The 55875-nt window shown below is 60.7% G+C and carries 57 protein-coding genes and 2 other RNA genes (1 of these 59 only partly in view); 41 read left to right on the plus strand and 18 right to left on the minus strand.

Features of this window, described 5'->3' with window-relative positions:
• The 4 genes from IGB42_RS15450 to rnpB all read left to right on the plus strand — a co-directional run.
• Window positions 1–122: the 3' portion of a sulfurtransferase TusA family protein gene (locus tag IGB42_RS15450; RefSeq protein ID WP_159673248.1), read on the plus strand. 106 nt of this gene lie to the left of the window's left edge; 122 of the gene's 228 nt are visible here — the last part of the coding sequence; the start codon falls outside the window, past its left edge; its stop codon occupies window positions 120–122.
• Window position 123: 1 nt separating this feature from the next.
• Window positions 124–1158 (plus strand): dihydroorotase, encoded by a 1035-nt coding sequence (gene pyrC / locus IGB42_RS15455; RefSeq protein ID WP_159673250.1) that lies wholly within the window; start codon window positions 124–126, stop codon window positions 1156–1158.
• Window positions 1155–1664: a hypothetical protein gene (locus IGB42_RS15460; protein WP_159673252.1), complete on the plus strand. Its 510-nt coding sequence runs from the start codon at window positions 1155–1157 to the stop codon at window positions 1662–1664. Before pyrC ends, IGB42_RS15460 begins: the two co-directional genes overlap by 4 nt.
• 9 nt (window positions 1665–1673) lie before the next feature.
• An RNA gene (rnpB, locus tag IGB42_RS15465) (RNase P RNA component class A) lies at window positions 1674–2152 on the plus strand.
• A 510-nt stretch (window positions 2153–2662) separates the two neighbouring features.
• Here rnpB and IGB42_RS15470 read toward each other — a convergent pair.
• From IGB42_RS15470 to IGB42_RS15485, 4 genes are all read right to left on the minus strand, one after another.
• Window positions 2663–3112 carry a DUF2721 domain-containing protein gene (locus tag IGB42_RS15470; protein ID WP_159673460.1) on the minus strand — a complete coding sequence of 150 codons (450 nt, stop codon included), beginning with the start codon at window positions 3110–3112 and terminating at the stop codon, window positions 2663–2665.
• An 84-nt stretch (window positions 3113–3196) separates the two neighbouring features.
• Complete coding sequence (locus IGB42_RS15475; RefSeq protein ID WP_159673254.1) at window positions 3197–3952, minus strand: LytTR family DNA-binding domain-containing protein; 756 nt, start codon at window positions 3950–3952, stop codon at window positions 3197–3199.
• Window positions 3921–4955: a sensor histidine kinase gene (locus tag IGB42_RS15480; protein WP_159673257.1), complete on the minus strand. Its 1035-nt coding sequence runs from the start codon at window positions 4953–4955 to the stop codon at window positions 3921–3923. Before IGB42_RS15480 ends, IGB42_RS15475 begins: the two co-directional genes overlap by 32 nt.
• Before the next feature lie 203 nt (window positions 4956–5158).
• Entirely contained in the window at window positions 5159–5980 is an 822-nt protein-coding gene (locus IGB42_RS15485) for an alpha/beta fold hydrolase (RefSeq protein WP_159673260.1), read from the minus strand.
• Window positions 5981–6279: 299 nt separating this feature from the next.
• Between IGB42_RS15485 and IGB42_RS15490 the strand changes: the two genes are divergently transcribed.
• The 5 genes from IGB42_RS15490 (at window position 6280) to IGB42_RS15510 (ending at window position 9412) form a co-directional block, all read left to right on the plus strand.
• Window positions 6280–6732, plus strand: a complete 453-nt coding sequence (locus IGB42_RS15490; RefSeq protein WP_159673262.1) for an SMI1/KNR4 family protein — start codon at window positions 6280–6282, stop codon at window positions 6730–6732.
• Between the two features lie 133 nt (window positions 6733–6865).
• Window positions 6866–8356: a YifB family Mg chelatase-like AAA ATPase gene (locus IGB42_RS15495; protein WP_159673265.1), complete on the plus strand. Its 1491-nt coding sequence runs from the start codon at window positions 6866–6868 to the stop codon at window positions 8354–8356.
• A gap of 34 nt (window positions 8357–8390) precedes the next feature.
• Window positions 8391–8648: a hypothetical protein gene (locus IGB42_RS15500; protein ID WP_159673267.1), complete on the plus strand. Its 258-nt coding sequence runs from the start codon at window positions 8391–8393 to the stop codon at window positions 8646–8648.
• Window positions 8649–8732: 84 nt separating this feature from the next.
• Window positions 8733–9056, plus strand: a complete 324-nt coding sequence (locus IGB42_RS15505; protein ID WP_159673270.1) for a hypothetical protein — start codon at window positions 8733–8735, stop codon at window positions 9054–9056.
• On the plus strand, window positions 9056–9412 hold the full coding sequence (locus IGB42_RS15510) for a hypothetical protein (RefSeq protein WP_159673273.1): 357 nt from the start codon (window positions 9056–9058) through the stop codon (window positions 9410–9412). The genes IGB42_RS15505 and IGB42_RS15510 overlap by 1 nt, the downstream gene beginning before the upstream one ends.
• Window positions 9413–9429: 17 nt before the next feature.
• Here the strand turns inward: IGB42_RS15510 and IGB42_RS15515 are convergent, their stop codons facing one another.
• On the minus strand, window positions 9430–9789 hold the full coding sequence (locus IGB42_RS15515) for a hypothetical protein (RefSeq protein ID WP_159673276.1): 360 nt from the start codon (window positions 9787–9789) through the stop codon (window positions 9430–9432).
• Window positions 9790–10042: 253 nt separating this feature from the next.
• On the opposite strand from IGB42_RS15515, the gene IGB42_RS15520 reads away from it, so the two are divergent.
• On the plus strand, window positions 10043–10540 hold the full coding sequence (locus tag IGB42_RS15520) for a hypothetical protein (protein ID WP_159673278.1): 498 nt from the start codon (window positions 10043–10045) through the stop codon (window positions 10538–10540).
• A 238-nt stretch (window positions 10541–10778) separates the two neighbouring features.
• Here the strand turns inward: IGB42_RS15520 and IGB42_RS15525 are convergent, their stop codons facing one another.
• The 5 genes from IGB42_RS15525 to IGB42_RS15545 form a co-directional block, all read right to left on the minus strand.
• On the minus strand, window positions 10779–11750 hold the full coding sequence (locus IGB42_RS15525) for a GlxA family transcriptional regulator (protein ID WP_159673281.1): 972 nt from the start codon (window positions 11748–11750) through the stop codon (window positions 10779–10781).
• Entirely contained in the window at window positions 11747–12091 is a 345-nt protein-coding gene (locus IGB42_RS15530; protein WP_236822605.1) for a cupin domain-containing protein, read from the minus strand. The genes IGB42_RS15525 and IGB42_RS15530 overlap by 4 nt, the downstream gene beginning before the upstream one ends.
• On the minus strand, window positions 12085–13329 hold the full coding sequence (locus tag IGB42_RS15535) for an MFS transporter (RefSeq protein WP_201799959.1): 1245 nt from the start codon (window positions 13327–13329) through the stop codon (window positions 12085–12087). The genes IGB42_RS15530 and IGB42_RS15535 overlap by 7 nt, the downstream gene beginning before the upstream one ends.
• A complete protein-coding gene (locus IGB42_RS15540) occupies window positions 13326–13724 on the minus strand; it encodes a 4-oxalocrotonate tautomerase family protein (RefSeq protein ID WP_159673284.1) in 399 nt (132 codons plus the stop codon). Before IGB42_RS15540 ends, IGB42_RS15535 begins: the two co-directional genes overlap by 4 nt.
• Before the next feature lie 223 nt (window positions 13725–13947).
• Complete coding sequence (locus IGB42_RS15545; RefSeq protein WP_201799960.1) at window positions 13948–15306, minus strand: DUF2252 domain-containing protein; 1359 nt, start codon at window positions 15304–15306, stop codon at window positions 13948–13950.
• Window positions 15307–15505: 199 nt separating this feature from the next.
• On the opposite strand from IGB42_RS15545, the gene parE reads away from it, so the two are divergent.
• From parE to IGB42_RS15560, 3 genes are all read left to right on the plus strand, one after another.
• Window positions 15506–17479 carry a DNA topoisomerase IV subunit B gene (parE, locus tag IGB42_RS15550; RefSeq protein WP_159673287.1) on the plus strand — a complete coding sequence of 658 codons (1974 nt, stop codon included), beginning with the start codon at window positions 15506–15508 and terminating at the stop codon, window positions 17477–17479.
• Entirely contained in the window at window positions 17476–18951 is a 1476-nt protein-coding gene (locus IGB42_RS15555; RefSeq protein WP_159673290.1) for an AAA family ATPase, read from the plus strand. The genes parE and IGB42_RS15555 overlap by 4 nt, the downstream gene beginning before the upstream one ends.
• Window positions 18952–19249: 298 nt before the next feature.
• Entirely contained in the window at window positions 19250–20155 is a 906-nt protein-coding gene (locus IGB42_RS15560; protein ID WP_159673292.1) for a phosphotransferase, read from the plus strand.
• Between the two features lie 46 nt (window positions 20156–20201).
• Here IGB42_RS15560 and IGB42_RS22455 read toward each other — a convergent pair whose 3' ends face one another.
• Window positions 20202–21518 carry a methyl-accepting chemotaxis protein gene (locus IGB42_RS22455; RefSeq protein ID WP_255461501.1) on the minus strand — a complete coding sequence of 439 codons (1317 nt, stop codon included), beginning with the start codon at window positions 21516–21518 and terminating at the stop codon, window positions 20202–20204.
• Here IGB42_RS22455 and IGB42_RS15570 point away from each other — a divergent pair.
• The 3 genes from IGB42_RS15570 to IGB42_RS15580 are packed head-to-tail and all read left to right on the plus strand — an operon-like array spanning window position 21408 to window position 24888.
• Window positions 21408–21953, plus strand: coding sequence for a nucleoside 2-deoxyribosyltransferase (locus tag IGB42_RS15570; protein ID WP_159673294.1), 546 nt, complete (start codon window positions 21408–21410; stop codon window positions 21951–21953). The genes IGB42_RS22455 and IGB42_RS15570 overlap by 111 nt on opposite strands.
• 5 nt (window positions 21954–21958) lie before the next feature.
• Window positions 21959–24361, plus strand: a complete 2403-nt coding sequence (parC, locus tag IGB42_RS15575) for a DNA topoisomerase IV subunit A (protein WP_159673296.1) — start codon at window positions 21959–21961, stop codon at window positions 24359–24361.
• Entirely contained in the window at window positions 24361–24888 is a 528-nt protein-coding gene (locus tag IGB42_RS15580; RefSeq protein ID WP_159673298.1) for a D-alanyl-D-alanine carboxypeptidase family protein, read from the plus strand. The genes parC and IGB42_RS15580 overlap by 1 nt, the downstream gene beginning before the upstream one ends.
• A gap of 45 nt (window positions 24889–24933) precedes the next feature.
• Here the strand turns inward: IGB42_RS15580 and IGB42_RS15585 are convergent, their stop codons facing one another.
• On the minus strand, window positions 24934–25437 hold the full coding sequence (locus IGB42_RS15585; RefSeq protein ID WP_159673300.1) for a DUF1993 family protein: 504 nt from the start codon (window positions 25435–25437) through the stop codon (window positions 24934–24936).
• Between the two features lie 143 nt (window positions 25438–25580).
• On the opposite strand from IGB42_RS15585, the gene IGB42_RS15590 reads away from it, so the two are divergent.
• A complete protein-coding gene (locus IGB42_RS15590) occupies window positions 25581–25751 on the plus strand; it encodes a hypothetical protein (RefSeq protein ID WP_159673302.1) in 171 nt (56 codons plus the stop codon).
• A gap of 11 nt (window positions 25752–25762) precedes the next feature.
• Here the strand turns inward: IGB42_RS15590 and IGB42_RS15595 are convergent, their stop codons facing one another.
• The 3 genes from IGB42_RS15595 to IGB42_RS15605 are packed head-to-tail and all read right to left on the minus strand — an operon-like array spanning window position 25763 to window position 27988.
• Entirely contained in the window at window positions 25763–26338 is a 576-nt protein-coding gene (locus tag IGB42_RS15595; RefSeq protein WP_159673304.1) for a chloramphenicol phosphotransferase CPT family protein, read from the minus strand.
• A 31-nt stretch (window positions 26339–26369) separates the two neighbouring features.
• Window positions 26370–26975: a thiamine phosphate synthase gene (gene thiE / locus IGB42_RS15600; RefSeq protein WP_159673306.1), complete on the minus strand. Its 606-nt coding sequence runs from the start codon at window positions 26973–26975 to the stop codon at window positions 26370–26372.
• A complete protein-coding gene (locus IGB42_RS15605) occupies window positions 26975–27988 on the minus strand; it encodes a hydroxymethylpyrimidine/phosphomethylpyrimidine kinase (RefSeq protein WP_159673308.1) in 1014 nt (337 codons plus the stop codon). Before IGB42_RS15605 ends, thiE begins: the two co-directional genes overlap by 1 nt.
• 66 nt (window positions 27989–28054) lie before the next feature.
• On the opposite strand from IGB42_RS15605, the gene IGB42_RS15610 reads away from it, so the two are divergent.
• From IGB42_RS15610 to IGB42_RS15665, 12 genes are all read left to right on the plus strand, one after another.
• Window positions 28055–28219: a rubredoxin gene (locus IGB42_RS15610; protein WP_159673310.1), complete on the plus strand. Its 165-nt coding sequence runs from the start codon at window positions 28055–28057 to the stop codon at window positions 28217–28219.
• 26 nt (window positions 28220–28245) lie between these two features.
• Window positions 28246–29139 (plus strand): M48 family metallopeptidase, encoded by an 894-nt coding sequence (locus tag IGB42_RS15615; protein ID WP_159673312.1) that lies wholly within the window; start codon window positions 28246–28248, stop codon window positions 29137–29139.
• Window positions 29140–29142: 3 nt separating this feature from the next.
• Window positions 29143–29565: a CopD family protein gene (locus tag IGB42_RS15620; protein ID WP_159673314.1), complete on the plus strand. Its 423-nt coding sequence runs from the start codon at window positions 29143–29145 to the stop codon at window positions 29563–29565.
• Window positions 29566–29594: 29 nt separating this feature from the next.
• A complete protein-coding gene (locus tag IGB42_RS15625) occupies window positions 29595–30632 on the plus strand; it encodes a hypothetical protein (protein ID WP_159673316.1) in 1038 nt (345 codons plus the stop codon).
• Window positions 30632–31093: a CYTH domain-containing protein gene (locus tag IGB42_RS15630; RefSeq protein WP_159673318.1), complete on the plus strand. Its 462-nt coding sequence runs from the start codon at window positions 30632–30634 to the stop codon at window positions 31091–31093. Before IGB42_RS15625 ends, IGB42_RS15630 begins: the two co-directional genes overlap by 1 nt.
• A gap of 7 nt (window positions 31094–31100) precedes the next feature.
• Window positions 31101–32381 carry a glutamate-1-semialdehyde 2,1-aminomutase gene (gene hemL, locus IGB42_RS15635; protein WP_159673320.1) on the plus strand — a complete coding sequence of 427 codons (1281 nt, stop codon included), beginning with the start codon at window positions 31101–31103 and terminating at the stop codon, window positions 32379–32381.
• 529 nt (window positions 32382–32910) lie between these two features.
• A complete protein-coding gene (locus IGB42_RS15640) occupies window positions 32911–33474 on the plus strand; it encodes a GspH/FimT family pseudopilin (RefSeq protein WP_159673468.1) in 564 nt (187 codons plus the stop codon).
• 38 nt (window positions 33475–33512) lie between these two features.
• Complete coding sequence (gene pilV / locus IGB42_RS15645) at window positions 33513–34154, plus strand: type IV pilus modification protein PilV (protein ID WP_159673322.1); 642 nt, start codon at window positions 33513–33515, stop codon at window positions 34152–34154.
• Window positions 34155–34166: 12 nt separating this feature from the next.
• Window positions 34167–34973, plus strand: a complete 807-nt coding sequence (locus IGB42_RS15650; RefSeq protein WP_159673470.1) for a PilW family protein — start codon at window positions 34167–34169, stop codon at window positions 34971–34973.
• 16 nt (window positions 34974–34989) lie between these two features.
• On the plus strand, window positions 34990–35505 hold the full coding sequence (locus IGB42_RS15655) for a PilX N-terminal domain-containing pilus assembly protein (protein ID WP_159673324.1): 516 nt from the start codon (window positions 34990–34992) through the stop codon (window positions 35503–35505).
• A 17-nt stretch (window positions 35506–35522) separates the two neighbouring features.
• Window positions 35523–40292: a pilus assembly protein gene (locus IGB42_RS15660; protein WP_159673326.1), complete on the plus strand. Its 4770-nt coding sequence runs from the start codon at window positions 35523–35525 to the stop codon at window positions 40290–40292.
• Between the two features lie 10 nt (window positions 40293–40302).
• Window positions 40303–40746, plus strand: a complete 444-nt coding sequence (locus IGB42_RS15665) for a type IV pilin protein (RefSeq protein WP_159673328.1) — start codon at window positions 40303–40305, stop codon at window positions 40744–40746.
• A 9-nt stretch (window positions 40747–40755) separates the two neighbouring features.
• Here IGB42_RS15665 and IGB42_RS15670 read toward each other — a convergent pair whose 3' ends face one another.
• Both IGB42_RS15670 and IGB42_RS15675 read right to left on the minus strand, forming a co-directional pair.
• Window positions 40756–41337 (minus strand): hypothetical protein, encoded by a 582-nt coding sequence (locus tag IGB42_RS15670; RefSeq protein WP_159673330.1) that lies wholly within the window; start codon window positions 41335–41337, stop codon window positions 40756–40758.
• A 27-nt stretch (window positions 41338–41364) separates the two neighbouring features.
• Window positions 41365–41856 carry a TlpA disulfide reductase family protein gene (locus IGB42_RS15675; RefSeq protein WP_159673331.1) on the minus strand — a complete coding sequence of 164 codons (492 nt, stop codon included), beginning with the start codon at window positions 41854–41856 and terminating at the stop codon, window positions 41365–41367.
• 315 nt (window positions 41857–42171) lie between these two features.
• On the opposite strand from IGB42_RS15675, the gene ylqF reads away from it, so the two are divergent.
• From ylqF to IGB42_RS15730, 11 genes are all read left to right on the plus strand, one after another.
• Window positions 42172–43074, plus strand: coding sequence for a ribosome biogenesis GTPase YlqF (gene ylqF, locus IGB42_RS15680; protein WP_159673333.1), 903 nt, complete (start codon window positions 42172–42174; stop codon window positions 43072–43074).
• Window positions 43074–43958: a helical backbone metal receptor gene (locus IGB42_RS15685; RefSeq protein ID WP_159673335.1), complete on the plus strand. Its 885-nt coding sequence runs from the start codon at window positions 43074–43076 to the stop codon at window positions 43956–43958. Before ylqF ends, IGB42_RS15685 begins: the two co-directional genes overlap by 1 nt.
• Window positions 43959–43996: 38 nt before the next feature.
• On the plus strand, window positions 43997–44197 hold the full coding sequence (locus IGB42_RS15690) for a hypothetical protein (RefSeq protein ID WP_159673337.1): 201 nt from the start codon (window positions 43997–43999) through the stop codon (window positions 44195–44197).
• A complete protein-coding gene (locus IGB42_RS15695; RefSeq protein WP_159673339.1) occupies window positions 44194–44499 on the plus strand; it encodes a cell division protein ZapA in 306 nt (101 codons plus the stop codon). Before IGB42_RS15690 ends, IGB42_RS15695 begins: the two co-directional genes overlap by 4 nt.
• 34 nt (window positions 44500–44533) lie before the next feature.
• Window positions 44534–44717: non-coding RNA, 6S RNA (gene ssrS, locus IGB42_RS15700), on the plus strand.
• Between the two features lie 19 nt (window positions 44718–44736).
• Window positions 44737–45345 (plus strand): 5-formyltetrahydrofolate cyclo-ligase, encoded by a 609-nt coding sequence (locus IGB42_RS15705; RefSeq protein WP_159673341.1) that lies wholly within the window; start codon window positions 44737–44739, stop codon window positions 45343–45345.
• 105 nt (window positions 45346–45450) lie between these two features.
• Entirely contained in the window at window positions 45451–47988 is a 2538-nt protein-coding gene (gene ptsP / locus IGB42_RS15710) for a phosphoenolpyruvate--protein phosphotransferase (protein WP_159673343.1), read from the plus strand.
• A 147-nt stretch (window positions 47989–48135) separates the two neighbouring features.
• Complete coding sequence (ptsG, locus tag IGB42_RS15715; RefSeq protein WP_159673345.1) at window positions 48136–49881, plus strand: PTS glucose transporter subunit IIBC; 1746 nt, start codon at window positions 48136–48138, stop codon at window positions 49879–49881.
• A 61-nt stretch (window positions 49882–49942) separates the two neighbouring features.
• Window positions 49943–50146: a PspC domain-containing protein gene (locus IGB42_RS15720; protein WP_159673347.1), complete on the plus strand. Its 204-nt coding sequence runs from the start codon at window positions 49943–49945 to the stop codon at window positions 50144–50146.
• Window positions 50147–50256: 110 nt separating this feature from the next.
• Window positions 50257–51156 carry a DMT family transporter gene (locus tag IGB42_RS15725; RefSeq protein WP_159673349.1) on the plus strand — a complete coding sequence of 300 codons (900 nt, stop codon included), beginning with the start codon at window positions 50257–50259 and terminating at the stop codon, window positions 51154–51156.
• 129 nt (window positions 51157–51285) lie between these two features.
• Window positions 51286–51945, plus strand: coding sequence for a glutathione S-transferase family protein (locus tag IGB42_RS15730; RefSeq protein WP_159673351.1), 660 nt, complete (start codon window positions 51286–51288; stop codon window positions 51943–51945).
• Window positions 51946–52053: 108 nt separating this feature from the next.
• Here IGB42_RS15730 and IGB42_RS15735 read toward each other — a convergent pair whose 3' ends face one another.
• Complete coding sequence (locus IGB42_RS15735; RefSeq protein WP_159673353.1) at window positions 52054–53754, minus strand: MFS transporter; 1701 nt, start codon at window positions 53752–53754, stop codon at window positions 52054–52056.
• 436 nt (window positions 53755–54190) lie between these two features.
• Between IGB42_RS15735 and glpK the strand changes: the two genes are divergently transcribed.
• Complete coding sequence (gene glpK, locus IGB42_RS15740) at window positions 54191–55678, plus strand: glycerol kinase GlpK (protein ID WP_159673355.1); 1488 nt, start codon at window positions 54191–54193, stop codon at window positions 55676–55678.
• The last annotated feature ends 197 nt before the right edge of the window (window positions 55679–55875 follow it).

Raw genomic sequence — 55875 nt, forward strand, 5'->3', positions numbered from 1 at the left:
TGACCTGCACCGATCCGGCCACGCCGACCGATTTCGCTGCCTTCTGCCGCCAGACCGGCAACGAGCTGGTTGAATCGACCGCGGCGGACAACACTTTCCACTTCCTGATACGCAAGCGCTGATATGACCACCCAACTGACGATTACCCGCCCGGACGACTGGCACCTGCACCTGCGCGATGGCGAGCTGATGGCATCGGTCGTTGCGCATACCGCGCGCGAATTTGCCCGCGCCATCGTGATGCCCAACCTGAAGCCGCCGGTTTCCAACGTCGAGATGGCCGCCGCCTACCGCGAGCGCATCCTGGCGGCGCTGCCAGCCGGTAGCGATTTCCAGCCATTGATGACGCTGTACCTGACTGGCGGCCTCACGCCGAACGAAGTGGTCAAGGCGAAAAACAGCGGCTTCGTGCACGCAGTAAAGCTGTACCCGGCCGGCGCCACCACCAATTCGGAAGCGGGCGTAGCCGGCCTTGACGGCGTGATGCCCACGCTGGAAAAAATGGCCGAAATCGGCCTGCCATTCCTCGTGCACGGTGAGGTGACCGATCCGGCGGTGGACGTGTTCGACCGTGAAGCAGCGTTCATCGACCAGGTGATGGCACCCCTGCTGCTGCGCCTGCCTACTTTGCGGGTGGTGTTCGAGCACATCACCACGCGCCAGGCGGCCGAGTTCGTTGCCAGCGCTGGCGACAACGTGGCCGCCACCATCACGCCGCAACACTTGCTGATGAACCGCAATGCGCTGTTCCAGGGCGGCATCCGCCCGCATCATTACTGCCTGCCGGTACTCAAGCGCGAGGAACACCGCCGTGCGCTGGTGGCCGCCGTTGCTTCGGGCAGCAACAAGTTCTTCCTCGGCACCGACAGTGCACCGCATGCGCTGCACACCAAGGAAGCCGCCTGTGGCTGCGCCGGCATCTACTCCGCGCATGCTGCACTGGCGTTCTACGCCGAAGCGTTCGAGGCCGCTGGCGCGCTCGACAAGCTGGAAGCCTTCGCCAGCTTCAACGGCCCGGATTTCTACCGGCTGCCACGCAATACCGGCACGGTCACGCTGGTGAAGGAAAGCTGGACGGTGCCGGCGTCCTACCCGTTTGGCGAACACAGCGTGGTGCCGCTGCGCGCCGGTGAGCAACTGGGCTGGAAGCTGCTTTGAGCGGCGATCGGCACGGCCAGGCACCCGTTACCGAAATCGTCCATTCCGGTGCATTCCGCCCGCTGTGGTGGCTATGCCTCGGCATCATCGTGGTAGCGGCGCTATGGGGCTGGCCGCTGCTCGATGGCGATTCGTTCCAGCACCGCTTTTTCGGCGTGTTCTGGTACAGCATGATCGGCCTCGCCACCGCGGTGTGGGCGGTACCGGCCGAGCAAGGCTGCGATGGCACCACGCTGGAGCGCCGCTGGACCTTGCTGGGCCTGCTCACGCTCAAGCGCGATACATTGCCGGTGAGCACGTTCAACGAGATCCGGCTGGAGCAGGAGCCCAACCGCATCGGCGCGGACAGCATCTGGGTGGTTTTCGAGAGCGGTGGCGACCCGCGTTTCGTGTTTGCGCACTTCCGCGCCAGCGTCGAGGGCGTGGCCCGCGCACAGGCGCTGGCACGGCAATTATCGACCGTTAGCCAGTTACCGTTTGCAGAGCAGGCCCCCGAGGCCGGATAATCCGCCCGCGAAGTAGGCCGGATCGTCGCTGCCCCGTGCAAACGGGGGGGAGGAAAGTCCGGGCTCCACAGGGCAGGATGCCGGCTAACGGCCGGGCGGCGTGAGCCGACGGAAAGTGGAACAGAGAGCTGAACCGCCGATGGCGATGACAGCGTGCTGCGCAAGCGGCGCAACGTCATCCCCACCCATTGGGTGGAGACGGGTTGAAGGCACGATTGAAGCGTGCGGGACCGTGCACAGGCAAGGGTGAAAAGGTGTTCCCGTCAGGGAGTCCCCGCAAGGGGATGGTAAGAGCGCACCGCAGGACTGGCAACAGGACTGGCAGGCTAAACCCCATCCGGAGCAAGACCAAGCAGCAGGCGTTGAAACGGCTCGTCGAGCCTGCGGGTAGGTTGCACGAGCGTGCTGGCAACGGTACGCCTAGAGGAATGACGGTCGCGGGCGGTTCGCCAACCGCACAGAACCCGGCTTACAGGCCTGCTTCGCACTGCATGAAAAAGGAACGGACGCACTTTGCTGGCAAAGGCGTCCGTTTTCTTTTGCGTATTCCGGCACGGCAGCGACACGATTCCCGTTGAAGCGCTCATGCAGGAAGACAGGCTCCCGTTGCAGGGGCAGATCATGTTGACGCTATCTCACCCGGGGAAGCTGACGAGCGACGGCAAGGGCGAGGGAGCGGAATCAAACAGTGAGCCGCTACTCCACCCGCAACAGGCGGTGAGAACCCGTTGCGCCAGGTTGGCGATGCGGCCCGACTCCGGATAGCGGCGCATTCGGGAAGACAGGCCCCCATTGCCGGTGACGCGTCATGTTGACCCTATCTCACCCGGGGAGGCTGACGAGCAAAAGCGAGGCGCCCTCGCGGCGGCGAGGGCGGGGGGGAGCGGAATTAAGCAGGCAGAGCCGCTTTCCGCCCAAAACGGCCGGTGAGAACCCGGCTTTGCCGGGGTTGGCGATGCGGCGGACTCGGAATGGCTGCCCATGCGGGAGGCAGGCTCTCAGCGCCGGTGGCTGGTATAGCCGTCGTCATCGGCGTCCTTGTTGAGATCGTCGGCAATGTCCTTGAGCAGGATATTGAGCGCCGCATCCGAGATCAGCACTTCCGCCAGGCACAGCAGCAAGGAAATCACCATCAGGATCAGGCTGCCGCCGAACACCACATAGCCATTGGCCGGCTGGTTGCTGAACACCAGGATCATCGACACGATACAGCACAGCAGGCTGAGCACGCCGGCGGCCTGCATGCCGCGGATCAGCGCCACGCGGTGCTTGAGGTTGCCCAGCTGGCGCAGCAGGTTCTCATGCGGATCGCTGCGGTGCATGTCGTACAGCTGGCGGATGATGGTGGACAGCGCCAGGAAGCGGTTGGTGTACGCCAGCATCAGCAGGGAAATGGCCGGGAAAAGCAGGGAAGGCGTACTGAGCCCGAATTGCGCATCTGCAAGCATCACGCTATCCACTTGAAGGTAAAAACGGGCGCCATGCTAACAGCGCCCGGGGCAGGACGACACCGACATATTCCCCTGCCGGTGTCACACGTGTTTCTTGAAATCCTTGATCACATGCTGCTGGCGGCGGCTGACCGCCAGTTTTTCCGGGATATCCTTGATCACCGCTGCCCAGTGCGTTTCGCCCCCGGCCACCGGCATCTTCTCGAAACCCAGCAGCGAATCGGTGCACACCAGGCAATTGCGGTGGATACGCAGGAAGCGGCTGCCGAACTCTTCTTCCAGCCGCGTCAGCGAATCCTCCAGCAGGTACTCGCGCTCGCGCGTGCGCAGCGTGATGTATTTCTGCTCTGCCTTCAGGTAGCGCGCCTCCGATACCGGGATCAGGTGCACGCGGCCACGCTCGGTCACGCTGAAGTGGCTGCGCGCGTTATGCAGCGGTGCCGCCTCGCGCTTGGCGCTGCGTGCATCACGCACCCGCGCCAGTGCTTCCAGCAGCCGCTCCTTGCGGATGGGCTTGAGCAGGTAATCGACCGCGCGCACTTCGAACGCGGCCACGCCATACTCTTCGAATGCGGTGGCAAAGATCACCGCGGGTGGCTGCGATAGATGCTGCAGCTCGCGGGCCAGCTCGATGCCGCTCATTTGCGGCATCTGGATGTCGATGATGGCAGCGTCGGCATCGGCTTCAGCCAGCTGGCTCAGGGCCGAAATGCCATTGGTTGCCGTGCCGACGATGTCGTGCGGACACAGGTCCGCGCAATCGGCCAGCACATCTTGCAGGCGTTTTAACGCTGGCAGCTCGTCATCAACGAGAAAAAGGCGCAGCGGTGTCGTCATGCGGAATCTCCCGGTAGGGAACCACGATATGTACTTGATAATAGTCGCTCGTTGCCTGCGTGGTTAGGCTGGCTTCGGCGTCAAAATGCAACAGCAGGCGCTCGCGGATATTGTCGAGCGCCATGCCATTCCCCTTGTGCGTGCGCACGTAACCGGGCGGCGGCGGCGGGTTCTTCACATCGATATGCACATCATTGCGCGTACGGAAGATATTCACCTGTATCGGCCCCGGTTCGAGTGCGGGCTCGATTCCATAGTAGACGGCGTTTTCAATCAGTGGCTGCAACATCAATGGAGGCACCGCAGCATTCGCCGGCATCTGCTCGGTATGCCACTCCACTTTCAACCGGTCGCCCAAGCGCAGCATCTCGATATTGATGTAGTGCTCGGCCAGCTCCACCTCGCGCGCCAGCCTGGATAGCCGCCGGTTATCCTGCATCACTACGCGGAACAGATCGGCAATATCCTGTAGCGCCTGCTCGGCCTTGGCCGGCTCACTGCGTATCATCGCCAGCACCGCGTTCAGACTGTTGAAAAAGAAATGCGGCCGGATACGCGCCTGCAATGCGGACAGGCGCGCTTCGGACAAACGCGGCGACAGCGCGCGCTGGCGCAGCCGCAGGATGCCCAGGAAACCCAGCGTGGCCAGCAGGCACAGCAGCTCGCCGGCAAAGCGTGCGTGATGTTCGGGCTCGAATGGCTTGAGCAACTGGTTGCCCAGCGCATTGCACAGCAGGATCACGCCGCACACCAGCGGCAAGCCCACGCGGAACGGCACGCGCATCAGCCACGGGCTGAGCAACGCCAGCAGGGCCAGCGAGGGCAGCAGGGTCATTTCCAGCCACAGCGAGGCCTCGGTCACCCGGCCGGCCCAATCGCCCCAGCGTCCCAACCCCGGCAGCGTATACATCACCAGCAACAGATGGGCGTACACCAGCGCATGCAGCAGCACGCCCATATTGCGGAAATCGGGGAGTTCGTCGTCGACGGTGGGGCGGTTCACGATGGCGGATTATGACAAATGGGCGGATGAACGGTAGCTTCACTATAAACAACTCGCCAGCGCTTTGAAGGATTCCGTACCCTTACGTCGTCGCGCCGTACCCACCCGGCAACAACCCCCCTCCGCTCAGGCGGATGTGCACACATCTGCACCGCCAGGCAGCCCGATGCGCGCACCAACGGGCCACCGGCACCTGCCGCTACCTAGCCGCGCAGGAAGGTCAGCAGGTCGTCGGTCAGCCGCGCTTTCTCGGTAGCGAACAGCCCGTGCGGGGCACCGTCGTATTCCAGCAGCGTGGCACCGGCAATGCCGCGGCTGGCTGCGCGCGCAGACGCATCGATGGGCACGGTTTTATCGTCGGTACCGTGGATGATCAGCGTGGGCACATTGAACGCCGCCAGATCGGGGCGCAAATCCGTGGTGGAGAACGACTTCGCACATTCCAGCGTGGCCCGCAGGCTGGCCTGCAGTGCCATACGCTGCGCCCAGTCGAGCAATTCATCACTGACCGGGTGCGAAATCAGGCTGACGCCGAAAAAGTCCTTGAAGAAGCTGGCAAAGAACTTGGGCCGGTCTGCATTGATACCCGCCGCCATCTCATCGAATACCGCTTGCTCGGTGCCGTCCGGGTTGTCTGCAGTCTTGAGCATATAGGGCACGATCGACGAGATCAGCGCCGCCTGCACCACCCCCTTGCCGCCATAGCGCGACATGTAGCGCGCCACCTCGCCCCCGCCCATCGAGAACCCCACCAGCGTGACATCCTGCGCGCCGGCATAGCCCACCACCGCAGCCAGATCGTCCGCCAGCGTATCGTAGTCGTAGCCATGCCATGGCTGCGACGAGCGCCCGAAGCCACGCCGGTCATACGCGATCACGCGGTAGCCGGCATTGGCAATCGCCACCGCCTGGTCATCCCAGCTATCCGCCGAGAACGGCCAGCCGCTGAGCAGGATCACCGGCTTGCCCTGGCCCCAGTCTTTCACATACAGCTCGGTCTGATCGGTTGTGGTCACAATAGGCATGGGGCGCTCCGGAACGTGGAAAGGGAGCCTCAACCATAAGCCGCGTGCTGCCGGCTGCCACCGGCAATTTTCAATGGACGCAATGGGCAATAGTTCCACCTCGTGCAGCGCAGTGGTGGTGCGGCCCCCGGGCATTGCATCCAGATCAGCCGCGGCCCGCGCAAGCGCAGCAGAAATATGCTTTGCACGGCAATTTTCCTGCTGCGTTTGCTTGCCCGCAGGCACGCACGCACGGATAGTTGCAGAAGAAGCGGATGCTATCCGGTGCCGGAATGGTTTTGCAGGGGAGGCGAGGTTAAATGGACGTGCTTGAACAACTGATCACGGCAACGGATGCAGACGCCTTCGACATCTGGCGCGCCATACCCGCCAGCAGTGCCGTCATCAGCGCGCGTGAAGCCCGCTTGGGCGTCACACTGCCGCCAGGCTACATCGCCTTTCTGGAGCAGTTCGGCGCACTGGCCATCGGCGACACCACCATTTCCGGCATCCTGGACGATGCGCTCGACGACCTGGGTGGCGGCTCGGTGCTTGGCGATACGCTGCGCTACCGCGAGGAATGGCAATTGCCCGCTACGCTGGTGGTGATACAGGCCGACGACGACGCGCCTTACTGCCTGGATACGGGCGTTAACCATATTGAATGTGCAGCCATCTGCTACGAACTGTGCACGCGGCGCGCTTCCCGCATTGCCACGGATTTTGCAGCATGGTTCGCCGCACTGATCCACAGCCGATTGGCGCCGGCCTGAGGCCAGTACCGGTATTGCAGGCTACAGTGCAGATGCCGTCACGCCGCGTGCCTGCCTGCAACACCCGCCCGGCAAACATCGCGGTCGGGCGGCCACTACGCTATAAACAAGCGTTGCCGCCCTGAATGATTCCATGTCCCTCGCCATCGTCCACAGCCGCGCCCTGGTTGGCCTGGCTGCGCTGCCTGTCGCTGTTGAAGTCCACCTTGCCAACGGCTTGCCCTCATGCAATCTGGTCGGCTTGCCCGAGATCGAAGTCAAGGAAAGCCGTGACCGCGTACGCGCAGCGCTGACGGTAGCCGGGTTCGATTTCCCCGCCCGCAAGATCACCGTCAACCTGGCCCCGGCGGATTTGCCCAAGTCATCCGGCCAGTTCGATCTGGCCATTGCCATCGGCATTCTTGCCGCCAGCGGACAGATCCCGGCGGACAAGCTCAAGGATTACGAGTTCGCTGGCGAACTGGGCCTGGCCGGCGATCTGCGCCCGGTGCGCGGCGGCCTGGCACTGGCACGCGCGGCGTTTGGCGCGCAGCGGAAATTGGTGCTGCCGATGGAAAGCGCACAGGAAGCTGCGCTCTACCCGGGCGCAGAAGTGCTCGCCGCCAGCCATTTGCTGGAAGTATGCCGGCACCTCGCCAGCAACGAAGCGCTGACCATACCGGAACCCGCTGCCATCAGTGCGGAACCGCTCTACCCGGATCTGCGCGAAGTGCGTGGCCAGGTGCACGCCAAGCGCGCACTGGAAATCGCCGCTGCAGGCCGCCATTCGCTCCTGTTGATCGGCCCGCCGGGCACCGGCAAATCCATGCTGGCGCAACGGCTGCCCGGCCTGCTGCCACCGCTGGAAACCGACGAAGCGCTGGACGTTGCCAACGTGCAATCGCTGTCGCACAGCGGCTTCGACATCAAGCGCTTCGGCCAGCGTCCTTACAGATCACCTCATCACACGGCATCGGCCGTGGCCTTGGTAGGAGGGGGTGCGATTCCGCAACCCGGCGAAATATCGCTCGCCCACCATGGCGTGCTGTTCATGGATGAACTGGTCGAGTTCGACAGAAAAGTACTGGAAGTACTGCGCGAGCCGCTGGAAACCGGCAGCATCCATATCAGCCGCGCCGCACGCGCGGTGGAATTCCCGGCCCGCTTCCAGCTGGTGGCCGCGATGAACCCGTGCCCGTGCGGCTACCTCGGCCACAGCAGCAAACCGTGCCGCTGCAGCCCGGAGCAGATTGCCCGCTATCGCGGCAAACTATCCGGCCCTTTTCTCGACCGGATCGATCTGCTGGTGGAAGTACCCGCATTGCCCGAAACCGCCTTGCTCAACGCCGCCGATGGCGAATCCAGCCACGCGGTACGCCAGCGTGCGCATGCCGCCCACGGCCGTGCGCGCACGCGCCAGGGCAAGGCCAACGCTGCGCTCAGCGCAGCAGAAATCGATACCCACTGCGCGCCGGACGCCGCCGGCCGGGCATTGCTGCAAACCGCACTGAGCAAACTGGGTCTGTCCGCCCGCGCTTATCACCGGGTCTTGAAGGTGGCACGCACCATTGCCGATCTGGCTGGCAGCGAAGCGATCCGCAGCGCGCATATTGCCGAAGCGATCCAGTACCGGCGCGCGCTGTAGATTTTCATGGGAAGCCCACATAAGGCATGTACTTATGGCTACTGACAAAGAGATCGCAATACGCAGTCTGGATTTGCGGGCACGCGGCCAGGATTATCCGCTGCTGAAAATCCCGGGCTACCGGGAATGGTCCGAACGCAAGCTGGCAGAAGGCGAATCAGCGGATCTGATCGCCAATCTGGATGCGACAGCCATGTTTCTGCGACCGGAGGACATTGCAACCGTTACGCAAGATGAATTCGAGGAAATGCTGGCCGATCTGAAAGATCAGATCGACGATGACGATGGTTGATGATCCCAACTTGCGCCAAAGAAATCTGCAGTTCAGCAGCAAATTGCATATATCAAGCAACCTTCAAGCAAGCAGGAAACAGTAATGACTCCGGAAGAATTCATTCAAGAGTTCGTGCAGCTCAAAAAGCAGCTGGAAGAGGGCTACTTCGGCCAAGATCCGAGAACCTCGAGAGTGAAAATGCTCGCGGAAGCAGGCATGGATGAATCGCAAAGGGCGCTGGTAAAAACGATCGTCTCGTCGGTGCTGACCGATGCGTTGTACACGGTGCTGCTCGGCCTGGACGGCTGCGCAGCGATAGGTGACCGGCAGACGCCCTTCCAGTTGCATGATGACGAGAATAATCTCCTGACGGGCGATCTGGAAAGCCACGCGTGGGAGTACTTCCACGGCGATCAGGCGTGTTGATGATTGGTGCCGGTGAGTTCGTTACCCGGATCAATAACGGGAGTTTTCTGCGCGAGCTATTCTCCAGCGAGCAAAACTGGGATGCCATGCTGGATGCAAGGGATTCGCCCTGCTTCGATGCAGCATGGTGCGCAGCCTTTGCAGCGGTTCAGCCAGATGGCGCAGAAAGCAGCCTCGCAAAGGAAGTCAGGGAAACGGTCTTCAAGGAGGTATTGCAGCTGACTGGTCATGCCGAGCTGGCCGGGTACGCGTCCGATGATTTTAGCCTCATCATTGCAACCATCGAGAGACACCAGCGCAACGATTTCGTGGAGATGCTGTGGCACAGCTATCTATCGCGGCAATTTCCGCATTGAGGCTGCGATAGCCGGTATTACCCCATCCGCCCACTCAACGGCAGCGACTGCCCGAACCACTCCAGCCGCTGCTGCCACGGCTTGGCAAGGTAGGCAGGTACATGCCGGTTGATGGCGCGGCCGAACAGTGCCTGGGTTACGCGCCACTGGTCTTGCGATAGCGGCCGCAAAGGCGGGCACTCTTCACTGGGCAGGCGGTAGCTTTCACCATCCAGCGCGGCGTACCAGAAGGCGATCAGGCGCCGGCGCAACCGGCCGGGTTCGGCCTGGCTCATCATGGCGGCGAACAGCGGGTGCTGGCGCAGGGCGGCGATGAAATCGTCGATGACGACCTGCAGTGTGGGCAGGCCGATGGCTTGGGCAAGGCGTTGCATCATGGGGCGCTCGGTATGGCTGGCAATCCGCGATAGACCCGCCAAAACCGCCACCGTTGCGTGATTAGTCACACAGCCTGGCGCGAACAGCTGTCACACAGCAAGGGAAGTTCGCTAGCGCGAGCGGGCAAAGCGGCTTTCTGTAGAATATTTCTGCTGCCATTGGTGTTCAGGGGCACTGGCATCAACTCGGGTTGCGGGCGATAAATCGCCGATATGTCGTTTCCATTTACCCATTTCAAGGTCTCTACTTTTTATGGCACTCCATCCTCAGCTCGACGAGCTGATCCACGGCGTGCTCCCCATGGTTCAGGACTTTCATCGCAAAGGTATGTTTGCACCCCACGCCGCCACGATAGACGATAAGGGAAAATTGTCAGGCCACGCATTAACAACCGACGGCACCACTCAGTTTTCTGTTGCGCAAGCTCTCGAGCATTTTGAGAACACGTTTGCATTGCAGGCGAAATCCGGGGAAATTCAGGCTGCGAGCATTTTCTACCATTCACCGGGCATCGGCGGGTCGACTGGCAAGGTCCAGCTACCTCCCGCCATCACGACAGATGAATGCAGAACCATCGTGGCGTTGCTGGAGCATTCTTCGGGTGACTCTGTGTACCTGCTTATCCCGTACAACGGTCAACCGCCTCAAATCGAGTACGGTATTGGCAAGCTGATCGAGAAGCCTGCAAAGATGTTTCTCTGCAAGCCAGGTTCAGGGAGCAAGCCGTGGTGGAAGCTATGGCGAGGCTAGATAGCCCGTTCCGCCCCGGGCCAGCCATTGCGCGTTGGCCGCTGCACCGAGCTAATTGACGCTGCGCGAATGCCGGCAACGCGTAACTTCTTCCCGATTGATCAGATTGCCAATTCCTGGGTGATCGGCGGGGCAAAATCACACGCTTGAAAGTTGTTTGGAATCTTGCTGGATCGTTCCGTCAAGCAGCCGCTGGAAGACGCCCGTGCTGATGATGATGCCGGAAAAGGCGCAATACTCAGGCTGCCACCTGCACGCCAAAGCGCTCGCGGTATTGCAGCGGGTTCAACCCCATATGGCGCTGGAACACGCGGCGCAAGTTCTGTTCGTCGCCAAAACCGCATGCCGCGGCAATGCGCTTGAGCGGCCAGTCCGCGTGGATCAGTTGCTGCATGGCGGCTTCCAGCCGCATCAGTTCAACCCCGCGTGCGGGGGTGTTGCCGGTTTTGGCGGTGTAGTGACGGGCAAAGCTGCGCGGGCTCATATGGCTGCGCTCGGCCAGGGTTTCCACCCGCAGATCTGCCGCCAGGTGTGCGGCCATCCAGGCATGCAAGTCGGCAAACTGCGCATCGCTGCTTTGTGCGGACAGCGGCGCGCTGAACTGCGATTGCCCGCCGGGGCGCTTGATGAACACCACCATCTGCCGCGCTACCGTCATCACTGCCGCATGGCCCAAGTCTGCCTCCACCAGTGCCAGCGCCAGGTCGATGCCGGCGGAAATGCCGGCAGACGTCCACACCGGGCCATCGTGCACGTACAGCGCATCCGGCTCGATCTGCACGCTGGCGTCCGCAGCGTGCAGCTGCTGCACATAGCGCCAGTGCGTGGTGGCGCGGCGCCCGCCCAGCAAGCCGGCATACGCCAGGATGATGGCCCCTGTGCATACCGATGCAATCCGCTGCGCGCGTGGCGCCAGCAGCGCGGTGGCCGCAGCCACGCCTGCAACTGCAGGCTGCGCCTCCACGCCGCCGGGTACCACCAGCGTATCGATCGCGTCATCGCCCAGCGCGGCAAATGCTTCCGTATGCATCACCACGCCGGATGAGGTACGCACCGGCCCGCCATGCGCGGACACCAGCATGATGCGGTACGGCTCGGCGGCACCTGCCGGGCGGTTGCGGCACGGTTGCGAGAACACCTCGATCGGCCCGGCCACATCCAGCACGTTCACGTCGTCATACAGCAGGAACACCACCAGCTTGCCCATCATTCGCTCCCCTTGCGCTCGATCACCAGGATGCGCGCCTCGCCCAGCGGCATGGCCAGGTGCGCGGTACCGGTAGCCGCATAGAACACATCGCCCACGCCCAGCCGCACACATTGCTCGCCATCCTCGTCGCGGTACAGCATGTCCACCCGGCCATCCAGCACCGCAAACACTTCATCACCGTCGTTCACATGCCAGTGGTAGGGCGTATCGGTCCAGTGCAGGCGCACCGTGGCGGCATCGATTTGCGCCAGCTCCAGCGCCCCCCATGCCCTGTCCGCGGTAAACCCTGCCGCATGCACCATGCCGGTTTGCATCCGCTCCGCAAATTCATTGTTCAGCATGCAACCACCTTGCGGCGCCCATCCAGCTGCCAGTACAGCGTGGCCAGCACGGGGATCAGCAACAGCGGCAATGCAAGCTGGTTCAATGTGGCCCAGCCCAGATGCTGGATCAGCGGCGCGGCGGCGGCCGAGCACAGCGCGGTGAATGCGCCGGTAGTGAATTCAGCGGTGCTTTGCGTTTTGGCACGCTCGCTGGGCCGGTACGCCTGCGCCAGCAAGGTGGTGCCCGCCACGAACATGAAATTCCAGCCCAGCCCCAGCAACAATAGCGATCCATAGAAAAACGGCAATGCGTTCGATGCCTGCCCGGTGAGTGCGCATGCGGCAATCAGCACCGCCCCGCTCATGGCCACCAGCGCCGGGCCCAGCCGCTGGATCAGCCAGCCAGAGAAAAACGATGGCGCAAACATGCCCAGCATATGCCACTGGATCACCCCGGCGCCGTCATCGATGCCGAAGCCGCATGCGATCATTGCCAGTGGCGTAGCGGTCATCAAACAGATCATCACGCCATAGGCGACCACGTTGTTGGCCAGCGCAGCAATGAACACCGGCTGAGCGATGATCTCGCGCAGCGGCCGGGCGGGGCGGCTGTCCTGCTGCTGCGCGGCGTGCGGCTGCACATCCCGGTACAGCCACAGCAACAGCGCCATCGACACGATGCCGAACAGGCAGGCCAGTGCATACGCGCCGGCAAACGCCACATGTGGCACCCAGCCTTGCGAGATCCGCGCCAGCAGCGGCCCGCACACAGCGGCCACCACGCCGCCGGTCAGCACGGTGGCAATGGCGCGGCTCTTGGCTGCGGCATCCACGTTATCCGCCGCTGCCAGCCGGTAATAGCCGGCAAACGCCTGGAATACCCCGATGCACGCGGTGCCCACGCAAAACAGCCAGAAATCTTGCCGGTACATCGCCAGTACCGAGGTGGCCGCCCCCAACGCGCCGATACCGGCACCGGTGGCAAAGCCCAGCCTGCGGCCCACCTTCTGCTGCCAGTGCGGCGACACCAGCGCCGTCAGCATGCTGGCGATGGTGATCAACGCAAACGGCAGCGTGGCCAGCGCCTTGTCCGTGGCCAGCGTGTAGCCGGCCAGCCCGGTCAGCGTCAGGTCGATGGAGATGGCCGCTACATACAGCGCCTGGCACGCGGTAAGGGTACGGATGTTGCGGCGTGCCACCGCACTGACCGGTGCACCGGCTGGCCGGCCGGCGCTGGCCGCTTCAGCCGCGCTCACAGCGGCAGCGCCTGCACGTAGCGGTATTCCTGCGTCTTCCCCTGCCAGCCCCAGGCATCGGCACGCACATCGTCCACCAGTACATAGCTGGCCGCCTGCAGCGTGCCGAACTCCCGCTCGAACGCGGCAAATACCTCGCGCACGTAGCGGGCTTTTTCATCCTTGGTATTGGTGCCATCGGTCACCTTGATATCCAGGTAGAACGACGGCGCCTGCCCGCTGAGTGCCTTGCCGCCGATGAACCACTGCGACGCCGGCACGTACTCGACCGCGATGGCGGTCAGCTCGCGCTTTTTGCCCAGGATGGTGTGAGTCAGCTCGGTAAGAATGTCCGCAGCGCGTTCGGCGGTTTGCTGCGAGGGTTCCACTGTGAGTTTCAGATTGAGATAGGGCATGGCACACGCTCCTTGAATCCTGATCCGGCAATATGCCGGGGCACGACCTCACTATCGCACGAGCCCATTTGGCACAACAGACAACAAAGCATCAATTTCTGCCAATTGCTTGCCTTGGTGCCAAAGAAAAAGGGCAGTGCATCACGCACTGCCCTTCATCAACCGTCAATCAAAGCGCCTGCAGGCCGGCGGCCGCCACATCCCGGCCGCCAGCCCGTTGCGATCAATACAGCGGTGTACCTGCTGCATACGCCGATTTGAACGACGCCCAATCCAGCGCAACCTGATCCGCATAGCTGAATGCAAAGGCTACGATTTCCGCCTGCAGGCCGCTCTTGCTGGTGATGGCCGTGGTCACTTCGGCATCGATGCCGTATGGCACCACGGTGTTGTCGTAATCCTTGTCCGCCAATGCATGCGCACTGGCCAGCGCCTGCCCGACCGGCGTCATCGCGGTGGTGAACTTGCTGCTGGACGACAGATCCGTGTAGTCGAAGTCTTCCTGGAATGGCGATTTCTCGTGGATGTAGTACGGCTGGCTGTTGATGGTGGTGGAACCGATCAGCACGTCCGCATTGATCACTTGCGCCTTGGCAGTGCGCGCTACGCGGTTGCCTTCGTTACCGGCGTATGCCGACATCGGCAACTGGCCCGGCAGCACGGTGGCAACGGCGCTGCTGGTGGCTTGCTTCACTTCCAGGATCACGTCGTCGCTGGTGGATGTGCTCGGGCCCTCGATCAGGATGTAGTAACGCATGCGGCCCAGGCTGCCGGTACCCGAACCCAGCTTCTGGTGGATATCCTTCACCGTGTAGAAACTGGCAGCGTACTGCTTGCCCGGCGCAATCGACGAAATGTACGCCGGCACGGCACCGGCAATCATGTTGTAGGTGCCGCTGGTCACGGTCACCAGGTCGGATTTGTTCTGGAAGGTGCGGGTGCTGCCGCTCACGCTGGTGTATTTGGACAGCAGGTCGGCACGGGTATTGCCGTCCGCATCGGTGATGTTGGTTTTGACCACGCCACTGGTGTTGCTGGAAATCAGCTGGAAGGTCTTTTCATCATCGTTGCCCTTGAACGCCGACATCTTGTCGACATACGCGCCGACGAAGGTATTGATCGCGGTGGTGATGTTGCTGTCGGACAGGCCGTTTTCACGTCCGGCCAGTACGATGCTGGTGGCCATGCGGCGCACGTCCCACACGTATTGGCCCAGATAGCCTTCGTCGAAGTCGTTCACGCTGAAGTTGGATTTGCCGCTGCTGTCGCGCTGCGAACCCACGTTGGCCAAGTGGGTATCACCGCCCAGCCAGGTGTAGGCAGTGGTGCTGGTGGTATAGCTCGATGCCGGCAGCGTGGCCGTATCCTTGAAGAAGATATGGTTGGTACCACGGTAGAAGTAGAACGCGCTGCTGTTCATCTTGCTCATCTTGGTGGCCAGTTCATTGCTGGCCTGCGCGGCGTACGGATGGTTGTAGTTGTAGATTTCCGTCGTGACGAAGCTGGGGCGCGACGTAGCGGCAAAAGCGGTCGGTACCGCAACGCACAGGGCAAGGGCCAGATGTTTGATGTTCAGCTGCACAGGTTTACTCCGGGGGTTGGTGCCAGCGCGGACGCTTTCAAAGCGCAGGCATTAGGGAAAGCCCGTATTCAGCCAGCGGCGGATGACAGCCTGAAGACATCCACATGACATGCATATTGCGTACCGTACAGGCTGCAAAAGGGGGCTTGCGCGCTGTGCTATCCTTGCCCGGATAAATCCCACCCGTTTCACGTGAAACATGAGCACACCGCGCTACGACGAATCAGCAGTTAAAGTCCTCAAGGGTCTCGACCCGGTCCGCCATCGGCCGGGCATGTATACCCGCACCGATAATCCGCTGCATATCTGCCAGGAAGTGATCGATAACGCCGCCGACGAAGCACTCGGCGGTTTTGCCAAGTCCATCGCCGTCACGCTGTACCGCGACCAGAGCATGAAGGTGGTCGATAACGGCCGCGGCATCCCGGTGGGCATCCACCCGGAAGAGGGGGTGCCCACCGTGCAGGTGGTGTTCACCCAATTGCACGCCGGTGGCAAATTCGACAAGAAAGACGGCGGCGCGTATGCGTTCTCCGGCGGCCTGCATGGCGTGGGCGTATCGGTCACCAATGCGTTGTCCACGCTGCTGCAGGTGGAAGTAAAGCGCGATGGCGACATCAGCCGCATCGTATTCGGCGATGGCGAGGTGAAAGAGCCGCTGAGCGTGATCGGCAGCTGCGCCAAGAAAGACACCGGCACCACGGTGACCGTGCGCCCGGATCCCAAGTACTTCGACGCACCGAACATCCCGCAGGGCGAGCTGGAACACCTGCTCAAATCCAAGGCGGTATTGCTGCCCGGCCTGATCGTTACGCTGGATGTGGAAGCGGCCACTGGCGAGTTCATCCACAAGGAATGGTGTTACCCGGATGGCCTGACCGGCTACCTGGCCGAGCAGATTGCCGGCTATACGCCGATCACGCCCATCCTCACCGGCGAGAAATACATCGACAACATCGATGAGACGTTCTCCAAAGGCGAAGGCTGCGCGTGGGCGTTGAGCTGGACCGAAGACGGCCTCGTCAACCGCGAATCGTATGTGAACCTGATCCCCACGCCGGCTGGTGGCACGCACGAATCCGGCCTGCGCGATGGCGTGTTCCAGGCGGTGAAGACCTTCATCGAATTCCACAGCCTGCTGCCCAAGGGCGTGAAGCTGCTGCCCGAAGACCTGTTCGGCCGCTGCTCGTTCGTGCTCAGCGCCAAGGTCCTCGATCCGCAATTCCAGGGCCAGACCAAGGACAAGCTCACCAGCCGCGATGGCCTGAAGCTGGTGTCCACCATGGTGAAATCACCGTTCGAGCTGTGGCTGAACGAGCATGTGGAGCTGGGCAAGAAGCTGGCCGAGCTGGCGATCCGCGCCGCGCAATCGCGGCAGAAGAACGCCACCAAGGTGGAAAAGAAAAAGTCCTCCGGCGTGGCGGTGCTGCCGGGCAAGCTCACCGATTGCGCCAGCGACGAAGGCGAGCGTTGCGAGCTGTTCCTGGTGGAAGGCGATTCCGCCGGCGGCTCGGCCAAGATGGGCCGCGACAAGGATTTCCAGGCCATCCTGCCGCTGCGCGGCAAGGTACTCAATACTTGGGAAGTGGACAAGGACCAGATTTTTGCCAACAACGAGGTGCACGACATTGCCGTGGCACTCGGGGTTGATCCGCACGGCCCCAACGACACGCCGGATCTGTCCGGCCTGCGCTACGGCAAGCTCATCATCATGTCCGATGCGGACGTCGATGGCTCGCACATCCAGGTGTTGTTGCTGACGCTGTTCTACCGGCATTTCCCCGGCCTGATCAAGCACGGCCACGTTTACGTGGCGCAACCGCCGCTGTTCCGCGTCGATGTGTCCGGCAGCGGCAAGAACAAGCCACCACGCAAGTTCTACGCGCTGGATGAAGGCGAGCTGACCGCCATCCTCGACAAGCTGCGCGCCGAGAAAATCCGCGAAGGCGCCTGGAGCATTTCGCGCTTCAAGGGCCTGGGGGAAATGAACGCCGAGCAGTTGTTCGAAACCACCATGAACCCGGATACCCGCCGCGTGCTGCGCGTGGGCGTGCCGGACGACGTCACTACCAACACGCGCGAGCTGATGAACATGCTGATGGGCAAGGGCGAAGCCAGCAGCCGCCGCGCTTGGCTGGAGGCGCGCGGCAACGAAGTCGAGGCCGACCTGTGAGCGCGGAAGCCATCAAGCAGCTGAAGCTGTTCTGGGATTGCGGCTATCCGGTGGTACTGGCGGAAACCACGCAGGAGCTGGCCACGCTCAAGCTGGTGGAGCAGTTTGCCAACCTGGAGCGGCTGAATTGCCACGTGTGGAGCGCCGCCGACGGCTTGCGCCAGGGCAATGGCGGTGCCAGCGATTACGATACGCAGCCGCTGGATGCCGCGTTGAGCCACATCGACAGCACGCCGCGTGGCGGCGTGTACATCTTCCTCGATCCGCACCCTTATCTGGATAACGCGGTGACCTTGCGGCGGCTGCGCGAAGTGGCGCAGGAGCACGAGCGTACCGAGCGCATGCTGGTGCTGATCGCGCCCAAGCTGGATCTGCCGCCGGAGTTGACCGTGCTGGCCGCGCATTTCAGTGCGCCGGTAGCCGATGGCGCTGCCATCAGGAAAATCATTTCCGACGAAGCGCTGCTGTACCAGCGCGACCATGGCAGCGCGCCGCGCGCCGACGAAGCGGTCTACCAGCTGATGGTGCAATACCTGGCCGGCACGCCGGCCGATGTCGCGCGCCGGCTGATCCGCCAGGCATTGCGCAACGACGGCATGCTCACGCGGGATGACCTGGCGCCCATCCTCAAGCAGAAGCAGCAGATCGTCGGCCAGAATTGCCTGCAGTTCGAGTTTCCGGATAGCCGGCTCGATGAGCTGGGTGGCTTCCTCAATCTGAAGCGCTGGCTGTCGCTGCGCCGCAACGCCTTCCTGCAGCCGCTGGAGGGCATGGAAGCGCCCAAGGGGCTGTTGCTGCTGGGCGTGCAGGGCAGCGGCAAGAGCCTGGCCGCCAAGGCCGTAGCAGGCAGCTGGGGCTTGCCGCTGTTGCGGCTGGATTTTGGCGCGCTGTACGACAAATTCCATGGCGAAACCGAGCGCAACCTGCGCCAGGCACTGGCTACCGCCGAACACATGGCGCCGTGCGTGCTGTGGATCGACGAGATCGAAAAGGGCCTCGCCGGCGACTCGGGCGGCGAGAGCGATGGCGGCGTATCACGCCGCGTGCTGGGCACCTTGCTCACGTGGATGAACGAGCGCAAGGCATCCGCCTTCGTGGTGGCCACCGCCAACGACGTGGGTGTACTGCCGCCGGAACTGCTGCGCCGCGGCCGCTTCGACGAAATCTTCTTTGTCGATCTGCCGGACGATGCCGCACGCGCGGCGATCTTCCGCAGCCATCTGGCGCGGCGCAAGCATGACCTGGCCAGCTTTGACCAGGCGGCGTTGCTGGCCAGCAGCATGGGGTTCTCCGGCGCGGAAATCGAAGCTGCGGTGCGCACCGCGCTGATCGAGGCGCACGCAGCATCGCGCAAACTGGCGCAGGCCGACCTGATCGTAGCGTTGCAGAACACCCGGCCGCTGTCGATATTGCGGGCTGAAGACCTGGCCGCACTGCGCGCATGGGCCAGCGAGCGCACGATCCCGGTTTAAGCACCGACAACAAAACCCTGTGGCGGCCGTTTTGCGCAGACGGCGAGCCGGGGGCGCCGAGCCGGGGGCCAAGCATCACTGGCCGTACATGTTGCACTGCCTGCGTGTCGCATGCCTCGTCGGCCACGCCTCGCCGGCCGCGCCTTGCCAGCTGCATTTCATCGGGTAGCGGCCCCGGGTATCGGGCAGCCTTGGCTTGGCAATGTGATTCCAGAACAAGCCGGTTGCGAAGGACGAACATTCCGGCTGATTACGCAAAAAGAGTATATTAGGCAAAACCAATATTCTCTGAGCCATCATGCCGGAACTTGATCCACCCATACTCGACTGGTTGCGCCAGCGCTCGCTTGCCTGGTTTGGCGAGGCCCCCGTGGTGCAACAAGTATTCAACGGCTTCTATGGCCAGGTGTGCGTGCTGCGGCTGGCCAATGGCGAACAGCGCGTGGTCAAGCGCTTCCGCACTGCCGGGCTGGCCGAGCGTGAAGCGCGCGCCACCCGGCTGCTGCGGCAGATGACACCGGCAGCCATCGTGGTGCCGGAGATCCTGCGCTTCGAAACCGTGGCGGAAGGCGGCTGGGATGCGTTCGTGATGAGCTTTGTGGCCGGCGTGAATTCATCCGAAACCCCGCTGGAACACGCGGATGCGCTGGCGGAGGAAATCGTCACGCTGCAGCGCCACTGGCATGCGCAGCGGGGCAGCGGCTTCGAAGACCTGGATGGCCGCAGCTACCCCAACTTTGCGGCCAGCTACCGTGCCTACTTGCAGCCGCGTTGCGCATTCCTCGAACACGCGGATGGCTTCAGCGCCGGCCTGAAAACCGCGCTTTTCGCCACACTGGATGATCTGGATACATTGCTGGCACCGCTGGCCAATGATCCGCCCAGCTTTATCCACGATGACGGCCATGCCGGCAATTATCTGGTCGACCCGGCTACGTGGCGGCTGGTGGCGGTGATCGACCCGGCTGCAGCACGCTTCTCGCATCGCGAGCTCGATCTCTTCCACCTGCCCGATGCCCGAGCCGATTTCCGCCTGCTGGAGCGCTACCAGGCGCAAACCACCATGCCGGAAGGCTGGCCACTGCGGCGCTGGGTATTCAGCATCTGGGACGATATCAAGCACGCCGAATTCACCGGCTGGCGCGATACCGCGTGGTTTGAAAAGAAACTGGCGGAGTTTGCCGCGGTGCGCGTCAGCGCCTGAGCCGGATGGCGCATGCGGGGCGCATTGCCCGCAATCACGTCAATGATCAGTCTGCGGCCAGCTCACGCGCCAGATCATCCAGCGCCGCCAGCGCAGACTGGCTGGCGCTTTCCATCTGCCGCGCCGCAGCGGTTGCTTCATCCAGCGCCTTAGCATCGAAGGCGCGTATCGCCTGTGCACCCGCTTGGCTGGTGCTTTGCAAGGCCTTGCCCAGGTTGCCGTAGCTGCGCAACTTCGCGGTGCGCGCCTTGATGGCCGGGTCAGCCAGCCACTGCGCCAGCTCGCCTTGTGCCAGTACCGTCAGCGCCGCTTCGGCATCCAAATCACCGCTGCCGAACAGCCGCACATACACGCGCGCCTTGTAGCGCTGCAATGCCAGCTTGGCCAGTTCCAGCATCTGCGTGTCGCCGTGGCGGCTGATGCGCGCGGCCAATTCTGCTGCGCTGTTGCCGGCATCGCGCATGCTGCTGGCAGCAGCCACGCCTTGCTGGCCGTGCTCATCCGCAGCCACGCTCAGTGCCTGCATGGTGCTGCGCGCAGCCTGCGTGCCATCGTGGATGGCAGTGACAATCACCGCGATTTCACCCGCTGCGCTATTGGTGTTCTCGGCCAGCTTGCGTACTTCATCGGCCACCACGGCGAAGCCACGACCCGCCTCGCCGGCGCGCGCCGCCTCGATCGCCGCATTGAGTGCCAGCAGGTTGGTCTGCTTGGCAATGCCCTGGATCAATTGCACGAAATTGACGATCTCGCCAGAACGGCGGTCAAGTTCATCGATCGCATATGCGGATGCCTGTGCAGTTTGCCCCAACGCAATCAGCTGGTCTGCCAGTGCACCTGCTTCCTGGCTACTGGCTTCGGCCTGTGCCGCGGCACGCTGTGCGGCGGCGTTTTCATCGGCAAATGCGCTGTTGACCACCACCGCGCTGCGCTCGATCTGCGCGAAGGTCGCGTCGAAACCGGCCAGTTGCGCAAACAGCTCGCGGTATTGGCCGTTGACGGTAAGCAGGTGTGCGTTGAGCTGCCGGTCCAGCAGTTCAAGAAAGTGCGTATCACGGTCGTGCCTGGCCACCAGCGCCTGCAGGCGGCCGTTCTCGTCCTGCAGTTCGCGCAGCTGTGCTTCCAGCGTGGGGCGATGATGATCATGATTGCGCGGCACGCAATTCCTCCGTTCCGCAGCATTGACGCTGCCGGTTTTTCTGCGTGTCAGTATAGTGGATGCTTGTTCATTCTTGCGCAGTGGAAATCCGCGATGACCGAGTTTATGCCGCGTCTCTACCTTGCCGGCCCGGGCGTGTTCCGCAGTGATGCGCTGGCCTGGGGGCAACGGCTGCAGGCGGCATGCCGGGCCGTTGGCTGGCACGGCCTTTATCCGCTCGATAGTACGGTGCCGGCGCTGGACAAGCCTGCGCAACGCCGCTGGATCTTTGCCGCCAATTGCCGGCTGATCAGCGATGCGGATGCGGTGTTCGCCGACATGCGTGCGTTCCGCAGCGGCAGCGAGCCCGATAGCGGTACCGCGTTCGAGGCAGGCTATGCGCACGCGCTGGGCAAGCCGGTTTACCTGTGGCTGCCGGCCGCGCTGGCCGGCATCGATATGCGCCGCCGCATCGGCAGTCATGTGGATGCCGCAGGCTACGCGGTAGAGGATTTTGCCGCGCCGCTCAACCTGATGCTGTGGGAGGCTGCCAGCGGCATCATCCATGCCGATGAGCCCGAAACCGCGTTGATGGAACTGGATAAGGTTTCACGTGAAACACGCAGCTCGCTACAATCTGCGCCTAAGCAATCAAAGTGATCACCATGAGCCAAGATCAAGACCTGCTCGACCCTGTATTGAATGAAGACCCCAACGCCGAAGAAGCCGCTCCAGAGCCCGCCAGCGGGCAGGGTAGCGGTGGTGGCCGCTTCATCGCCGCGCAGGCATCCGCCACTGCGCCGGACGATGGCGAATCGGTACAGCTGGGCTTGTATGCAGAGAAGAGCTATCTGGAATATGCAATGAGCGTGGTGAAGAGCCGCGCATTGCCACAGGTGGAAGACGGCCAGAAGCCGGTGCAGCGCCGTGTGCTGTTCACCATGCATGAGCTGGGCCTCGTCGCTGCCGCCAAGCCGGTGAAGTCCGCGCGTATCGTTGGTGAGGTGCTGGGTAAGTATCACCCGCATGGTGACCAGTCTGCGTATGACGCGCTGGTGCGTATCGCCCAGGATTTCTCGCTGCGCTATCCGCTGATCGATGGCCAGGGCAACTTTGGCAGCCGCGATGGCGATGGCGCAGCGGCAATGCGCTACACCGAAGCGCGGTTGACGCCGATTGCCGAGCTGCTGCTGTCCGAGCTGAAAATGGGCACTGCAGACTTTGTGCCCAACTACGATGGCGCGTTCGAAGAACCGGTGCTGCTGCCGGCGCGTTTGCCCATGCTGCTGCTCAACGGCGCATCCGGCATTGCAGTGGGCATGGCCACCGAAATGCCGTCGCACAACCTGGGTGAAGTGGCCGATGCCACGGTGGCATTGATCAAGAACCCGGATCTGGATCTCGCCGGCATCCTTGAATACATCAAGGGGCCGGATTTGCCGGGCGGCGGCCAGATCATCTCGTCGCGCCGCGATATCCAGGCCGCGTACGAGAATGGCCGCGGCAGCCTGAAAGTACGTGCCCGCTGGGAGAAGGAAGATCTGGCACGCGGCCAGTGGCAGATCGTGGTGACCGAGTTGCCGCAGGGTGCCTCTTCGCAGCGCGTACTGGAAGAGATCGAAGAGCTGACCAACCCCAAGGTCAAGAAAGGCAAGAAGGCGCTCACGCAGGAACAGCAGCAAACCAAACAGCTGGTCCTGTCGATGCTGGACCGTGTACGCGATGAATCCGGCCGCGAACAGGCAGTGCGGCTGGTGTTCGAGCCCAAGTCATCACGGCAAAGCCCAGACGAGCTGATGAATCTGTTGCTGGCGCATACCTCGCTGGAAACAGGTCTGTCGCTCAACTTCGTCACTATCGGCCGCGACGGCCGGCCAGGGCAGAAGTCGCTGAAGAACCTGCTGGCGGAGTGGATTTCCTTCCGCTTCGATACCGTCACGCGCCGTACCGAACACCGGCTGGGGCAGGTGAACGACCGCATCCATATCCTGGAAGGCCGGCATATCGTCTTCCTGAATATCGATGAAGTAATCCGCATCATCCGCGAAAGCGACGAGCCCAAGCCGGCGCTGATTGCCCGCTTCAACCTGAGTGACCGGCAGGCGGAAGACATCCTGGAAATACGCCTGCGCCAATTGGCACGGCTGGAAGGCATCAAGATCGAGCAGGAGCTGGCCGAGCTGCGTGGCGAAAAAGGCGAGCTGGAAAACCTGCTCGCCAACCGCCTGGCAATGCAGAAGCTGATCATCAAGGAAATCGAAGCAGACCGGAAAAAGTTTGCCGATCCGCGCCGCACGCTGATTGAGGAAGCCGAGCGTGCATCGCTGGAAGTGGCGGTGGTGGACGAGCCCACCACACTGATCCTGTCCGAAAAGGGTTGGCTGCGCGCTCGCCAGGGCCACGGCATCGATATACAGAACCTGGCATTCAAGGATGGTGATGCGCTGCATTCCGCCATCGAATGCCGCACCGTGGATAACCTGGCGCTGGTGGGCAGCGACGGTCGCGTATACACCATCCAGGCGGCCGTGGTGCCGGGTGGGCGTGGCGATGGCGTGCCGGTGACCACGTTGGTAGAGCTGGTAGCCAAGACGCGCATCGTACAGATGCTGACCGGGCAGGGCAGTGACAAGCTGGTGATCGCCAACACCGCCGGTTACGGCTTTGTGTGCCAGTTCGATAACCTGCTGTCGCGCCAGAAGGCCGGCAAGGCATTCATCACCGTCGAAGAAGGTGAATCGCTGCTGCGCATCTCCAGCTTTGTTCCACGTGAAACATCGCTGGTGGCGTGTCTTTCCAAGGCCGGCAAGCTGCACTTGTTCCCGTTGGCAGAATTCAAGCAGCTGGCGGGCGGTGGCAAGGGCGTGCAAACCATGGCGCTGGACGACAAGGACGTGCTGGCTGCCATTACCGTGTGCGATGGCGAAACCCTGCGCCTGACGGGTACCGGCCGCGGCGGCAAAGCCACCGAGCTGAAGCTGGATGCCAACGAGATGGCGCCGTATGTGGGCAAGCGCGCACGCAAGGGTAAGCCGATCAACGCCGGCCTCAAGTTCCCGGGCTTCTGATGCGGGATGACTTGCGCGATACCTGGCAGCTGCTGGGCATCAGCGAAGCAGTATTCGCCGCCAAAGCGCTGCAGGTTTACGAGGAAGCCGGCGAACTGGTGGACGTGGAAACCGGCGACGATGGGCGCGTCTGGCAACTGGTACCCGCCGCCGCCAATGCGTGGTTACGCATGCAGGCCGCTGCCGCACGGAAGGGCATCACACTGCGCATCGCTTCCGCCTACCGCAGCAGTGCCCGGCAAACCGAACTGATACAGCGCAAGCTTGCCGCCGGCGAACCCATCGACAACATCCTGCAGGTCCTGGCCCCACCGGGCTGCAGCGAACACCACACCGGCCGCGCGGTGGATATTTACCAGCCGGGCGGGCCGGTAGCCGAAGCGGCGTTCGAGGAAACCGGCGCATTTGCCTGGCTGGCAACGCATGCGGGTGAGCATGGTTTTACGCTGTCCTTCCCGCGCGGCAACGCGCAGGGCTATGTGTACGAGCCATGGCACTGGTGCTATCGGGGCACGGGCGACGTATGAAAAAAACGGCGCTCAAGGCGCCGTTTTCATTGGGGGGAGATCTGTTCAGACGCCGCCGAGGTAATCCGTCTTGCCCAGCGGCAAACCGATGTGACGCAGGATTGCGTACGTGGTGGTCACGTGGAAGTACACGTTCGGCAGCGCGTAGTGCACCAGGTAGAACTCGCCTTCCAGCGGCTTCTCCGGCATCCATGGCAGGATCACCTGTTTGCCGGCAACATCGTTCAACGCATCGGCAGGGATGCCCTTGAGGTAGGCCAGCGTGGATTCGATGCGTGCCTTCAATTGCACAAAGCTGGTTTCGTCATCGGCAAAGCGCGGTGCATCGATACCGGTGAGGCGCGCAATCGAACCCTTGGCCTGGTCGGTGGCGATCTGGAACTGCTTGATCAGCGGCAGCATGCTCGGGTACAGCCGCGTTTGCAGCAGCACGCCTTCGTCGATATTGTTGGCAGCGCTGAACGCAATGGCCTTGTCGATGATGGGCAGCAGATTGCCCAGCATGCGGGAATAGACCGGAATGGAAATCTGGTAGTAGGACAGGTTCACAACAACTCCTTGGGTCTTGGGTCGGGAATGCAGTTTGAAACGATGCAACGATGATTTGCGCCGACAAGTGGCCTGATGTTTTTGCCGGGATGACCCGATATAACCATCAGGGCGGGCAACAAACCGCCATGGAGGATCAACCGATGCGCTTTGCCATACACCCGGTGTGGAATACCACCGCATCACCAAGCACGCTGCGCTACGGCCTGTATCTGGTTGGCACACAGGGCGAGCGCGAAGTTGCCCGCGCGGATTCCATGCCCATCATCGAACAGCTGCGCAATGCCTTGCTATCCTGTATGAGCCGGCCATAGACTGGGCAGCCTTAACCGATATTGAACGCTTCCAGTGTTGCCAGCGCACCATGCAGCTGAGGCTGGCCCTCCAGCCACTGATGTACGGCAGCCGCAGCCGCATCCGGCGCTACGCTATCGGTACTGATTTCAAAATCATAAATCATGTGTTCATGCACGCGGTGATACTCCCACTGTGCAGAGCCCTGTGCCCGGTCACCACGCTGCCGCTCCCGCGTCTGCAGCGTATCCAGACCGCAATGCACAGCCACCAGCGCCTGGCTGTAACCCGCCAGCTCGGTCAGCAACTCGCGCTTTTCTTCCTTGTCGCACCATGCGTTATCGATGATCAGCTTCAGGCCCGCCTGCAGCAGGCTGGGCAATGCATAGTGATAGGCGCGCACCAGCGCGGCCCAGTCATAGCCATTGCGGGTGATGATCTCGCCACGCTGCATTTTCAGCAGGTCTGAAGGCGGCAGGGCATACAGGATGCTGTCGATGCTGAAATTCAGATACTGCTCGCTCAGCCGTTCCTGCAGCGCATGTGCCAGCGCGCTCTTGCCGGAAGAACTGGTACCGTTCAATACGATGACTTGCGGAAGACTCATCAACACGATTCCTGATACGGCCAATGTTGTTTCACGTGAAACACGCGCTGAAGCGGCGCGCGGCAGCGTTGATATCCGGCGCTTCGAACAACGCGCCAATCACCGCGATGCTGTCAGCACCCGCAGCAACCACCATTGCGGCGTTGGCGGTGTTGATACCGCCAATGGCCACGCGCGGCACACCCAGCCCGGCTGCCTGACCAAACAGATCCAGCGCAGCAGGCACCGCCTGCGGCTTGGTCGCGGATGGAAACACTGCGCCAAATGCGATGTAATCGGCACCGGCTGCTACTGCCGCACGCGCAAACTCGATGCGGTCATAACACGATGCACCCAACAGCTTGCCAGCCGGCAAGCGCGCGCGCGCGGCGGCCAGATCGCCATCGCCACCGCCCAGGTGCACGCCATCGGCATCCACCGCCAATGCCAGTGCGACATCATCATTGATGATGAAGATCGCACCGTGGCGCTGCGCCAGCGCGCACAACGCCCGTGCTTGCTCCAGCGCCAGCGCTGCATCGGCCAGTTTGTTGCGGTACTGCAGGGTGGTCGCACCGCCGGCCAGCGCAGTTTCACACGCAGTGACGAGGCGTGGGGTATCAAGCCAATCCGGTGTGATCGCGTACAAGCCGCGCATCAGGCACCCTTGGCGCTGATCTGATCCGCTGCGTGGTCTGGCGCAGCATCGCTCGCAGCATCGGCTGCCGCAGCATCGGCTGCCGCAGCATCGGCTGCCGCAGCATCGGCTGCGGCGTCATCGGCGGCCGCATCGCCGTCCTGCGTTGCCGCATCCGCTTCGGCCTTGGCCACATCTTCAGCCAGTGCGGCAGCTACTTCCTCATCAGACGGGCGCGCCCAGAACATGCGGTCCGGAATGATCTGGCCCATGCCGGGGCGGAAGCCGCCAGACAACGCTTGCCAGGTATATTCCTGCGCATCGCGCACTGCCTGGCTGAGTTCTACGCCACTGGCAATCGCGCCGGCAATCGCTGCGGTCAGCGTGCAGCCTGCACCGTGGAAGCTGCCGGGCAGGCGGTCCCAGCTATCCGCGCGCACGCGGCCGTTGCCGCTGAACAGCGTGTTGGTGACCTTGGGCGTGTTCTCGTGCGTGCCGGTGATCAGCACGTATTCGCAGCCGCAATTGAGCATGCGCTGCGCTGCGGCATCGAGCGGCATATCTTCCTGCTCGTCCGCATCATCGCTGGCCAGCCGGCGTGCCTCGATGCTGTTCGGCGTCACGATCAGCGTATGCGGCAGCAATAGCTCGCGCATGGCGGCAATCAGCTCATCGGTGGAATATTCATCACTCTCGCCGCTGGACAATACCGGCTCCAGAATCAGCGGGATTTCCGGGTAATCGGAAGCGATCTCCGCGATCACCGTGAGGTTTTCTATGCTGCCGACAAGGCCCACCTTGATGGCATCGATGCGCATGTCTTCCAGGATCAGCCTGGCCTGGTCTTCCAGCCAGTCGGGTTCAACCGGCTGGAATTCCTGCAGGCCGGCGCTGTCCTGCACCGCAATGGCCGTGATGACGGGTAGCGGATGGCAGCCCAGCGAGGCCAGCGCCAGGATGTCTGCAGTCAGGCCAGTGCCGCCGGAAGGATCATTGCCGGCAAATACAAGAACGAGCGGGGGAGTGGGATTCATGCCGGGGAGACTTCGAGGGGTTTGGAGTAGAATTCCGATTCTAAACCAGCCAGGAATGCACTCCGAATGAAAAAGTACATGTGTTTGATTTGCGGCTTCATTTACGACGAAGCAGAGGGCCGCCCCGAAGACGGCTTGGCGCCTGGCACGCTGTGGGACGATGTGCCGATCAACTGGACCTGTCCGGATTGCGGTGCACGCAAGGACGATTTCGAGATGGTCGTGATCTGATCACCAATCAAGTACGGAGAATGCGGATGAAGAAATTGTTGTTGGCGACCAGTGTCGCCGCGCTGATGGCCGGTACGCTGGCTGGCTGCCAGAACGTCAGCACCACAGGTGCCGGCGCTACCAATGTGAACCGCTCGCAGAACATGAGCATGCTGCTGTCAGAGCAGGATGTGGAAAAGATGTCTGCCGCGTCGTACCAGGAAACGCTGCAGAAAGCGCGTGCACAGGGCGTCCTCAACAGCAATACCGCGATGACCGCTCGGGTACGCGCCATTGCCAGCCGCATCATTCCGCAAACCGGCGTGTTCCGCCCGGATGCACCCAAGTGGGCATGGGAAGTAAACGTGGAAAACAGCCCCGAGCTCAATGCCTACTGCATGGCCGGCGGCAAGATCATGTTCTATTCCGGCATCATCACCCAGCTCAAGCTCACCGATGATGAAATTGCCCAGATCATGGGCCACGAAATCAGCCATGCATTGCGCGAACACAGCCGCGAGCGCATGAGCGAGGCCTACAACAAGCAGCTGGCCATGCAGGGCGTATCGCTGCTGACCGGTGGCAAGTACGACGGTTACATGGATATGGCTGATCAATTGATCGAAGTAGGCTACAGCCTGCCCAACAGCCGCACGCATGAATCGGAAGCCGATACCATGGGCCTGGAGCTGGCCGCACGTGCCGGCTACAAGCCTCAAGCCGCTGTCACGCTATGGCAGAAGATGGCTGCGGCCAACCAGGGCAAGCCGCCGGAATTCCTCTCCACCCACCCGTCCGACGCCACGCGCATCCGTGATCTGCAAGCCAAGATTCCCAATGTGCAGCCTCTGTACGATGCCGCAGCGGCCCAGCCGCAAGCCGCCAACGGCGCAGTCAAACCGGCCAGCGTTGCAGCACCGGCCAAGAAAAAGAAGAAATAAGCGATGGCGTGGGTGAAGGCGTTTCATATCATCTTCGTGGTGAGCTGGTTCGCCGGCCTGTTTTACCTGCCCAGGCTGTTTGTAAACCACGCACAGGTCGAGGATACGACCACGCGCGCGCGGTTGGCGTTGATGGAGCGCAAACTGCTGCGCTTCATGACGCCGCTGGCCGTGCTGGCCGTGGCATTCGGGGCGTGGACCTGGTCTTACTATGGCTTTGCCTCCGGCCCCGGCTGGCGCTGGATGCACGCCAAGCTCACGCTGGTGTTGCTGCTGATCGGCTATCACGGCTGGTGCTGGAAACTGCACGCTGATTTTGCCCGGGGTCACAATACGCGCAGCCACGTGTGGTACCGCGTGTTCAACGAATTGCCGGTGCTGGCGCTGTTTGCGATCGTGATCCTGGTTGTGGTGAAGCCGTTTTGATCAGGGGGCTAGGGCGATTTTTCATCCGCATGCTGGTGTGGCTGGGCTGGGCACTGGCAGCGCTGCTGACGGTGATCGTGATGATTGCCGTGCGCAACCAGTTTGATGAGCCACTGGATGCGAAAACGCAAGCCTGGCTAAAGCTGCAGCTGCAGACGGTGCCACCGGAGCAGAACGGCTTTTACTATCTGTATGGATTTTCGGCAGCAAAAGGCAACCCTGCGATTGCGGGCAAGGCCTGGCTTGACCAGCTGCAAACAGCCCGTAACGAGATCAAGTACAAGCCATTGATAAATTGCCCGGAAAAAGATGGGCCGTGCCTCACTCATGTGCTTGAACATAGCGTGGCGTATCGACAGCGATTGGCCGAAAACGAAATCCTGCTTGATCGCTACCGCACCTTGCTTGCATACAGCCAGTTCGACGAGGTACTCGGTTCAATCGATACCAATGCACCCAATAGCAGCGTCGGCTATACGGCCAATCTCTACCGGGCGCAGATTGCGCTGGATTATGCCGCCGGCAACACTGTTGCCAACCAGCATCTGCTGAGCAACCTGCGTTTCTGGATCATGGCTTTGAAGGGCAGCCGCGCTACGCTGATGGCAATGGTCGCCACCGCTCAAGTAAAACGTACCTTGCGGCTGATTGATGATTTGCAACTGGAGAACCCCGATACATTGAGGCCCATCAGGAAAGAATTGCGCACATTGATGGCGGAACTGCTCCGGATCGATACACGGGCATTGATTGCACAGACCCAGCGCAGCGAATTCTACAAAATGGGGCCGGGATGGGAAAAAGAATCAGTGCACTTGGGGGTTTTTTCGCTTTTCTACCAAGCAAATGCAACACGAAACACGCTCAGACCCTATTTCGAGTTTCCGCGCGCCGTTAGCGTCAAGCCATGCAAACCGGTAGACGTCGTTTTCAATCCCATCAACCCGGTAGGTAGGATATTGATCTGTGAAGTAACACGATACGACATTCAGAAATGCCTCGTGAAAATAGAAAATATCCAGCGTACCGCCGGACGCTTGAACAACGCCTTGCAAGAGCAGCACTGATGGCCACCGAAATCGAACGTAAATTCCTGCTTGCCAATGATAGTTGGCGCAACGATGTGCAAGCGGCAAGCCGCATCGCACAGGGTTACCTGAATACCGATCCGGAACGCACGGTGCGCGTGCGCATCAAGGGCGCGCAGGGCTATCTGACCATCAAGGGCAGGAACAGCGGCATCAGCCGCGCCGAATTCGAATACGAGGTACCGCTGGCGGATGCCGAAGCAATGCTGGCGCTATGTCCGCAGGTGCTGGATAAAACCCGTCACCTGGTGGAATTTGCCGGTTTCACCTGGGAAATCGATGAATTCCATGGCGACAACGCCGGCCTCGTGGTCGCGGAGATCGAACTGCCCACTGAAAGCACCGCGTTCGATCGTCCAGCGTGGCTGGGCCAGGAAGTCTCCGGCGAGGCCTGCTATTACAACAGTGCGCTGTCCACTCACCCCTACAAGAACTGGTAATCCGCTCATGACTACTGCCAACCGCAATGAACAGCTTTTCGAACGTGCCCGCAAACATATCCCGGGCGGGGTCAATTCCCCGGTCCGCGCTTTTGGCTCGGTCGGCGGTACGCCACGTTTTTTCACCCGTGGCGAGGGCGCCTATGTGTGGGATGCCGATGGCAAGCAGTACATCGATTACGTCGGCTCTTGGGGGCCGTTGATCCTCGGTCACGCGCACCCGGCCGTGATTGAAGCCGTCACGCGGGCAGCGCAGCTGGGGCTGAGCTTCGGTGCACCGACCGAAGCCGAAATCGATCTGGCTGATCTGCTGTGCGCATTGCTGCCTTCGCTGGAACAGGTACGGCTGGTTTCCAGCGGGACCGAAGCCACCATGAGTGCCATCCGCCTGGCACGCGGCTTTACAGGCCGCGATAAACTGATCAAGTTCGAGGGCTGTTACCACGGCCATGCCGACAGCCTGCTGGTCAAGGCCGGTTCCGGCCTCCTGACCTTCGGCAACCCGTCGTCTGCCGGCGTGCCGGCAGCAGTGGCCGCCGATACCATCGTTTTGCCCTACAACGATGTTGCCGCGCTGGAAGCACTGTTTGCCGAAAAGGGCAGCGAGATTGCCGCGCTGATCGTCGAACCGGTTGCCGGCAATATGAACCTGGTACAGGCCAGCCCGGCATTCGTCGCGGCGATGCGCAAGCTGACCCACGATCATGGCGCGTTGCTGATTTACGATGAAGTGATGACGGGTTTCCGCGTAGGCCTGCAGTGCGCGCAGGGCCTGCATGGCATCACGCCGGATCTGACCTGCCTGGGCAAAGTGATCGGGGGTGGCATGCCATTGGCCGCATTTGGCGGCCGCGCCGACATCATGAACAAGCTGGCGCCGCTGGGCCCGGTATACCAGGCCGGTACCTTGTCGGGCAATCCGGTGGCGGTGGCTGCCGGCATCGCCACGCTGGGCATACTCAGCCAGCCGGGTTTCTTCGAGCAACTGGCCGAGCGCACGCAGTTTCTGTGTGACGGTTTGAGCAACGCAGCGCGTGAAGCAGGCGTGGCATTTTCCACCCAGGCAGTTGGCGGCATGTTCGGCATCTACTTCAGCGCACACGCACCACAATCCTATGCCCAGGTCATGGCATCAGACCGGGAAGCGTTCAACCGCTTCTTCCATGCGATGCTGGAGCAAGGCGTCTACCTTGCACCATCGGCATTCGAAGCGGGATTTGTATCGATGCAACATCAGATGCACGATCTGGAGCAAACCATTGCTACCGCTCGGCGGATATTTGGCTGAATATTGACCAGACAGCACCCCGGCAACGAATTGCCGGGGTTATCCTTACAAGTTCTGCAGCCGCAGTAGACAGAAGCGGGTATCGGTAGTCGAATATCATAATATTCGTATAAAGCTGACACGTTCAAAACCCGTCGGCAGTTTCCAGCATGGCGGCAAGCGGCTTTGCCTGGATCATTGCAAAAATTTGCACCAAAATGGCGCAATTTTTTCCTGTCTATCTCAGACAGCAAAAGCGAAAGTCTGTTGTTTCCCGATTATTTAATACTGTAGAAAGCTTCCAGTTAGCAACCCGTTTATCCCGTTCACACTGCCTCCCATCGTTCCAACATCCCCTTAAAGCCAATGCTGGTTTAGCTTGAGGTTGTAACACGATCAAATCCAGCTGCTTGAGCCGTCAAAATATTAGTATATTATTTGTACCTAATGCTTTAACGGCGCAATGCCTAAATGTCAGTATTGGGAAGGTGATAGCAGTAACGCTACGCTTCGCCGTGCAGGCATCAAAAATGTTCGGATGAGGTATGTCATGCACAGCTTTCCACACGCTAACCAGCTGGTACGCGCCCAGCGCCAACGTGGCTTCACGCTGATCGAAGCGCTTGTCGTCATTGCCATCATCGGCATCTTGGCCACCATCGCCTTGCCCAACTACCGCAACCTGGTGCGGGAAAACAAGCTGACCGGCGCATCGGAAGAAATGCTCACCAGCCTGATGTACGCCCACAGCGAAGCCATCAAGCGCAGCAAAACCGTCAGACTCTGCAACAGTGCCGAGCCGGCAGCCAGCTCACCCAGCTGTGTAGGCAGCTCGACAACACCCGACTGGAAAACCGGCTGGATCGTCTATGCCGATACCAATAACAACTCGACGATCGACGATGGCGAAGTACTGCGGGTTGCCAATGATTTTGGCCAGCTGCAAAACCTGACCGCTACGGACAACGTCAGCAACATTACCTTCCGTTCCACGGTAATGGCCGGCGGCAAGGACATCACGTTTACCTTCTGCAGCCCCAATATCAAGGGGCGTCTGGTCACGGTGGACAAACTGGGCAGGGTCAATCGCACCATAGGTTCGGTATGCAGCTGATCGGCACAAAGCACCCGGCAAATCCAGGGGGATCAGGCATGAAACAGCGCGGCATGATCATGATCGAAGTGCTGGTCTCGATCATCATTCTTTCGGTCGGCATCCTTGGCCTTGCTTCGCTGCAGGGGTTCTCGCTGCGCAACTCGCACAGCAGCTACCTGCGTACAGTGGCAACCGATCTGGCTGTAGACATGAGCGAACGCATCCGTGCCAACCGCTCGGTCAAGCAAGGCGTGGCAACCAGCGGGCAGGCACTGGACGAAAAAAACAAGCCCATTCCCTTGCCACCAGACTATGCAAGGCTTGTTTGCACCCTTGATGCCGGCACCAGCAAATATGGCTGCGTGAAACCAACCGGCTATACGCCGCCCACCGGCACAGCCGGGCAAAACCTGGCCGAAACCGAAGACGTGCCACGCTGGCTCGATCTGGTGCGCGCATCGCTGCCCCTTGGCAGCAACGGGGGGGCCATCATCTGCCGCGATACCACACCGGATGACGGCAGCACGCCAGTATTCGATGTTGCGGACAGCAACTATACAAGCGGCACCGGTTGCCTGGCACCTTCAGCTTCTGCCTATGCCAACGCACCCTATGTCATCAAGATCTGGTGGCAGGATGAACCGCCTACCGCAGCTGATCCAACACCGGCGCTCACGCGGTTTTCCACCACACTTTAAGGCGGAAAAACCATGAGCCAATCACTACATAACCGCGGTTTCACCCTCATCGAGCTGGCAGTCGGCCTGACACTGAGCATGATCCTGGCATTTGCAGTAGGCAATATCTACCTGCAGACCAAGTCGACCTTCAGGACCCAGACTGCACAGACCCGCCTGGGCGAGGATGGCCGTTACATCATGTCATTGTTCCAGCGCATGGGCGTGCAATCAGGCTACCGGAGCTGGGGGGCGACGAATAACGCAGTGCCACTGGCGACCGCCTTTACCGCAGCATCGCCATTTGCTGCGGGGCAGACACTGGTGGAAAGCAGCGACGAGTTGTATGTGCGCTTTTACGGCGAGGCCGACGGCAACATCATCCGCTGCGACAACAATTCGACCGCCGATACCGATTACCCATCGGTGAAAGATCCCAATACGCTCAACAGCTACAAGATCTACCTGGATACATCCACCGCAACCATCAAATGCGCCAAAACCGACGGCACGAATTCACAAATCCAGGTCAGCGGGGTCGTTGACTTCAATCTCACTTATGGCGTGGACGCCGATTCGGTACCGGACGGCGTGGCAGAAACGCATGTTGCCGCCGGCAGCGTTAGCAACTGGAACAACGTCTACGTGATGCGCATGTGCATCGTGCTCAAAAGCGCAGACGACAATATGGCCCCCAAGATCAAGGATGCAGCGGGCACACTGATCCATCCCACATATCTGGATTGCTCATATCCGAACCAGGGGAAACAGACCGCTACCGATTACCGGCTGTATCGAACTTTCGTGACCACCGTTTTCCTGCGCAACCGATATGACTGACGGGAGCAATAGCGCGATGCATAACCATCACTCACGCGGGTTCGTCCTGATAACCAGCCTGATTTTTCTGATCACCCTGACCATCATCGTTGTCTATGCAGTAAGGACAGCGACGATGCGTGAACATATTGCTGGCAACTTCAGAACCAAGAGCCAGGCGTTCGAAGCGGCCGAGTTCGCATTGCGCCGCGCACAGGGCGTACTTTCCGAATATCCGACTTTCACCTCGGCGGTAGCCTGCCAGAAAGGCCTGTGCGGTTCACAAGTAACGTCGGCCCAAGTGGATGCGCTGGCGTGGGACGACACGGATACCTGCCGGATCAACGATACCGTCTGCAACAGGATACTGGGCGCCAACAAGACGCTTACCGCCACACTGGGCGATAGCGTGGCAGAGCAGCCCCGGTGGGTAATACGGGAACTGGCCAACGGTACGAAAGGCCCATGTACCTATTATGAAATATCAAGCCGTGGCGTAGGCAGCAACGATAAAAGTGCTGTTGTACTGCGGTCAATTGTAAAAGCATGTTGAGGTCTGGAGCATAGAAAATGAAAATCCGCCTGATTACGCTGCTTGTCGCCAGCTTGTTTGCGACCGAAACCTATGCCGTGGGCCCCATCCTGCAAACCAGCCGTGACCCATATCGGCCATTGTATGAATCATCGAATCAGCCCCCGCTGAATTTGCTGGTGCTCGGGCGCGATCACAAGTTGTGGTACGAAGCCTATAACGATGCATCCGATCTGGATGACGATGGCCTGTATGACGTTGGCTATAAGGGCTGGAAGTTGAAGGCCGGCGAAACCGCAGAAGGCCGCGGAAAATTCCAGATTGATTACTATGGCTATTTCGATTCATACAAATGCTACAGCTACAATACAACGGCTGCGCGGTTCGAGCCGGTTGCCATTACCAACACCAAAAAGTGTGCCACCGTATCCAGTGGCCGCTGGAGCGGTGATTACCTGAATTATGTCACCACATCCCGTATCGATGCCATCCGCAAAGTCCTTTATGGCGGCACGCGCAGTACCGACACGGCGACGGATACCGTGCTGCAACGCGCTTTCATTCCTCAGGATGCACATAGCTGGGGCAAGGAATACGATCCTTCCAATGAAATCGATCCAGCCAAGCCGGTTTCGGATCCAAACCGCTACTATTACAGGATCAGCGACTATACGCCGCTGGCTCAGCCTGCGCTGTCTGCATCCGCATCAACACAAAAGCGTATCCTGTTCGCCAATACCACCCCATGCGGTAGCTCGTGCAGTACCAGCTATAACTCTGCACCACAACTTCTTTACATCGAAGACAGCAGTTACCGGGTCTGGGAGTGGCTGAGTATCGAGCGACCGGTTGCCGATACCGAATATGCCACCGGCGCCAACGTTCGCGTCACCATCGCCAGCAAGAACCCGGGCTATCCGAAGGCCATGGATGTAAAAGTGCAGGTCTGCAAAAGCACGCTGCTTGAAGACAATTGCAAGAAATATGGCACTAGCTACAAACCGGTTGGCCTCATCCAGCAATATGGCGACAGCGATTCAATGCGCTTTGGCCTGTTGACCGGCAGCTACTCACACAATCTGCAGGGCGGGGTATTGCGTAAAAATATCGGCAAGATCGATGATGAAGTCGATCAAACCAATGGCACGTTCAAAACGCCCGCCAGTACCGTCGGCAGCATCATCACCACCATCAACAACTTGCGTATCGAAGGCTTCCAGAACACGCGCGAGTACTTTACCAGCACATACGATACCGCCTGCTCCTATGCCAATGCGTTCAGCCAGCAACTGGTGGATGGCAGCTGCAGTGGCTGGGGCAACCCGGTGGGCGAAATGCTGTTCGAATCCACCCGCTATCTTGCAGGTGCAACGGGTCCGACCAGCGGTTATTCGGGCGATACCAAAGGTGCAGGCCTGAATCTGCCTGAGCCGAACTGGACTGATCCATACGGCATTGTTTCGGGTAGCACGCGCCGGAACAATATCTGTTCCAAGCCATACATCACGCTGCTTTCGGATATCAATCCCAATTGGGACGGCGATATCAACACAGTGAACATCAACAGCATATCTTTCAATCCGGGCAATATTCTGGATGCCATGTGGACCAAGGAATTCGGTGGCAGCAAAACCGTGCTGATCGGTGAAAATGGCAGTACCAATGACCAGGCCCCCACTCCAAAGAGTGCATCCACGTTCAAAACCCTGAAAGGCCTGCCAGACGAACCGGCCAAAAAAGGCACTTACATGAGTGCTGCCATTGCTGCGTTTGCCAGAACGAACGATATCAATGCCGCACCTGAATCACAGACGGTGAACACCTTTTCGGTCGCGCTGGCATCGCCGTTGCCAAAAATCAGCATGACCGTGAATGGCAAGCTGGTCACTTTTGTGCCCTTTGCAAAAACACCATCCAATGGTGGCGGCACAACCGGCACATCTGCCAATTACCGGCCTACCGACCAGATCGTCGATTTCTACGTCGATAAAATCAGGAACATTTCCGGCTATACCTTCGATACCAACATCAATGGTGGCAGGCCGTACTACAAGTTCCGCATCAACTACGAAGATGTGGAATACGGTGGTGACCATGATATGGATGCCATTGCAGAGTATGAAGTTGCACTGCTGGCCAACAACACCATCCAGGTCACTGTCAATTCAACCTATGCTGCCGGTGGTCAGGATCAGCATATGGGTTATATCGTATCGGGAACGACCAAGGACGGTGTTTACCTGGTTGTGAAAGACGTGGGCGGCGCCAACGTCAATTACTGGATGGATGCAAAGCCTGCAGCTACCGGCAATCCTTCTGGTGATCCGATCAGCCCGCAAGGCAACATGAGTGCGCTGACCGATGTGCGTACGTTCACAGTCAGCAGCACCGGCTCCACGGTTACCACGCTCAATTCGCCGCTATGGTATGCAGCAAAATACGGCGGTTTCATTGATAACGAACCCTCAACCGATACCACCAACTACAACGTGCTGGATGATGTGAGCGAATGGGATTCGGATGGCAATGGCATTCCCGATAACTATTTCCTGGTTACCAACCCGCTGCGCATGAAGGAACAGCTGGACAAGGCATTTGCACGTATTGATGCAACCAGCCGTTCCAGCGCCCCGGTAGGCAGTACCGGCGGTTCGGCCTCGGTCGACAGCGAGATCCGTGTTTACAAAACCTCGTACAAGACCGACAAATGGAGCGGCAATCTGCAGGCCTTGAAGCAGCAGACCAGCGATCTGCTCAATCCCACCCTGGTGTGGAGTGCAGCCGATACCAATAACCTGCTGGCCCCTGCCAATCGTTATGTATTTACTTACAATCCGGTCACACGCAGATCGATCGAATTCAAGTCGGATACAACATCGACTGCCCTGCTTTCCGTTGCGGAACAGTCAGCACTGAATCGTGATAAAACAGGCACGATAGACAGCAAGATGGCGCAGCGTATCGACTACCTGCGCGGTGATTCGACCAATGAAGGCAGCAGTGCAGGCAAATTCCGGCAGCGGGAACTGATCGGCACGAAAACCAATTTCATTGCCGATATTCTGGATGCATCACCCTATGCGGTGGGGGATAGCAACACCGATTACTATCCGCCGGACTTCCATGCCTATCAGACTTGGGCAGCCGGTATTTTCCAACGCAAGAACACGGTTTATGCAGGTGCCAACGGCGGCATGCTGCACGCATTCAACGACGATCTGAACATCTTGCCCGAAGCTGCGGCGCAGGCAGCAACCGACAATGGCGAAGAGAAATTTGCCTATGTGCCATCATATCTTTACGACAAACTCAGCCAGCTGGACGGGCTCTCCTACAACCATGAATATTTCCTGAACGGCGCCAGTTCCGTTGCCGATATCTGGGATGGCCAATGGAAAACCGCGCTGGCACTGTCTGCCGGGTTTGGTGGCAAGGGCGTCAGCTTGCTGGATATCACCGATCCTTCGCTGTTTACGGCAGCCAATGTAGGCAATATGGTCAAGTGGGAATACTTCAATTCTACAACCCCGGCATTGGGTGACCCGGATATGGGCTATCTGCCGCAAAGCCCGCTGATCGTGCTGATGAACGACAACAAATTCCGTGTCGCGGTATCCAATGGCTTCAACAGCGACAACGGCAAGGCCGTGCTCTTCTTGCTGGACGTCAACGGCCCTGGCTCCAGCGGCTGGAATTCAAGCAGCGTCATCAAGCTTGAAGCGGCTGCGTCGTCGGCCGGTAACAACGGCTTGTCTGCTGCCACCGGCGCCGACCTCAATGGCGACAAGAAAATTGACGTCATCTACGCCGGCGATCTGAAAGGCAATATTTGGAAGTTCGATGTTCGCAGCAGTAATCCTGCCAACTGGGGATCATCCGTGGGCGGCGTCAACAAGCCGCTGTTCACTGCCGTCTCCAGCACTGGTGTAGCACAACCTATCTTTACTGCGCCGGCGCTGACTTTCCAATCCCAGCATACGGATGCGAAGGATGCAAATGGCGATGGCCTGGTTGATGCCAACATGGTCATGGTTTACTTCGGTACCGGGAAATTCGTTGCCGACTGCGATATTTCCAGCACAGGTTGCACCGGCGAATCGCTGACCAACACCTTCTATGGCATATGGGATAGCGATGTGCAGATCAGCGGGCGCAGTGCGTTGCTCAAGCAGACCATCGGTACTTTCGATAGCAATGACGTCACTACGCTCAACGCCCGTTACAGCCCCGTTCCGCCGTTGACCCTGAGCGATGTGGCAAATGGCCGCTGCATCAAGCCGCTGAGCACGGCAGGCGTTCCACAGGCATGTTCAGCGGATCCGAATACCAACAAGATCCCCGATATCGACTGGACAACCCAGTTGGGCTGGTACGCAGATCTGCCACTGACCGGTGAACGCCATGTCGGCATGCCGCGTATCGCGAAAGGCGGTCTGGTGATATTCAACACCATGGCACCAAGCACACTGACCAACACATGTGCGTTTGTATCCACCTCCAGCTTGATGGCACTCAACTTCGAAAATGGTGGCCAGACCATGCAACGCTTTACCGTCAAGAACAGCGGCGGCCAGGCAGTATCCGGATTTGGCAACGTCGGGCAGGTCTATACCGAAGCCCGCCCCAATGGCACCACGACGGTCTCCGGATCTGAGCCGTCCGGTGTGGGTGATATGCGCGGATTCGGCCGAAACTATCGTGTTTCCAAGACGACCAAGGTGGTAGACGTTTCTCCTTCAGGCCAACCAGTGCTGATCAATACCTACCGTACCGTTACGCCGGTCAGCTGGCGTGAAGTGATCCAATAAGGAGCATGGAATGCCGGAAAAGAAGCAGACGGGCAAGCAGCGCGGTTTTACCCTGGTCGAGTTGATGATTGTGGTTGCGGTGATCGGGATTCTCGCCGCAATTGCAGTGCCTGCTTATCAGCAGTACGTACGCAAGGCACGCAGGGCTGATGCGCAAACGGTGCTGCTGACGAATGCACAAGCGCTGGAGCGTTATTTCACGCTCAACAATACCTATGCAGACAGCAGCGGAAACTGCCCTACGCTCACTATCACGGAGGCACCCGTAGATGGCTCGACCAAGTACTACGACATCACTGCCGCAAGTTGCGACAGCGCCGGGTTCACACTGACGGCAACGCCGAAAAATGCCCAGAGCAGGGACGGGATAATCACGTTGACGGGTACCGGCATCAAGGGTTGGGACAAGGATAATAGCGGCGATATATCGAGCGCGGAAAAAACCTGGAAGTAACAGCAGCGCCTACGGGGAAACGTCCCTGTAGGCCTCTTTGCTGAGCACGATTACCTTGACGCTGTTGACTGTTTGATTGCCTCGCCAGGCCGGAACGAAATAGGTCTTGAAGAGTTTCATCCGCAGTGCGTATATCTGGCCGGGCGTCAGTTCCGGAGCCTCGATCACAACGTCCTTGGTCAGACCTGTAGCATCTATTTTCAAGGTGATGGTTGCGATCAGATCATCATCGACATGCAGGTCTTCAATCTGGAAATCAGGGGTTTCTACCCACTTGGCAGGCTTGTCTACATCCTTTTCCTGCCAGTAATCAGGGAGCGCTTCTTCGGGGCGCTCCTTTTTTTCGGCTGTCAGCCACGCCGGCATCTGCTCCCAGGCGCCGATCTTGCTGATTTCCGTTGCCTTGAAGACCGGTTCATCAGCGGGTAAAAAATAACGATCCGCCGTTTTTTCAATGGAAACTTTCAGGTAAACAAGCTTGTTTCCCGGATTGGATTTCCTGGAAAAACCGGAATTGGATGTAAAAAGAAAAACGTGAAGCGCTATGGAAAAACCTGCAGAAAAAAGCAGGGTTCCATATTTGTTTTTCATGTCATTTTTATCCGGTATATGCATCAGTCACAATAAAGATTCGATAGTTTTTTCCATTTCCGCCATATCTACTTCACCTATGATTTTTCTGACTATTTTCCCTTTTTTATCAATGACAAAGGAAGTAGGAGCGAGGCTGATCTTGCCGAATTTCTCAGCGATCTGGCCATCCTTGTCGTGTATCACCGCATAGTTGATACCGAATTTCCCGATGAATCTGTTGATATAGGCAGGATCATCATAATCAAGTGCAATGCCGATGGTTTCAAAATCCTTTTTGCCGAACCGGTTTTGCAGTTTGATCAATTCGGGTACTTCCTTCACACAGCCGGTACAGCTGGTTGCCCAGAAGTTGATCAACATGACCTTGCCTTGCAGTTCAGCACTGGTCAACAGCTTGCCATCCATGGTGGTAGCACTGAAACCGGGAGCAGTCCGGTCGTGTCTGATGAACAGGGTTGCAAGCAGGCAGAGAACAAGCAAAACGGTCAGCAGGGTGAACAGGGTCTTTTTTTGCATGGCGACTTCAGTTTGGGTTTTCTTCCATATTCTATGTAAAGAAGAAGAAGATAAGAACAGTTAATAAGGGCGGCACTTTGCTGTGGATAAGCTTAATTTCTTTTTGTTTTCAACAGCTTGCTTCATGGTGAACCCGGTGCAGCGATCCTGTTGTGCTTGTGGGCAAGTTGTTGATGGAATTTGTGCCGGGTGGTGTTTGTTGTTTAGTCCCAAAATGGCTAGCGAGTTCTTCACAGCTCAAGTTGTTGATTTTATTACTTCTTTGCAGATTCCGGTATAATCAGCCGCTTTTTCGGACGTAGACAGGAGCCCTTGATGGCCATCCAGTGGTTCCCAGGGCACATGAATGCTGCCCGCAAGCAAGTGATGGAGACGATGGCGAAGGTCGACATGGTGATCGAGATCGTCGATGCCCGTGCGCCTGTGTCCAGTACCAATCCCATGCTTGAAAAGCTGCGCATGCATCGTCAGCGTCCGGTGCTCAAGATACTCAACAAGGCGGATCTTGCCGATCCTGCTTTGAACCGCATCTGGCTGGAATGGTTTCGTGCCCAACCGGCAACCGAGGCGATTTTGCTGGGCGAGGGTGACAAGGGCGCTGCCGTGCGGCGTATTCCCGAGCTGTGCCGCAAGATCGTGCCGCACCGCACCGGTGGCGTGAAGCCGGTACGGATCCTGATCCTGGGCATTCCCAACGTCGGCAAATCGACATTGATGAACATCCTGCTCAATCGCAAGGTGGCCAAGGTGGCTGATACGCCGGGAGTTACCCAGCATATCCAGCGTATCGACCTTGCTGACGGCATGATCGTGTACGACACGCCCGGTCTGTTGTGGCCGAAGATCGAGTACGAAGATTTCGGCTACCGGCTGGCCATGGCCGGCTCAGTGGGCCGCAACGCGTACAACGAGGAAGACGTGGCGTGGTTTGCGATCGAAACGCTGAGCAAGCGCTACCCGGAGCTGCTCAAGCAGCGCTACAAGCTCGATAGCCTGGACGTCGAACTCGAGGCATTGTTCCACCAGATCGGCCGCAAGCGTGGCGCAATGCTTGGTGGTGGCCGTGTCGATACGCAGAAGACTGCAGACCTGATCCTCACCGATTTCCGCAGCGGCACGCTAGGCCGCATCACGCTGGAAACGCCCGAGGACCTGGAAAATCTCGTGCCCATCGTTGACGCCGAAGAAAACGTGGAAGCGCATGATGGCGAGGATTGATGCCTGCTAGGCACTGGCTTGGCGCGCTGCTGCTGGTTCTGCAGCCGCTTGCCCACGCCGCAATCCAGGTGACGGATGATCTTGGCAACAGCGTGACGCTGGCCCGGCCTGCCGGCAGAGTGGTGGCATTGACGCCGCATGCCACCGAACTGGTAGCCGCACTTGCCCCCGGCGCACTGGTCGGCACCGACAGCGCCAGCAACTATCCCGCCGGTGTCGCAAATCTGCCCAGGGTTGGCCGTTACGATGCGGTGAATGTGGAAGCCATCATCGCGCTCAAGCCCGATCTGGTGGTTGCCTGGGAAGGTACTGCGGTACAGCGTTCGTTGCAGGCGGTGCAGAAGCTGGGTATCCCGGTGTTCTTCAGCACACCGCAAACACCGGTGGATGTGGCCAGCAACCTCACGCGGCTGGGCGTATTGCTGGGCAAGCCGCAGCGGGCAGCGGCACAGGCCAGGGCCATGCAGCGTGATTACGCGGCACTCAAAGCGCGCTTCAGCCATGCGCAACCGGTGCGCGTCTTCCTGCAGATCAGCCCGCAGCCACTGCTGAGCATTTCGGAGCGCGCATTTCTGGGGCGGGCAATCAACGACTGTGGCGGCATCAATGCATTTGCCGATGCGTCCGAACAGGTACCGCAAGTGAGCATGGAGGCGGTGCTGGCGTTTGCACCGCAGGTGATGGTGGCTACCAGCCCGGTGACCGAACTGGCCATGTGGCGGCGTTACCAGGCTTTGCCGGCAGTGGCCAGCGGGCAACTGTATGGCATCGTTGACGACCGGCTGATGCGGCCGGGCCCGCGGCTGGTGGAGGGCGTAACGCTGTTGTGCGAGCGCATCGATGCAGCGCGGCGTGCGTTGGCGCAGCCGAAGCGCGCAAAATGACTTAGAATCGCTACGGGTTCAATACATCCGAACGAGCCATGGACGCCGAATTCGCCGCACTGGAAGACAAAGTGGGACTGCTTGCCAGGCTATGCCAGCAATTGCGCGGGGAAAACCGTGCGCTGCGCCAGCAGTTGCTGGGCCTGCAACAGGAAAACCAGCAGCTCAAGGGCAAGGTGGCCGGCGCGACCGAGCGCGTGGCCGCCATCCTCGCCCGCCTGCCGGAGGATGAAGCATGAGCGAGATCAAACAGCTGGATGTCACCATCATGGGCCGCGAGTTCCGCGTGGCCTGCCCGGTGGATGAAGAACCCACCTTGCTGCAGGCAGTGGCGCTGCTCGACGGCAAGATGCACGAGATCCGCGGCAGCGGCAAAGTGATCGGCATCGAGAAAATCGCCATCATGGCGGCGCTCAACATTGCCCACGAATACCTGCATGTGGAAGCAGGCGGTTTTGACATTGCTGCCTACAAGCGTAGAATCGACCATATCAACCAGATTGCTGATGCGGCATTGCAGGAACAGAGCGAACTTTTCTGAGCGCTTGTCCACATGCCTCATCTTGCTACCGACTGCTTTCCTGCGGTGTTCGTTTCGGCTCATATTCTTTGAACCGATAAATTGTAGCTCGGTTGCCAGCCACGAAAAATCGCCTGTTGTGCGCGTTCCTTAGTCGAATGCACCTGATGGCAAACGGCAGGCAGCCACTTGAACCTCAGGGTTCAAGATGCGAGCCGGACGACACTTGCGGGAAAGCCCCCTACCCAGCCCATACGCGTGACCGCCAGCGTAACCTTCCCGGAAAAAACCGCACTGCGGCGCGAACTGCGCGCACGCAGGAAGGCGGTCACCGCTGCACAGCGGCAACGCGCAGACCGGTTATTGGCGCGCTACGCGCGGCGCTGGCTCAAGCCGGCGCGCAAGGTGGCCGTCTACGTGGCCGTAGGCAGCGAAGCCCCCACCGATGCACTGATCAAACTGGCACTGCGCCGCGGTTGTCATGTCTATGTGCCGCAGGTGCCACGCCATGGCCGGCAACTGCGCTTTGCACGGGTGGATGCCGATACCCGCTGGCGGCTGGGCCGCCATGCCATCCCCGAACCCACCGTGCATCCCAAGCAGCCGCTGCTGCATCCGCGCCGGCTGGATCTGGCTTTCGTGCCGCTGCTGGGTTTCGATGCCTCGCTCACCCGCATGGGCCAAGGCGGCGGTTACTACGATGCCAGTTTTTCCTTCCGCCGCTATACCGTACGCCCCAGGCTGCTGGGGCTGGCTTTTGCCTGTCAGCAGGTCGATGGCTTGCCGGTCGAGCCATGGGATTTGCGCGTGGACGCACTGATTACCGAGCACGGTGTGTTGCGTCCCCGCCGCCTTGCAGCGCCTTGAACGCAATCAAGCGCATATGCAGGCCATGACAAAGGCAATAATGTCACTGAAAGGTGGATTCCGAACGCATACACTGATGACTAATATGTAGCGGAGATTGTTGCCATGCCGGGTTCTCAACTGGAATTGCTCGCCCCCTTGTCGGGCATTGTCGTACCGATCGATCATGTGCCCGATCCGGTGTTCGCCCAGAAAATGGTTGGCGATGGCGTGGCCATCGATCCGATCACCAACCAGTTGCTCTCGCCCGCCGCAGGCAAGATCACCCAGCTGCACTCGGCCTGTCATGCCATCACGCTGACTACTACCGAAGGCGTGGAAGTGCTGATGCACATCGGCCTCGATACCGTGATGCTCAAGGGCGAAGGGTTCAAGGCGCTGGTCAAGCTGAACGACCAGGTAGCCGCTGGCCAGCCGCTGATCGAATTCGATGCCAACTTCGTGGCCAAGCATGCCCGCAGCCTGCTGACCGAAATCGTTGTCACCAACGGTGACAAGGTGGCCCGCTACCAGGCCGCCAGCGGTTTCGTGCAGGCCGGCAAGAGCACCTTGCTGGTGCTGCAGCTGGCAGGGCCGGAAGGCGCTGCAGCTGCCAAGGCTGCGGCCGATACATTGTCCAGGCTGGTGCGCATACCCAACCTGACCGGCCTGCATGCCCGGCCTGCTGCGGTGATCGCCAACGCAGCCAAAACCTACAAATCGGATATCAGGCTGCTGCGCGGCAACGACGAGGGCAATGCCAAGTCGGTGGTCGGCATCATGGGCCTGGAAGTGCAGCACGGAGATGAAGTGCGCATCAAGGCCAATGGCGTGGATGCGGCGGCCGCCGTCGATGCGCTGGTGGCGCTGTTGACCTCCGGCAGCGGCGAAGATGTGGGCGCTGCCATCCTCACCAAGCACAAGCCGGCGCCGCTCGATACGCTGCGCCCGGTGGCTGCACGGCCCAAATCGGATGATCCGAACGTGCTGACCGGCGTATCGGCATCGCCGGGCCTTGCGGTCGGGCAGATTTTCCAGATCAGGCAGGACGATATCGCGGTGACCGAGGCGGGCGAAAATCCGCAGATCGAACGCCGCCGTTTCGACAACGCGCTGAAAGAAGCATCCAAGCAGCTGGAAAAGCTCAAGGGCGAAATCAGCGATGCCAGCAAGGCAGAAATTTTTGCCGCGCACCAGGAGCTGCTGACCGATCCGGAGTTGCTCGATCTGGCAGTGGCCGGCATCAGCAGCGGCAAGAGCGCCGGCTTTGCGTGGCGCTCCGCCTATACCCGCTACGCCGAGCAACTGGCCAAGCTGAAGAACGAAGTGCTGGCTGGCCGTGCCAACGATATCCGCGATGTGGGTGTACGCGTGTTGCGGCTGATTGCCGGGGTGGCGGAAAGCAAGCTCAGCCTGCCGGCCAATACCATCCTGATCGCGGAGGAGCTGACTCCGTCCGAAACCGCCAGCCTGGATCGCTCGCGCGTGCTGGGCTTTGCCACCACCGGCGGCGGCGCCACCAGTCACGTGGCCATCCTGGCGCGCTCGCTGAACATTCCGGCCATTTGCGGCATCGATGAAGCCGTCGTCAAACTCGCCAACGGTACCACCGTCATTCTCGACGGCAGCAAGGGGACATTGCGCTTGAACCCGACCGATACAGAAATGGCGGTGATCCGCGACAAGCAGGCACGCCTGGCGAAGAAGCGTGCCGAGGAGCTGGCGGCAGCACATCTGCCGCCCGTCACCACCGATGGTCACCATATCGAGATCGTTGCCAATATCGGCGGCCTCGAAGAAGCCCGTCAGGGCGTCGAGCTGGGTGGCGAAGGCGTGGGGCTGCTGCGCAGCGAATTCCTCTACCTGGAACGCAACGACGCGCCGAGCGAGGAAGAACAGACCCGTATCTACGGCGATATTGCCCAGGCACTGGGCAAGGAGCGCACGCTGGTGATCCGCACGCTGGATGTCGGCGGCGACAAACCGCTGCCCTACCTGCCGATGCCGGCGGAAGAAAACCCCTTCCTGGGCGTGCGCGGCATCCGCCTGTGCCTGGCAGAGCCGGAGATCCTGCGCACGCAGGTACGCGCCATCCTGCGGGCAGCGCCGTATTCGAAGCTGCATATCATGTTCCCGATGATTGCCAACCTGGAAGAACTGCGTGCGGCCAAGGCCGTGGTGCTAGCGGAAAAAGCCGCGCTGGGCATCACCGCCGACGTGAAGGTGGGCATCATGGTGGAAGTGCCGGCAACGGCCATCCTGGCCGAGCAGTTTGCGCGCGAGGCGGATTTCTTCTCCATCGGCACCAACGACCTGACCCAGTACACGCTGGCGATGGACCGCGGGCACCCGAAGCTGGCCAAGCAGGCCGATGCGCTGCATCCGGGCGTGCTCAACCTGATTGCGCTTACCGTCATGGGTGCGCATGCGCATGGCAAGTGGGTGGGCGTATGCGGCGGCATCGCATCCGATCCGCAGGCGGTGCCGGCACTGATCGGCATGGGCGTGGATGAACTCTCGGTCAGTGTGCCGAGCATTCCGGCGATCAAGGCGCTGGTGCGCAAGCTGAACAAGGCCGATTGCGAGAAGGTGGCCGCAGACGTGCTCCGCATGGGCACCGCAACAGAAGTCAGGGCAAGACTGGGCAAGCTGGTCGACGCATGACAAAACGGGCGCCACTGGCGCCCGTTTTTCATTCTGGCCGGCACGATGCCGCTGCAGTGCCAATAATCACATCAGGTGCTATCCCTGATAGCGATGTTTTCCGCTGGCGGAGATGATGCCCGCCGAATCGGATTGCGGGAGAAAGACATGTTCAAGGCAGCGTTCACGGTACTGCAGAAAATCGGCAAGGCATTGATGCTGCCAGTGGCGGTATTGCCGGTGGCCGGCTTGTTGCTCGGCATCGGCAGCTCGCATTTCGGCTTCATCCCCGGTGCGGTTTCGGAAATCATGGCGCAGAGCGGTGGCGCCATATTCGGCAACCTGGCGTTGATTTTCGCGGTGGGTGTGGCGCTGGGGCTGACCGATAACGACGGCGTTGCCGCCATCGCCGCCGTAGTGGGATACGTGGTGATGCTGGCGACCATGGGCGTGATGGCCACCGTGTGGGGCATCGAGCCGGCTACGGTGATGGGCATGAAATCGATGGAAACCGGGGTGTTCGGCGGCATCATTGCCGGCGCCGTGGCGGCGGTATTGTTCAACAGGTATTACCGCATCGAGCTGCCGCCTTATCTGGGCTTCTTTGCCGGCAAACGTTTCGTGCCCATTGTTACCGGCATCGCGGCGATTTTCGTCGGCGTCATCCTGTCGGTGATCTGGCCGCCGGTGCAGCATGGCATCGGCGTGTTTTCGCACTGGGCCGCCGTCAGTGATCCGCGCACCGCTGCCACCGTGTATGGTTTTGTCGAGCGGCTGCTGATTCCTTTCGGGTTGCACCATATCTGGAACGTGCCGTTCTTCTTCGAGATGGGCAGCTTTACCGACAGTGCCGGCAAGGTGGTGCATGGTGATATCAACCGCTTCTTTGCCGGTGACCAGACTGCAGGCATCCTGTCCGGCGCCTTCCTGTTCAAGATGTTCGGCCTGCCTGGCGCCGCCATTGCCATCTGGCATACCGCCAAGCCGGAAAACCGCGTGAAGGTGGGCGGCATCATGATTTCCGCCGCGCTCACCTCCTTCCTGACCGGGATTACCGAGCCGATCGAATTTGCCTTCCTGTTCGTGGCGCCGCAGCTGTATGTGATCCATGCAGCGCTTGCCGCCACCGCGCAGTTCATCGCCAACACGCTGCACATGCACATGGGCTTCACGTTCTCGCAGGGCGGCATCGATTTCCTGCTGTTCAATGCGTTTGGCAAATACGCGCAGAACTGGGGCTGGACGTTGCTGCTGGGGCCACTGTATTTCGGCATCTATTACGTGGTGTTCCGCTACACCATCCTCAAGCTCCAGCTGAAAACGCCCGGCCGCGAGGACGAGACGGAAGCCGCCGGTGCCGAGGTGGCCGATGCCGACCGTGCGCGCGAGCTGGTGCTGGCATTCGGCGGGCGCAAGAACATTGCCAGCCTGGATGCCTGCGTAACCCGGCTGCGCATCGCGGTAAACGACCCGACGCAGGTCAACCAGCCACGCCTCAAGGCCATGGGTGCTGCCGGCGTGATGATGGTGGGCAATGGTGTGCAGGCGATATTCGGCACGCTGTCCGAGAACATCAAGACCGATATGGCCGAATACCTGAAAACCGCCGGCGCGGATGCAGATCTTGCCGCGCCATTGGCGCCGCAGGCGGCAACGCAGGCAACGCTGCAGACGGTGGTGGCGGATGATGCGCGCTTCGATGCCAAGCTGGCCGCGCTCAGGCAGGTGCTGGGCAAGCCGCAGGCGGTAGAAGTGGTGGCGCTGAGCCGGCTGGATGTAACACTGGCCGATGGGACCGCGCTGGATACTGCAGCATTGCAGGCGGCCGGCATCGGTGCCATGCGGGTCAGCGACAACGAATACCAGTTGGTGGTGGGCCCGGCTGCGGAACAATACCGCGCCGCGCTGATCTGATAGGCGGTAAAGTGGCATGCAGGGCGTACCGCAGGTACGCCCTTTTTGATGGGAGATTTGAATGGCAAACAGGGTATTGCGTCGTAGCCGCAGCAATTGCTGGCTGGCCGGTGTGGTGGGCGGCTTGGGTAATTACTTCGGCATCAGTGCGAACAAGTTGCGGCTGATCTACGTATTGGTATCGGTTTTGTCGGCGGCGTTCCCGGGCATCATCGTTTACCTGCTGCTGTGGTTCCTGATGCCGCAAGGCGACGACCGGGGCTGACCGGGTTGGCCGCAATGCAAATACGTTGCGGCGTCAATCAGCAAGAACCGGGGTGTCATTCCCGGCAGCACTGCGGCAAGCTGCGTGGATAGAAACCCGGGAATGCCACCATGGATGTCGCCAGCCTTTGCCGCCTGTTCATGCTTGCCGCGTTGTGGGGCGCATCGTTCCTGTTCATGCGCATGGCCGTGCCGGCATTGGGGCCGGTGTGGCTGATCGGGTTGCGGGTGGGGATTGCCGCGCTGTTCCTGCTGCTGATTTCCGGCTGGCGCAGGCAGGCGCTGCCGTTACGGGGCAATCTGCGCCACTATTTGATCTCCGGCCTGTTCACTGCGGCATTGCCTTTCTTGTGTTATGCCTTTGCAGCGCGCACGCTGTCGGCGTCGCTGATGTCTATCCTCAATGCCACTGCGCCGTTCTGGGGCACGCTGGTGGCAGCCCTCTGGCTGCGTATCGTGCCGGCACGCAAGGCATGGTTCGGCCTGTTGCTGGGCGTGCTGGGGGTGGCCACGCTGGTCGGTTTTGACCGCATCACCGCCAAGCCCGGCGCCGGGCTGGCGATTGCCGCCTGCCTGGTGGCCACGCTGTGCTATGGCATTGCCAGTGCCTATGGCAAACGCTACATGCAAGGCATGCCTTCCTTCGACGTTGCCCATGGCAGCATGTGGGGCGCCGCGCTGGCTTTGCTGCCGCTGACACTGTTTGTTGCGCCGTTGCAGCCGCTGGGTGATATCAGCGGGCCATCGTTGCTGGCCGTCGCGCTGCTGGGATTGCTCTGCACCGGTGTGGCCTATCTGCTGTATTTCCGCCTGATCAGCGATATCGGCCCGGCCCCGGCCTTGACGGTGACGTTCCTGATCCCGGTGTTCGGCGTGCTGTGGGGCGTGGTGTTGCTGGATGAAACCGTCGGCATCAATACACTGGCCGGCGCCTTGCTGGTATTGCTGGGTACCGCGCTGGTCACCGGCTTCACGCCGGCGGCATTGCGTCGCCGGCCCAAAGCAGTTTGAGTGCCATCTCCGGAACGGAGTGTTCTATCTGCAGCCCGCTTGATGCTGGCGGCAGTTGGCCGCATCTGTTGCATGAGCTTGCCTGAAGCGTCGCTGCATCTGCAGCGGCCGCCCCTACCGGAGAACGCCGTGTCCAATCTGCACCTGATCAGTTTTGATATCTGCCCCTATGTCCAGCGCGCCGTCATCACGCTGCTGGAAAAAGGCGTGCCGTTCGAGCGCACCTATATCGATCTTGCCAACAAGCCTGACTGGTTCCTGAAGATTTCGCCGTTGGGCAAGGTGCCGGTGCTGCAGGTGGGCAACGAGGTGCTGTTCGAATCCGCGGTGATCGCCGAATACCTGGATGAAACCACCGAGCCACGCCTGCACCCGGCCGATCCGCTCACGCGCGCCAAGCACCGGGCGTGGATCGAGTTTGCATCCGCCGGCCTGATGTCGTTGTGGAACTACTACGTGGCGACGGACGACAAGGCATTTGCCGCCGCGCGTGCCGATATCGAGGCCAAGCTGGACCGGCTGGAAGGCGTGCTGGAAGACGGCCCACTGTTTGCCGGCGAAACGTTCAGTCTGGTGGATGCTGCGTATGGTTCGTTCTTCCGCTACTTCCCGGTGCTGGAAGCGCTGGGCGAAACCGGCTGGTTCGATGGCCGGCCCAAGGTAGCGCGCTGGAAAGATGCGTTGCTGGCGCGGCCCAGCGTGCAGAATGCCGTGCAGCCGGGCTATGCCGACAAGCTTCAGGCTTTCATCAAGGGCAAGGGTGGTGTGCTGGCCAGCCGCATCGCTTGATGTCTGCTGCGTGATCGCCCCCTGGCCTGAAACAGCCCGGGGGCAAATGAAAAGCGGGGGCGCAATTTGCGCCCCCGCTTTTCAACATGGGATACACACAGTATGCCGCTATGCGGCGCGTGGTTCGGCATCCAGCCGGGTTACCGGCCCGCGCAATCGCCACAACAGCAACAGCCCAGGCACCCCCACCAGCATCGACAGCAGGAAGAAGTCGGGCCAGCCCAGCGATTCCACCAGGTAGCCGGAGGTAGGGCCCACGTACACGCGCCCGACGGCGGATAATGCCGACAGCAGTGCGTAGTGGGTGGCGCTGGCCTCGCGGTTGCACAGCGCCATCAGGAAGGCCACCAGCGCCGCAGTGCCCATGCCGCCCGCCAGGTTCTCCAACGACATGGCCAGCGCCAGCAGCGTATCAAGCCCGCCATCCCAGCCGGTACCGGTTTTGCCGGACAGGAAGATTTTCAGCACCTCGGGTGGCAACGGCAGGTAGACCGCACCCAGCCAACCCTTGCCATGCACCGCCAGCAACCAGTAACCGATATTGGAGGCGATCTGCAGCAGGCCGAACAGCAGCAATGCGCGGTACAGCTTGAGGCGCACCATCAGCAGCCCGCCGACGATGCCGCCGACGATGGTGGCCACCATGCCGACGATCTTGTTCACCACGCCGATCTCGCCCAGGCTGAAGCCCACACCCTTTTGCAGGAAGGCCACGCTGAGCACGCCGGCAAACGCATCACCCAGCTTGTAGAGCACGATCAGCAGCAGGAATGCCCACGCGTATTCGCGGCGGAAGTATTGCTGCATCGGCGTGATCAGCAGCTCGAAGCGCGCCAGCCGCGCGCCCAGCAATGCCAGTGGCACCGCAAGGCCGATCTCGCTCATCACGAACGCGAGGCCCACCCAGTTGTTCTTGCTGGCGGGGGTGAAATCCGCCCAGCCGGCCAGTTGGCCCAGTGCGATCAGGCCGTGCTGCCCCAGCATATAGCCCAGCCATGCGCCGCCCAGCATCGCCAGGAAGCCATTCAGATGACGCCATTCGCTGAACAAGCGGGAACCGGCCACCGCATTCACCAGCAGCGCTGCGGCAATCGCCGCCAGCGGCGCATACGCATCGGCGCGCCAGCCTGCGGCCAGCACCGCTGCTGCACCCATCAGCAGCAAGGTGGTGACAAAACGGCCGAACTCGCCGGCCGAATGCGTATCGCGGTAGGCAATGCGCGGCGCCAGTACCAGCATGGTGGTGGCAAGGCCCAGCATCAGCACGCCCAGCCCGGCATAGGTGCGGCCCCAGCCGATGGCATCCGCGGCGACGAAGGCGATGCCGCCCGAGGTGAGCATGGCCAGGCGGTAGCCCAGTACGCCGATGGCTGCCGCTGCCCCGCGTTCCTCATCGTGGCTGACATCCACGCGGTACGCATCGACCATCACATCCTGTGAGGCGGAGAAAAACGCTACGCCCAGCGCAAACAATGCAAACAGCCCCGTGTTCACCGCCGGTTGCAGGCTGGCCATCAGCAGCAGCAACATGGCCAGTGCCAATTGCGTGAGCAGCAGCCAGCCTTTGCGCCGCCCCAGCAACGGCGGCTCGAAGCGGTCCATCAGCGGCGCCCACAGGAACTTGTACGTGTACGGCATGCCCACCAGTGCCAGCAGGCCGATGGTTTTCAGGTCCACGCCGTCCGTGGTCAGCCACGATTGCATTGCCTGGCCGGTGAGCGCCAGCGGCAGGCCGGAGGCAAAACCCAGCAGCAGGATGGCCGCCATGCGGCGATTGTTGAAAACGGCGAAGTAGCGCGCCAGGTTCATGGTGTTTCATTCCAGTGGTGATGCCGGTTGGTCGGGGCTTGCCTGCGGCCTCGTCGGCACGGTCCAAGTTTGCCGGCGAGTTTATCACCGATGCCGGTTGCGGCAGGCGGGCCTGCCGGCGGCAGCGCTGCTGACAAAACCCTGCCGGCGGCGTTGTGTGCAGGTGCTGAGCTGCGGGCGGCTAGCGCGGGTGCCACGCCGGGGGCGCCGAGCCGGGGGCGCCGAGCCTCACTGGCCGAGCATCTTTGGACGGCCTGCGTTTCACATGCCTCACCAGTGGTGGTTTGCCATGCCGGCGGGCGCCGCGTTTGCCATGATGTAGCTGTTGGCCAGCACCACGGTCGCCGCTTGGCGGTGGCATGCGATCCGGCAAGTGAGCGCTGCCGTGGGCTGCACGTGGCATCGGTGTGCTTGCGCGCTACAGGGAGAGGGATGCATGGGTAAATACATACTGGCCATCGATCAGGGCACCACCAGCACGCGGGCGATGGTGTTCGATCATGCCGGCCTGGTGGTTGCGCAGGCGCAGCGTGAATTCACCCAGCATTTTCCGCAGCCAGGCTGGGTGGAGCACGATGCCGGCGAGATTTTCACCAGCGTGCTGCTGACCATTACCGAGGCACTGCAGCGCGGGCGCATCCGTGCGGCGGATCTGGCCGGGATCGGCATCGCCAACCAGCGTGAAACTACCGTGGTGTGGGACAAGGCCACCGGCCAACCCATCCACAACGCGATAGTCTGGCAATCACGGCAGACATTGCCCATCTGCAGGCAGCTCGAGGCGGATGGTCATGCGGCATTGATTCATGCCCGTACCGGGCTGCTGATCGATGCGTATTTTTCCGCCACCAAGCTCAAGTGGTTGCTGGACGAAGTACCCGGCGCCCACGAGCGCGCCACGCGCGGCGAATTGCTGTTCGGCACCATCGATAGTTGGCTGGTGTGGAAGCTGACCGGTGGCCGGGTGCACATCACCGATTACAGCAATGCATCGCGCACCATGCTGTTCAATATCCATACGCTGCAGTGGGATAACGACCTGCTGCGCTTGCTGGATATTCCCGCCGCCATGCTGCCGCAGGTACGCAACAGCAGCGAGGTCTACGGCGACGTGTTGCCCGAATACCTGTTCGGCCACGCGGTACCGATTGCCGCGGTGGCGGGCGATCAGCAGGCGGCATTGTTCGGGCAGGGCTGTTTTGCGCCTGGGCTGGCCAAGAACACCTACGGCACCGGCTGCTTCATGCTGATGAATACCGGCAAGAGCGCCGTCGATTCAGCGCACGGCCTGCTGACCACCATCGCATGGGGTATCGATGGCGAAGTCGAATATGCGCTGGAAGGCAGCGTCTTCGTGGCCGGCTCGGCCATCCAGTGGCTGCGGGACGAATTGGGCATCATCACCCGCGCCAGCGAAACCGCCGCGCTGGCGCATGGCGTGGCCAGCACCGATGGCGTGTACCTGGTGCCGGCCTTTGTCGGCCTGGGGGCGCCGTACTGGCGCAGCGACGTACGCGGTGCGTTGTTCGGTCTGACGCGCGGCACCGGCAAGGCGCAACTGGTGCGTGCGGCGCTGGAATCGATGGCATACCAGACGCGCGATGTGCTGGCCGCCATGCAGGCGGATTCGGGTATCGCGCTCAAGGAGCTGCGTGCGGATGGCGGCGCAATTGCCAATGATTTCCTCGCGCAGTTCCAGTGCGATCAGCTGGGCGTGCCGCTATTGCGGCCGCGCGTGACGGAGACGACGGCGCTGGGTGCAGCCTACCTGGCTGGCTTGGCGGTGGGGTTCTGGGGCGGGCGGGAGGAGCTGCAGCAACAATGGCAGCTGGAGCGGTGCTTCGAGCCGGCGATGGCTGAGGATGTGCGGGAGGCGTTGTATGCGGGGTGGCAGCGGGCGGTACAGGCGGCGATGGCGTTTTAGGCTTTGGTTGCAACTGATGGTTGCTACGTGGGGTGATGCTGTGGTTATTCACCGCTAGCTGGAATCGGGTAAGCACCTTCGGTGCGGTTGTTTAGGGCGGGAGTGCGTCCCGCATGCCGCCTTCCTTTTCTTGCTTCGCCAAGAATATGAGCAGGGCGTGCCGGCAAGCCGCAGCGCAGGGAACCCCGCAGGGGCGC

The organism is Andreprevotia sp. IGB-42, assembly GCF_009848685.1.
Lineage (GTDB): Bacteria > Pseudomonadota > Gammaproteobacteria > Burkholderiales > Chitinibacteraceae > Andreprevotia.

Bases quoted from the DNA above. Each gene is read 5' to 3' on its own strand.
- IGB42_RS15570 (WP_159673294.1), top strand. From the start codon at position 21,408: ATGACCGAGTTTATGCCGCGTCTCTACCTTGCCGGCCCGGGCGTGTTC.
- IGB42_RS15525 (WP_159673281.1), bottom strand. From the start codon at position 11,750: ATGATGGGCAAGCTGGTGGTGTTCCTGCTGTATGACGACGTGAACGTG.
- IGB42_RS15620 (WP_159673314.1), top strand. From the start codon at position 29,143: ATGGCGTGGGTGAAGGCGTTTCATATCATCTTCGTGGTGAGCTGGTTC.
- ptsP (WP_159673343.1), top strand. From the start codon at position 45,451: ATGCCGGGTTCTCAACTGGAATTGCTCGCCCCCTTGTCGGGCATTGTC.
- IGB42_RS15605 (WP_159673308.1), bottom strand. From the start codon at position 27,988: ATGAATCCCACTCCCCCGCTCGTTCTTGTATTTGCCGGCAATGATCCT.
- IGB42_RS15490 (WP_159673262.1), top strand. From the start codon at position 6,280: ATGGACGTGCTTGAACAACTGATCACGGCAACGGATGCAGACGCCTTC.
- IGB42_RS15630 (WP_159673318.1), top strand. From the start codon at position 30,632: ATGGCCACCGAAATCGAACGTAAATTCCTGCTTGCCAATGATAGTTGG.
- IGB42_RS15500 (WP_159673267.1), top strand. From the start codon at position 8,391: ATGGCTACTGACAAAGAGATCGCAATACGCAGTCTGGATTTGCGGGCA.
- IGB42_RS15695 (WP_159673339.1), top strand. From the start codon at position 44,194: ATGAGCGAGATCAAACAGCTGGATGTCACCATCATGGGCCGCGAGTTC.
- IGB42_RS15560 (WP_159673292.1), top strand. From the start codon at position 19,250: ATGCCGGAACTTGATCCACCCATACTCGACTGGTTGCGCCAGCGCTCG.
- IGB42_RS15690 (WP_159673337.1), top strand. From the start codon at position 43,997: ATGGACGCCGAATTCGCCGCACTGGAAGACAAAGTGGGACTGCTTGCC.
- IGB42_RS15595 (WP_159673304.1), bottom strand. From the start codon at position 26,338: ATGAGTCTTCCGCAAGTCATCGTATTGAACGGTACCAGTTCTTCCGGC.
- parC (WP_159673296.1), top strand. From the start codon at position 21,959: ATGAGCCAAGATCAAGACCTGCTCGACCCTGTATTGAATGAAGACCCC.
- IGB42_RS15475 (WP_159673254.1), bottom strand. From the start codon at position 3,952: ATGACGACACCGCTGCGCCTTTTTCTCGTTGATGACGAGCTGCCAGCG.
- IGB42_RS15530 (WP_236822605.1), bottom strand. From the start codon at position 12,091: ATGCTGAACAATGAATTTGCGGAGCGGATGCAAACCGGCATGGTGCAT.
- IGB42_RS15615 (WP_159673312.1), top strand. From the start codon at position 28,246: ATGAAGAAATTGTTGTTGGCGACCAGTGTCGCCGCGCTGATGGCCGGT.
- thiE (WP_159673306.1), bottom strand. From the start codon at position 26,975: ATGCGCGGCTTGTACGCGATCACACCGGATTGGCTTGATACCCCACGC.
- IGB42_RS15610 (WP_159673310.1), top strand. From the start codon at position 28,055: ATGAAAAAGTACATGTGTTTGATTTGCGGCTTCATTTACGACGAAGCA.
- IGB42_RS15485 (WP_159673260.1), bottom strand. From the start codon at position 5,980: ATGCCTATTGTGACCACAACCGATCAGACCGAGCTGTATGTGAAAGAC.
- IGB42_RS15665 (WP_159673328.1), top strand. From the start codon at position 40,303: ATGCCGGAAAAGAAGCAGACGGGCAAGCAGCGCGGTTTTACCCTGGTC.
- IGB42_RS15580 (WP_159673298.1), top strand. From the start codon at position 24,361: ATGCGGGATGACTTGCGCGATACCTGGCAGCTGCTGGGCATCAGCGAA.
- IGB42_RS15660 (WP_159673326.1), top strand. From the start codon at position 35,523: ATGAAAATCCGCCTGATTACGCTGCTTGTCGCCAGCTTGTTTGCGACC.
- IGB42_RS15675 (WP_159673331.1), bottom strand. From the start codon at position 41,856: ATGCAAAAAAAGACCCTGTTCACCCTGCTGACCGTTTTGCTTGTTCTC.
- IGB42_RS15640 (WP_159673468.1), top strand. From the start codon at position 32,911: ATGCACAGCTTTCCACACGCTAACCAGCTGGTACGCGCCCAGCGCCAA.
- ptsG (WP_159673345.1), top strand. From the start codon at position 48,136: ATGTTCAAGGCAGCGTTCACGGTACTGCAGAAAATCGGCAAGGCATTG.
- IGB42_RS15590 (WP_159673302.1), top strand. From the start codon at position 25,581: ATGCGCTTTGCCATACACCCGGTGTGGAATACCACCGCATCACCAAGC.
- IGB42_RS15720 (WP_159673347.1), top strand. From the start codon at position 49,943: ATGGCAAACAGGGTATTGCGTCGTAGCCGCAGCAATTGCTGGCTGGCC.
- IGB42_RS15470 (WP_159673460.1), bottom strand. From the start codon at position 3,112: ATGCTTGCAGATGCGCAATTCGGGCTCAGTACGCCTTCCCTGCTTTTC.
- glpK (WP_159673355.1), top strand. From the start codon at position 54,191: ATGGGTAAATACATACTGGCCATCGATCAGGGCACCACCAGCACGCGG.
- IGB42_RS15685 (WP_159673335.1), top strand. From the start codon at position 43,074: ATGCCTGCTAGGCACTGGCTTGGCGCGCTGCTGCTGGTTCTGCAGCCG.
- IGB42_RS15495 (WP_159673265.1), top strand. From the start codon at position 6,866: ATGTCCCTCGCCATCGTCCACAGCCGCGCCCTGGTTGGCCTGGCTGCG.
- IGB42_RS15735 (WP_159673353.1), bottom strand. From the start codon at position 53,754: ATGAACCTGGCGCGCTACTTCGCCGTTTTCAACAATCGCCGCATGGCG.
- pyrC (WP_159673250.1), top strand. From the start codon at position 124: ATGACCACCCAACTGACGATTACCCGCCCGGACGACTGGCACCTGCAC.
- ylqF (WP_159673333.1), top strand. From the start codon at position 42,172: ATGGCCATCCAGTGGTTCCCAGGGCACATGAATGCTGCCCGCAAGCAA.
- IGB42_RS15515 (WP_159673276.1), bottom strand. From the start codon at position 9,789: ATGATGCAACGCCTTGCCCAAGCCATCGGCCTGCCCACACTGCAGGTC.
- parE (WP_159673287.1), top strand. From the start codon at position 15,506: ATGAGCACACCGCGCTACGACGAATCAGCAGTTAAAGTCCTCAAGGGT.
- pilV (WP_159673322.1), top strand. From the start codon at position 33,513: ATGAAACAGCGCGGCATGATCATGATCGAAGTGCTGGTCTCGATCATC.
- IGB42_RS15510 (WP_159673273.1), top strand. From the start codon at position 9,056: ATGATTGGTGCCGGTGAGTTCGTTACCCGGATCAATAACGGGAGTTTT.
- IGB42_RS15625 (WP_159673316.1), top strand. From the start codon at position 29,595: ATGCTGGTGTGGCTGGGCTGGGCACTGGCAGCGCTGCTGACGGTGATC.
- hemL (WP_159673320.1), top strand. From the start codon at position 31,101: ATGACTACTGCCAACCGCAATGAACAGCTTTTCGAACGTGCCCGCAAA.
- IGB42_RS15670 (WP_159673330.1), bottom strand. From the start codon at position 41,337: ATGAAAAACAAATATGGAACCCTGCTTTTTTCTGCAGGTTTTTCCATA.
- IGB42_RS15650 (WP_159673470.1), top strand. From the start codon at position 34,167: ATGAGCCAATCACTACATAACCGCGGTTTCACCCTCATCGAGCTGGCA.
- IGB42_RS15725 (WP_159673349.1), top strand. From the start codon at position 50,257: ATGGATGTCGCCAGCCTTTGCCGCCTGTTCATGCTTGCCGCGTTGTGG.
- IGB42_RS15540 (WP_159673284.1), bottom strand. From the start codon at position 13,724: ATGCCCTATCTCAATCTGAAACTCACAGTGGAACCCTCGCAGCAAACC.
- IGB42_RS15520 (WP_159673278.1), top strand. From the start codon at position 10,043: ATGGCACTCCATCCTCAGCTCGACGAGCTGATCCACGGCGTGCTCCCC.
- IGB42_RS15505 (WP_159673270.1), top strand. From the start codon at position 8,733: ATGACTCCGGAAGAATTCATTCAAGAGTTCGTGCAGCTCAAAAAGCAG.
- IGB42_RS15655 (WP_159673324.1), top strand. From the start codon at position 34,990: ATGCATAACCATCACTCACGCGGGTTCGTCCTGATAACCAGCCTGATT.